Genomic DNA, 56,819 nt, shown 5'->3' on the forward strand with positions numbered 1-56,819 from the left:
GAGTCGGCCCCACCCGCGCACATGCCGGGGGCACCCGCGACCGCAAACACGCCAGCGCCGTCGGCCAACACGCCGACAGCGAGGGCAAACACGCCAGCGGGAGCGGCAAACACGCACCATCGCCACTCCGCTACCACATGCCGCCTCACCACAGTGAGCAAATACCTGCACACGGGCCGAAAACAGCGCCGGGTATCTTGCCGGTGGCCAACCAGGACGAGCGCCGTGGGGAGGCGGAGTGCGAAAGTTCCACGCGAGTGAGACCGCGACCGTGCTGATCGTCCTGGTGGTCGTTCTGCTGTCGTTCGGTTCGGTGTCCACCGCGGCCGGTTACTGGTGGGCGAACGACGGCCGCGAGCAGGCGGCGTCCATCCCGGCGCTGCCCTCGGTCTGGCCCAGCAAGGACGGCCAGGCGCTGCGCTCGGTGCCGATCCCGACCGGTGAGATGGTCGCCGCGCTCCCACCGGACACGGCGGGGCACGTCCTCTGTCAGTCGCTCAGTCAGCAGCGCTGGGAAGCGCTCCTCGGCGACGCCACGCTGCGCGAGGTGGAGCACGGTGGCTGCCACGTCGTCACCGCCACCCTCGACCTCCGCCTCGACCTCGACGGCACCCCGGCGAACCTCCAGGACCCCGACCAGATCGAGATCGCGGGCCACAGCGGGGAACTCGAAGCGCTGGCGCCGGAATCCAACGCGCGCATGAACGTCCGCCTCGTCGACGACGCGCCCACCGAGCAGATCAAGCCCTTCCTGCGCCTGGATGTCAGCCGCAGCATCGAGGGGCCAGGGCCGGGGATGGACGACCTCCTCACGTCGGTCGCGAACGCCGTCGTGCAGGCGACCATGGCGCCGGGGCCGGACCTGCCGAAGCAGAGCAGCGGTCAGGCGATCCCCGCGCGCACCGTGGAGCCGGTGCCGGATCACGGGATCCTGGACTCACCGTGGCCGATGATCTCGTGGCAGCTGTGCACCGCGCTGACCGAACGCCTGCACGCCACCGGCCGCCCCAAGTTCGACGGGACGTGCACGGCGCGCGGCGTGCAGGTGAGCTACACCGATGAGGTCTCGCCTCGCGTCTTCCCGCAGACGCTCGCGGGGAGACCCGCGTCGATCACCGACGACTCGGTGTCGGTGCAGCTGACCGACGACTCCGCCCAGACGGTCACCTTCTCGGGCGGCTCCGACCTCACAAAGCTCGCCGAGTCGATGCTCCCGTCGCTGCTCGGCCATTAGCGAACAACAACCGCAGCCCCGACATCCGATACCGCGACGACATCCCACCACGCCGCACCAACACCACCGCACACGCCAACGCCGCCAACGCCGAAATCGCCCCACCGATGATGAACGGGGACCGGCCGCCCAACGACACCGTGGCCATCCAGCTCACAAAGCCCGACGAGACGATCCCGCCGTCGCTGCTCGGCCATTAGCGAACAACAACCGCAACCCCGACATCCGATACCGCGACGACATCCCACCACGCCGCACCAACACCACCGCACACGCCAACGCCGCCAACGCCGAAATCGCCCCACCGATGATGAACGGGGACCGGCCGCCGAAAGCGTCTGCCATCCAGCCGACCATCGGCCCGCCGATGGGGTTGCCGCCGATCAGCACGAGCACGTAGATGCCCATCACGCGGCCGCGCATCTCCGGGCTGACCGCGGTCTGCACGAGCGAGTTCGCGGTGTTGAGGAACGTGATCGTGGCGAAGCCGAGCGGGATCAGCGCGATGCCGAAAGCCAGATAGGTCGGCATGAACGCGGTGACGAACTCGATCGCGCCGAGGCTGAACGCCGCGATCAGCAGCAGCCGCACCCGCGGGTTTCCCTTCACCCCGCGCCGCGCGGCCAGCAGTGAACCGGTGAAAGTGCCCACCGCCAGCAGGGTCGAGAGCAGGCCGTAGCCGTCGGCCTGGGTGCCGAAGACGTTGCCGGCGACGATCGCCAGCGAGGTGAAGAACGTGATCCCGAAGGTGCTGACGAAGAACACCAGCACCATCACCGTGACCAGGTCGGAGCGCCCGCGCACGTAGTCGAGGCCCTCGCGCAGCTGCCCCTTCGCCCGCTCCACGGCCGGGCCGCGGAACAGCTTGTCCGGGTCCATCAGCAGCAGTCCGGTGATCACCGCGAGCGTGCTTGCGGCGTTGGCGAGGAACATCCAGCCGGTGCCGACCCACGTGATCGCGAACCCGGCGATGGCGGGGCCGACGATGCGGGCCATGTTGAAGATCGAGGAGTTCAGTGCCACCGCGTTGGTGATCTGCTTGCGCCCCACCATTTCCGCGACGAACGACTGCCGGGCGGGCACGTCGAGCGCGCTGAAGATGCCGAGCACGAAGCAGAGCACGAACACGTGCCAGAGCGCGACGACCCCGGTCACGTCGAGCAGGCCCAGCACCAGCGCCTGCACGCCGATGCTGCTCTGGATGAAGACGCACAACTTGCGCTTGTCGACCCGGTCGGCGAGCACGCCCGCGTACAGCGACAGCAGCACGGTAGGGATGAACTGGAGCGCGACCGCGACGCCCAGCGCGATCGGGTTGTTGCCCGAGAGCTGAAACACCAGCCAGTCCTGGGCGATGCGCTGCATCCAGGTGCCGATGTTGGAGATCACCTGGCCGGAGAAGAACAGCCGGTAGTTGCGGACCCGCAGCGAGGCGAACATGTCCAGTTTGGACTTCTTCGCCGTCCCCTGCTCGGGGGGTGGTGGCGCCTGCCCCCGGGTAGCTTCCGTTGTCGGATATGACTTCTGCTCGCTACCCGTGTCGGCTCTCACCGTTATTCGTTCCCCGCCATCCTGTCGATGATCTCGGCGGCCTGCGTGAGCACTTCCCGCTCCGCTCCGCTCAGCCCTGCCAGCTTGCGGTCCAACCAGGCCTCACGCACGGAGATCGTCTCCTCGACGAACTTCCGCCCGGTGCCGGTCAGCGTGACTATCGCCTGCCTGCCGTCGGTCGGGTGCGGGCTGCGCTCGACGAACCCCAGTTCCTCGAGCGCGGTGATCACCCTGGTCATCGACGGCGGCTGCACACCCTCTTTGGCGGCCAGCTTGCCCGGCGTCAGCGCCCCGCACTTGTGCAGCGTGGACATCGCCGCGATCTGCGTCAGCGAGACGGTCTGGTCGATCCGCTGTGCCCGTAACCTGCGGTTGAGTCGCACCACAGCCAGCCGGAGCCGGCTGGCCAATGCGCGCTCAGCCATATCGGACACATAGTTAGCATACCAAACGATCAGCGAAGCGCGTCCTGAATCGGCCCGACTGCGAAGTACGCCACGAACGCCACGGCGATGAGCCACATCAGCCAGTGCACCTTCCGCGCCTTGCCGGTGACCCCCTGGATGACCACGTAGCTGATGAACCCGGCGCCGATCCCGTTCGCGATCGAGTAGGTGAACGGCATCACCACGATGGTCAGAAACGCGGGCAGCGCAACGGAAAAGTCGCCGAAGTCGATGTCGCGGACCTGCCGGATCATCAGCGCGCCGACGACCACCAGCGCGGGCGCCGCCGCCTCCACCGGCACCGACTGGTACAGCGGCGTGAGGAACATGGCTGCGATGAACAACACACCGGTGACGATGTTCGCCAGCCCGGTCCGCGCGCCCTCCGCGATGCCGGACGCCGACTCCACGAAGACCGTGTTGGAGCTCGCCGAGCCGAACCCGCCCGCGGCACCGGCGAGGCCCTCGACGAACAGCGCGCGGCCGACGCGCGGCAGCTGACCGTCCGGCCCGAGCTGCCCGGCTTCCTTCGCGAGCCCGGTCATCGTGCCCATCGCGTCGAAGAAGTCGGCCAGCACCAGGGTGAACACGAACAGGACCACGGTGATGATCGGCAGCCGCGTCCACGCCCCGAACGACACGTCACCCACGAGCGACAGGTCGGGGAGGCCGACGACCTTGTCCGGCAGCGCCGGGTAGCCGAGGTTCCAGCCGGTGAGGTTGGTGCCGTTGGACGGGCCCGCGTGCACGATCGACTCGACGATGATCGAGATGACCGTCGTGGCGAGCACGCCGATCAGGATCCCGCCGCGGATCTTCTTCGCCACCAGCACACCGGTGAGCAGCAGCCCCACCACGAACACCGCGGTCGGCCAGGATGCGATCGAACCGTCGATGCCGAGCCCGACCGGAACGGTGGTGTTCGCCGAGTCCGGCAGCCGCCGCACGAACCCGGCGTCGACGAGCCCGATGAAGCAGATGAACAGGCCGATACCGACCGCGATCGCGGACTTCAGCGCGGCGGGCACGGCGTTGAACACGGCGGTGCGGAACCCGGTCAGCACGAACACGACGATGATCAGGCCCTCGATCACCACCAGCCCCATCGCCTCCGGCCAGGTGACCTGCGGGGCGATCGTGACCGCGAGCAGGCTGTTGATGCCCAGCCCGGTGGCGATCGCGAACGGGTACTGGGCGACGAGTCCCATCAGGATGGTCAGCACGCCGGCCACCAGCGCGGTCACCGCTGCCACCTGCGACGACGGCAGGATGTTGCCGAGCACGTCCTTGTGCGCGCTGGCGCTGTCGGCCGAGAAGCTGCCGATGATCAACGGGTTCAGCACCACGATGTAGGCCATCGCGACGAACGTGACCAGACCGCCGCGGATCTCCCTGCCGGTGGTCGAACCGCGTTCGGTGATCTTGAAGAACCGGTCGAGGCCCGATCGGGGTGCCTGCCGCTCTTCCTGTCCGGTGTCCTGCTGCTGCGCCATGACCGCCGCCTTTGTGGTGCTCGTGGGTGACTCGCCGGTAGCCTTCCGGACGTGACCGATCCGATCAACGGTGGGGATGTTAAAGGCTCGTTGCGTCCGGTGCCCGAGCTGCCCGCGCAGCTGACCGCGCTGTTCCCGATCGTCATCGTCGGGACGGTCGCCTGGCTGATCGGCTTCGTCGTACTCGCGATCCACGACTTCGGCGGCGGGCACACCCCGAGCGTGTGGCTGTGGACCTGTTTGTCGGGTGTGGTGATCAGCCTGATCGGAATGGGCATCATGGCCTGGCAGCGAGCCGCCCGAGGCCGCGGCTCCCGCTCAGCCCAGACCGGCGCCTAGCTCCAGGGCGTCAGCGGGTCGGGGTCGTCCAGCAGGGCCGTGACGAGGTGCCGGTCCGCCCAGCGGTCGGCCGCCCAGCAGAACGCGCGGGCCAGCCCTGCCGACGAATCCTCCGCATGATGTTCCCCGTGAAACCCGCCACTTTCGACCCACCACGGCGTGGCGCGCTTGACCCCGTCGACTTCGACCGTCAACTCCTCGTGCACCAGCACGCCACCTTCCGGCAACGGCAGGTCCAGCAGCTCCGCCACCAGGCGGATCGCGGTCAGCTCGCGCCACGGCACGAACTCGCCCTCGCCGGGCCGCCCCGAGATCAACTCGCTCAGCAACGGGATGTCCAGCAGCTCGGCGATCCGCTCGGGCTCCGCCGCGGCAACCAGCCTGTCCGCCGGCCACAACGTGGCGAGCCACGGTTTGTCCAGCACCGCGGCGTCCTCGGCCGCGACCACCGTCCCGTCGACGGCCCGCACCCGCTCCGGCGCGTCCAGCTCCGACAGGTCCAGCTCCGCGGCGGCGAGCGCGCCGTACGCGCGTGAGATGGCGCCCGGCGCGACCGTGCGGTCCGCGTCGCCCAGCCTGTTCAGCAGGTCGGCAGCATCCTCGATGTCCTCGACGACCAGCTCCGTGCGCACGCCGACAGCCACGAGCACCTCGGGCCGCACGCCGAGATCCGGGATCGGGTCGTACAGCCCGGCCAGCGACTCCGCGTCGGGCAGGCGCCATTCGTCCGGCGTGTTGCCGTCGAGCAAAGCGTTGCGGGACAACCATTCTCCGGACGGCCCGTGCAGCAGCGCCTGCCACGTCTCCCGCTCCGACTCCAGCAGCCGCAGCGCCTCGGGCCATTTGTCGTCCGCGACCAGGTCGAGGTCGCGGATGCCGTCCTCGGTGACCCGGAACCCGTCGAGCACGCCGGCCGCAGTCAGCACGCCCGGCGACCACTGCTCGGCGAAGTCCTTGTCCAACAAGGAAAGTTCCTCGCCGATCACGTCGGGATCGAGCACCTCGAGCAGCGGCGACGTCGGCAGGATCAGCTCGTCCGCGCGCCGCCAGCCGTCTTCGCACGGCAATGCCAGCGCGCCCAGCCCCTCGACGGTCGTCTCGGACACCAGGCGCAGCACGGCTTCCGCGAGCGGACGTGTGTCCAAACCGGACTCCGCGTCCTCGACACTGCGCTCGACGGCCTCACGCAGCCCGGGCGCCTCCAGCAGCTCGACGGCGTCCGCCTGCTTCGCGCCGAGCTGTTCCAGCAACGGGTGCGCGGCCTCGGGATGCACCAGCCGCAGGCCCAGCACGTCCGCCTCGGCCAGCAGATCGAGCAGCTCGCCGGAGCCGAACAGCAGCGCGCCGCGGGGCCCTGGCAACGTCCGGCCATCGGCCAACGGAACGGGCAGGGCACCGAGCTCGTCCTTGGCGATCTCGTGCGATTCGAGCAGCGGCAACAGCGCGTCGTAGAGCGAATGCCACCACGAAGGCGGGCGCTCGACGCCGGTCAGCAGCTCGACCAGCTCCGGGATGTCCAGCCGGTCGGCGTCGACCGTGGCCAGCACCTGCGCGACGTCGTACCCGGACAGCTTGACCAGCCGAGGCACGAGATCACCGAGCAGCTCGACCAACTCCGGCGACTCGACCCCGAGCACCCGCGCGCCCGAGGCGGGGAGGTCGTCGCCGACGGCGGGCAGCCACGGCTGCTCGGCCAGGCCGCGGCGCACCGCCTCCCGCAGTTCTCCGTCCACTTCGGACAGTGGGAATCCCGCGCTGGGCACCAGCGAAGGCCTGTCCTCCGGCGCGAGCCTGCGTACAAGGTCCGGGTACGCCCGAGCCGGCGCGACCACGTCCGCGCCCGGCAACACCCGGCGTCGCGAGGGCTCCAACGGGATGTTCGCGATCAACCGCGCGGGCAGCGACAGCCGCTCGTCGGTGGGCGTCGGCGCGCGCAGCACGTCCTCGGCCAGCGGCTCAGGGCCCTCGTCGGACATCGGCACGGCCCACAACCCGCCCGGCGCCTCCTGCGTGAGCCAGCGGCGCACGGCACCGTCCGGCGCGGAGATCTCGACGTAACCGTCCACTTCGGACCGTTGCCAGACCCCGCCGACCTCGACGCGCGTCAGCGCGGGCAACGCCAGCAGCAGGTCCTCGACTTCGCTCTCCAGCCGGGCCAGCAGCTCGTCCTGGTCGACCTCCGGGCGCAGCGGCAGCCGCACCTCGGTGTCGAAACCTTCGGGCACCTGCTCGTCCACCGGCCACGGCAGCCGCAGCACCGGCACCTCGCCGTCTTGGCCGATCTCGTCACGCGTGCGCGCTTCGGAGAACGCGACGCCGCCGGTGCGGGAGATCACCCTGGGCGCGCTGCTGACCGCGAGCACCGCGGCGAACCCGACCCCGAACTTCCCGACCAGGCCTTCCTTGGCCGACGCGCGCAGCGACGACAACGACGCGACACCACGGGCGTCCAGCGGGGCACCGGTGTTGGCGAACCGCAGCTCACCGTCCACAACGGACACCCGGACGACTCCGGGCACGCCTGCTTCGGCGGAGGCGTCCGCGGCGTTCTGGGCCAGCTCGACGAACAACCTGTCCCGGTACGCGCCGACCCGCAGATCGCGTTCGGCGTTGGTGTCCTCGGTGAACCGCGTCGGCGAATCCGCCCACGCGCGCCGCACCGAGGCCCGTAGCGCCCCGGTGCCGAACGGGTCAGGAGTCGGCAGGCTCACGCACCGGTTCCATGTCCAGCTGGGAGTCGTCGTAGACCAGCTCCGCGACCGGCACCGAGGACGTGGTCTCGACGTGGATCTCGGAATGCGCGCCACAGCCGTACTCGACGTTCACGACCCGGCCGTCCGCGGGCGAGATCTCGTTGCCGCACACGCCGAACGCGGCCCGCATGGACCCGGCGAGCGAAAGGTAGAACCCGCAGGTGCCGCACGACTCCGGCGCGCTGCGCGCCATGTCCGAGCGCGGCCCGAACTCGCCGCCGCGCCAGCGCGTGGCGGCTTCCTGCCTGCCGTAGCGGGAAAGCACGTGCACCCGGCCGAGTCCGGCCTCGAGCGCGACCTCCTCGACCGCCGGGTCGTCGGACTGCAGGTACGCCGGCACCAGCCGCGGGTCGTCGTCCTCCGTCGGGAAGATGTCACCGACGCCGAGGTCACCGGGGCGGACCCGGCGCTCCCACGGCACCCACTTCGGCGCCACCAGCGCCTCGCGGCCCGGGGTCAGCACGACCTCGGAAACCGTGACGGGCAGCTCCGGCCCGGCCGCGGCGACCGTGACCGACCAGCACCAGCCGCGGTAACCGGGTACGGCCGCCTCGAAGAGGTGGGTCGCGGAGACGGCGTCCTCGCGGTACACGCCCTCGTGCGCGCCGACCTGCTCGGCCCCCGCCTCGGCGACCGCGGCCTCGCGCGCGAGCTCGACGGCGTCGGTGAGGGCCCGCTGTACGGAACCGTCGTCCAGGGTCAGCAGCAGGGTCATGGTCCTCATTGTGCAGCGGCGTATTCACGTGGGTCATGTCAGGGTGTAGGCGTGCGCGCCCTGATCCCGATCTCTCTCGCCCTGGTGGCGGCTCTCGCGGGGTGCGGCGCAGCCGCACCTCAGGCCGCGGATCCGGCTCCGTCGCTGCGTACCGAGGTCGTCGGGACGCTGCCGCACGACACGTCCGCGTTCACCGAGGGCCTGGAAATCGCAGACGGATCGTTATACGAGAGCACCGGGATCTCCGGCACCTCCACCGCCCGGTACGGCCCGCCGGGCCAGGCGCCGACGCACACCGTGTCGCTGCCGTACCCGCTGTTCGGCGAAGGGATCACCGTGCTCGGCTCCACGCTGTGGCAGCTGACCTGGAAGGACGGCTTCGCCATCGAGCGGGACGCGCGCACCCTCGCCGAACTGCGCCGCGTTTCGTACCAGGGCGAGGGCTGGGGCCTGTGCCACGAGGGGAACAGGCTGGTGATGAGCAACGGTTCGGACCAGCTGACGTTCCGCGACCCGAAGACGTTCGCGGAAACCGGCGCCGTCACCGTGCACGACGGCGGGCAGACCTTCACGCAGCTCAACGAACTCGAGTGCGCCGGCGGCGCGGTGTACGCGAACGTCTGGCAGACCGACGAGATCCTGCGCATCGACCCCGGCAGCGGCAGGGTGACCGGCAGGATCGACGCGTCAGGGCTGCTCACCGACGCCCAGCGCGCACAGGCGGATGTGCTCAACGGCATCGCGGCGGTGCCCGGCACCGACGAGTTCCTGCTCACCGGGAAGTACTGGCCGACCCTGTTCCAGGTGAAATTCGTGCCCGTTGCCTGATCAATGAGCACGTCCGCGACCTGATGAGGCAAGATTGACACGTGGGGCGCAAACGGAAGTGGACACCGGAACCGGGGGCCGGGAGGCCGTGGGGCCCGCCCGCGTCCGAACGAGTCCACGCCGAGCCGCCCCGCGAACGCGTGCCCACTGCGGACGAAGCGCCCACCGGCGCCGTCCGTTCTTCGGTCCCGCCGCGCGGCGCGCGGCCGTACCCGCCGCCTCCGCCGCCGCGTCCTCGCGCGACTCCTCCCGGCGCTGAGCCGCCGCCGCGCCGCACGGAACCGTTGTACGAGCACTACAACACCGACGGCTACCCGGCCGGCCACCGCCCGGATCCGAACGAGACCCAGCAGGCGAACCGCACCGAGGCCACCGCGGGGGCGATGCCGCGGGTACCGAAGAAGATCACCGTCACCCGCGTCGCCGCGATGCGCAGCCGCGAGCTCGGCGGCAAGGCCGTCGGAGCGTTCCAGCGCGCCACGAAGGCCGACGGCGCCGACAAGTCCGGGCTCACCTCGCTGACGTACGCGGTGATGCTGAACTACGCGAGCGACGCGGCGATGGCCGTCGCGCTGGCGAACACCCTGTTCTTCGCGGCCACCAGCGGTGAAAGCCGCGGCCGGGTCGCGCTGTACCTGTTGATCACCATCGCCCCGTTCGCGCTCGTCGCCCCGGTGATCGGCCCGGCGCTGGACAAGATCCAGCGCGGCAGGCGGCTCGCGATGTGCGTCTCGTCGATCGGCCAGGGCCTGATGGCCGTGTTGATGGCGATGCACTTCGACGACTGGGGGCTGTACCCGGCGGCGCTCGGGATGATGGTGCTGTCCAAGTCGTTCACGGTGCTGAAGTCCGCGGTCACGCCGCGGGTGGTGCCGCGCGGAGTGACGCTGTCGAAGACGAACGCGCGGCTCACCGTGTTCGGTCTCGCCGCCGGCGGGGTGTTCGGCGCGGTGGCGAGTGGCGTGAACTCGCTGATCGGCTCCTCGGGTGCGTTGTACTTCACAGCGTTGATCTGTGTCGCGGCCGCGGTGCAGTCGATGCGGATCCCGTCGTGGGTCGAGGTGACCGCGGGCGAGGTGCCTGCCACCCTGAAAGCCCAGCCCACCAGCCGGAAACGCCAGCCGCTCAGCCGCGACGTCGTGGTTTCGTTGTGGGGCAACGGTTCCGTGCGCGTGCTGACGGGCTTCCTGATGATGTTCGCGGCCTTCGCGGTGAAGGCGCACGCGGAACAGAACGGGCAGAGTCCGTTCATGCAGCTGCTGTTGCTCGGGCTGATCGGTGCCGCGGCGGGCGTCGGCGGGTTCATCGGCAACGCGCTCGGTTCCCGGCTGTCGTTCGGGCATCCCACGCAGGTCGTGCTCGGCTGTGTCGCCGCGACGCTGGCGTCCACCATTCTGGCCACGGTGCTGGCCGGGATAGCCACGGCCACGATCGTCGGCCTCGTCGGCTCCACTTCGAGCGCGCTGGCGAAGATCAGCCTCGACGCCTCGATCCAGGCGGACCTGCCGGAGGAGTCCCGCGCGTCGGCGTTCGGCCGTTCCGAGACGGTGCTGCAGCTGGCCTGGTGTTTCGGCGGCGCGATGGGGCTGCTGCTGCCCCCGACATACTGGCTGGGATTCCTGGTGGTCTCGCTGCTCGTCGCGCTCGGCGGCACCCAGACGCTGCTGATGCACAGGGGCGCTTCGCTGCTGCCGTGGCTCGGCCGGAAGCGGCCCGAGCGTCCGGCCCGCACGCTCGCCTAATACTGTTTGAGCCATGCGGCGTTCTCGGATCATGGGTCTTCTTGCTGCCGGGGCTCTTGTCCTGACCGGCTGTTCCACCTCCGTCGGCCCGCCGGAAGTCACGTTCTTCGGCGACGGGCACACGGTGAACGCCAAGCCCCTGATCCACTGCGACGCGCTGGTGCAGAACTGCGACAAGTACCCGGACGCGACGGTGGCGCTGCGGGTGCGGCCCGGCAAGCCGGTGCAGATCTCGGTGCCCTCGGAGGTCGGCGACACCCCGTGGCTGGTGAACGTCCAATACCTCGACCCGGACGGCACCCCGAAGATCAAGCAGCAGTACTTCTCGCCGAGCAGCCACCTCGCCTACACCGCGACCGCCGACAACCCGGCCGACCAGCTCGTGGTGGTCGAGGTGCAGCAACTCGGCGCGGCGTACGCGGCAGACCAGGCAGGCAACCCGATCCTGGACGAAAGCGGCAACCCGCAACTGGTCGCGCGCGCCTACTGGTCGCTGCAGATCCAGCCCTGAGCCGCGGCGCCGGCGTCTTGCCCCCTCTCGCGGGCGTGTTTGCCCGTGGCGTCGGCGTGTTGGCCCGTCCCGCGGGCATGTTGGCCGCCCCCGTCGGCGTGTTGGCCGACCGGGGCGCGACGAGGCACGGCAACCGTCGACGGGCGGACACGTAAACCGAACGCGGCGGCCCAACGCACCGGCACGACCGGCCGACGCGCGGGCCAACGGCAAACACACCAGCGCCCGCCGCCAACACATCAACGCCCGCAGCCAACACACGCACGCCAGCGGCCAACACACCAGCGCCCGCAGCCAACACACGCACGCCAGCCGCAAACACGCGCACGCCAGCGGCAAACACGCGCACGCCAGCGGCAAACACGCGCACGCCAGCGGCAAACACGCCAGCGGGAACGGCAAACACGCCAGCGCCAGGGGCCAACACGCCGGGCGGAGCGGGGCGAAGCCGCGCGGGCCCAGGGTTTACGGGTCGAGGTCGCGGGCTACGGCACGCATCACTTCGGCGATGCGCTTGATGTTCTTGCGATCGGGGTAGCGGCCGCGGCGCAGATCCGGTTGGACCTTCATCTCCAGCAGCTTGATCATGTCCTCGATCAGGCCGTGCAGCTCCTCCGCCGGCCGGCGCCGGGCTTCGGCCACCGACGGCAGCGAGTCGATCAGCCGGACCGAAAGGGCCTGCGGCCCGCGCCGCCCGTCGGCGACGCCGAACTCGAGCCGCTGCCCGGCCTTGAGTGCCTCTACCCCCTGGGGTAGCGCGGTCTTGCGGATGTAGACGTCTTCGCCGCCGTCCTGGGTGACGAAGCCGAACCCCTTCTCCGCGTCGTACCACTTGACCTTGCCGGTCGGCACTGCCCTCACCGTTCCTTCGCTCTGCTCGGTCCACTCGCGTGCCCCGCACGACGAACGCGCCCCGGGGGCGTACCCAGGACGCGTGCCGTAAAGCCTATCCCGGTATGCGCCCTGGGGAGAAGCGGCCAAGCGTTCTAACCTTGGGGCATGGAAACTGCGGCCAAGACCCAACCACGCAAGCCCTGGCTGATGCGAGTGGGCATCGGGGTGTTCGCGTTGGGCGTACTGGCCGTGCTGGTCGTGTTCGTCATGTTCGCGGCCGGACTGCGCGACCTGCCGGTGTGGCTCAGCGCGGCGGCCGGAGTCTTGACGCCGCTGGGCATCCTGCTCGGGCTCATCGCGCTGGTGCGGGAGCACCGTAAGAGCTGAGCCAGCCCGGAAACTCTTCCAGGCTGTCGAAAACCACCTCCGCGCCGGCGGCCGTGAGTTCCTGGCGGCTGCACGGCCCGGTGGTCACCCCGATCGGCAGCACACCGGCGGCGAGCGCTCCGCGTACGTCGCCGAGGTGATCTCCGGCATAGGCTTCGGCGCCGTGCTCGCGCAGCGCCGCGGCTTTGCCCGCCGCCCACAGTTCACCGACGAGCACATCCACCGCGAAGCCGAGCGCCTTCACGTGCAACGCCGCGTTCGGGCCGTATTTCCCAGTCACCACAACGGTTCTGCCGCCCGCGGCATGGACAGCGTCGAGCGCGGCGTGCGCGCCGGGCAGCGCCACTGTCTTCGGGACGACGATCTCCGGGTACAGCTCACGGAAACGGGCGACCAGCGCGGGGATGCGTTCGGCGGGGGCGCCGAACTCGCTCAGCACCATGTCCAGCGGCGGGCCGAGGTTGCTCGCGAAGTGCTCGCCGTCGAGCGGCAGCCCGGCCTCCTCGCCGAGCGCGTTCATCACCGCGATCATCCCTGGTCTCGGGTCGATCAGCGTCATGTCCAGGTCGAAGCCCACGGTCATCCCCACGCCGACCACCGTAACCGTCTTTACACGTAAGCCAATCGAGTCCACCCGCTTGACATTTCCCGCCACCGTGTCAAGCTGGGCCTGTGGCTGAGATCACTTCCTCCTTCGCGGAGCGCACCAAGGCGTCACTGCGGGAAGCGCTGCTCGACGCCGCGACCGGGCTGCTGGCCACACAGGGTCACGCCGGCCTGCGCATGGCGGACGTCGCGTCCTCCGCCGGGGTGAGCAGGCAGACCGTCTACAACGAGTTCGGCAACAAGACGGCGCTCGTGCAGGCCGTCGCGCTGCGGACGACGGCGGAGTTCCTGGAGGGCATCCGGACCCGGTTCGACGCGGCGCCGGACCTGCTCGCCGGGATCCACCGCGCGGTCGTCTTCACCATCGAACACGGGCGGGAGAACAAGCTGGTCGCCTCGGCTCTGGGCACCCAGGCCGGCGAGGACCTGCTGCCGTTGCTCACCACGCGAGGTGAGCCGGTGCTCTCCGCGGCGGTCGAAATGGCCGCCGCGCACTACCGGGAGTTCCTGCCCGCACTCGACGAGAGCACCGCGGTGCTGCTCGCCGAAACCGTCACCCGGCTGGCACTGAGCCATCTCGTGCTGCCGACCCATTCCGCGGCGGAAGCGGCCGACATGGTCTGCGCCGCGGTCTCCCCGGCCATCGCCCACCATTTGTCCACAATGGAGTGTGAGAAATGACCGACCTGCTCGCGGCACACCGCACCGGATTCACCTCATTGCGCGCCGGCGGCCTGAACTGGGACTCGTTCCCGCTTCGGCTGTTCACCAAGGGCAACGCCAAGTTCTGGAACCCGGCCGACATCGACTTCAGCAAGGACGGCGCCGACTGGGCCACCCTCACCGACGACGAACGGCGCTCCGCCACGTACCTGTGCGCGCAGTTCATCGCGGGTGAAGAGGCGGTCACCCAGGACATCCAGCCGTTCATGCGGGCGATGGCCGCCGAAGGCCGCTTCGGCGACGAGATGTACCTGACGCAGTTCGCGTTCGAGGAGGCCAAGCACACCGAGGTCTTCCGGCGCTGGATGGACGCGGTCGGGCTGACCGACGACCTGACTTCGTACGTGTCGGAAAATCCCAGTTACCGCAAGCTTTTCTACGAAGAGCTGCCGGAGTCGCTCGGCATCCTCGCCACCGACCCGAGCCCGCTGAACCAGATCCGCGCGAGCGTCACCTACAACCACGTGATCGAAGGCAGCCTCGCGCTGACGGGGTACTACGCGTGGCAGAAGGTCTGCACCAAACGCGGCATCCTGCCCGGGATGCAGAAGCTGGTGAAGCACATCGGCGACGACGAGCGCCGGCACATGGCGTGGGGCACGTTCACCTGCCGCCGCCACATCGCCGCCGACGATTCGCTGTGGGAAGCGGTGCAGCAGCGGATGAACGAGCTGCTGCCGCACGCGCTCGGCATGATCCAGTGGGTCAACGAGCAGTTCGAGGAACCCCGCCCGTTCGACAACGACCCGCAGGAGTTCCTCGACTACGCCGCCGATCGCGCGCAACGTCGGCTGGGCGCCATCGAGTCCGCGCGCGGCGTGCCGGTGCAGCAGATCGACGTCGACTACTCCCCGGAACGCCTCGAAGACACCTTCGGCGAGGAGGACGCGAAGGCGTTCGCGGAGATCATGGCCCAGGGCTGAGCCGACGGCCGCGGCCCGTCAGGCATGCCGGGCCGCGGCCGCCTTTTCCAAGCCCAGCAAGGAAACGGCCTGCTGCCGCATTTCGACCTTGCGGATCTTCCCGGTCACGGTCATCGGGAATTCGTCGACGATGTGGACGTAACGCGGGATCTTGTAGTGGGCCAGTTTCCCGGTGCAGAACTCCCGCACCGCTTCCGCGGTGAGCGGGGTTTTCCCTTCCCGCATCCGGATCCACGCCATCAACTCTTCCCCATACCGCTCATCCGGCACGCCGATCACCTGGGCGTCGAGGATGTCGGGGTGGGTGTAGAGGAACTCCTCGATCTCCCGCGGATACACGTTTTCCCCGCCCCGGATCACCATGTCCTTGATCCGGCCGGTGATGTTCACATACCCCTCGGCATCCATCACCGCGAGGTCTCCGGTGTGCATCCAGCGGGCCCGGTCGATCGCCTCGGCGGTCTTGTCCGGCTGCTCCCAATACCCGAGCATCACCGAATACCCGCGGGTGCACAGTTCTCCGGGCTCGCCGCGAGGCGCGGTCAGGCCGGTCTCCGGGTCGACCACCTTGACTTCCAGATGCGGCATCACCCGCCCCACCGTCGACACCCGGCGCTCAATGCTGTCATCCGCACGGGTCTGGGTGGACACCGGCGACGTCTCGGTCATCCCGTAGCAGATGGAGACCTCGGCCATCCCCATCCGCTCGATGACCTGCTTCATCACCTCCACCGGACACGGCGACCCGGCCATGATCCCGGTGCGGAGACTGGAGAGGTCGTAACCCTCGAATCCCGGATGCGACAACTCGGCGATGAACATCGTCGGCACGCCGTACAACGACGTGCAGCGTTCGGTGGCCACCGCGTCGAGGGTGGCCTTGGGGTCGAAACCCGGCGCGGGGATCACCATGCACGACCCGTGACTCGTCGCCGCCAGGTTGCCCATCACCATGCCGAAGCAGTGGTAGAAGGGCACCGGGATGCAGATCCGGTCCGCCTCCGTGTAATGACACAACTCCCCGACGAAGAACCCGTTGTTCAGGATGTTGTGGTGCGACAGGGTCGCGCCCTTCGGGAACCCCGTCGTGCCGGAGGTGTACTGGATGTTGATCGCGTCATCGGCCGACAACACGATCTCGTCCAGCACGGCCCGGTCGGCGGCCTTTCCGTTCTCCAGCAACGAATTCCACACCGGCCCACCGATCAACGCCACCTGCTCCAGACGCGGGCAGCGCGGCCGCACCTCCTCGATCATCCCGGCGTAATCCGAGGTCTTGAAGCTCTCCGCCGACACCAGCAACCGGATCCCCGCCTGGTTCAGCACGAACTCCAGCTCATGCGACCGGTACGACGGGTTGATGTTCACCAGGATCGCCCCGATCCGGGCGGTCGCGTACTGCGTGAACGTCCACTCCGCACAGTTCGGCGCCCAGATCCCCACCCGGTCACCCTTGCCGATCCCCAGCTCCAGCAACCCGAGCGCCAGCTCGTCCACGACCTCGGACAGCTCCGCGTACGTCCAGCGGCGCCCGGTCTGGCATTCGACCATCGCCTCACGATCACCGAAAGCCGCGACGGTGCGGTCGAAGTTGCCACCGATCGTGTCACCGAGCAACGGGACGTCGGAGGTACCGGACGAGTAGCTCGGCACCGCGGGTACGCCAGGCATGATGCCTCCTGGAGATCGTCGACGTTGACGGGTTCGAGTCTATGGTGGCGATATGCGCCTGTACATCGTGGACGCCTTCACCGACACGCCGTTCGCCGGCAACGCCGCCGGGGTCGTGCTCCTCGACGAGCCCGCCGACGCGGCCTGGATGCAGTCCGTCGCGGCCGAGCTGAAGCACCCGGAGACCGCGTTCGTCGAGGTCGGCGAGGGTCCGCGGCCGCTGCGGTGGTTCACGCCCGCGGTGGAGGTGGATCTGTGCGGCCACGCCACGCTGGCCACCGGGCACATCCTCGGTGGCGAACAGGTTTTCCTCACCCGCAGCGGTGAACTGCGCACGCGGGCCGACGACGGTTGGGTACACATGGACTTCCCGGCCGACCCGTCGGAAACAGCCGAGGACGACGTGGCCGCGGCGCTGCCCGGGGTGACCGTGGAAGGCGTGTTGCGCGGGAAGACCGACATCCTCGTCCGCGCGAGCACGGCGGCGGAAGTCCGTGCGGTGAAGCCGGATCTGGGCGTGATCGCGTCCTGGCCGGCCCGGTGCGTGATCGTCACCGCGCCCGGCGACAAACCGGGGATCGACTTCGTGAGCCGCGTCTTCGGGCCCGCGGTCGGCGTACCGGAGGACCCGGTCACCGGTTCCGCGCACTGCACCCTTTCGCCCTACTGGTCGCGGGAACTGGGGCGGGTGGAACTGACGGGCGAGCAGGCGTCGGAGCGCGGCGGCGTGGTGCGCACCCACCTCCGAGGCGAGCGCGTCGGGCTCGCCGGCCAGGCCGTGACAGTCATGAGCGGGGAGCTGGTGGTCTGAATGCGCGTACTGCTGAACGTCATCTGGCTGGTGCTGTGCGGATTCTGGATGGCGCTGGGATACCTGGTCGCGGGGATCATCTGCTGCATCCTGATCGTCACGATCCCGTTCGGCATCGCGTCCTTCCGCGTCGCGAACTACGCGCTCTGGCCGTTCGGCCGCACCCTCGTGGAACGGCGTGACGCCGGGGTCGCGTCCGTGCTGGGGAACGTCATCTGGATCATCTTCGCCGGCTGGTGGCTGGCGCTCGGGCACATCCTCACCGGCATCGCCCTGTGCATCACGATCATCGGGATTCCCTTGGGACTGGGGAACTTCAAGATGATCCCGGTCAGCCTGGTACCGCTGGGGCGGGAGATCGTTCCGGCTCCTTGATTTGTGTGGGGGCGTTGCGGCAGCAACGGACGCGCGTGGCCGCGGGGTGTGGTCGGTGGGACGGCTCGCTTCGCGTTGCCGGGTTCCGGTTTATTGGGGTGGGTCCCTAGTCTTCTGGTTCCCAGGGCAGCGGCACGATCAGGCAGGGGCCGCCCGCGAACAAACCGCCGTCGATGCCTAGTACTTTTCCGCCCGCGTAGAGAAAAGGGGCCTCGATCTGGGTGGGGTGGATGCCCAGCTGGTCGGCGATCACGCTGTGCCCGTGCACGATCCGCTCCCCGCCGAGCACCTCGAGCAGGCGCTCGGCGACCTCCGCGCCGTCCGGGCCGCGGAAGGCATAGCGCGTGGTCATCCGGCGCCAGACGTCCCACCAGGCCGCGAGGTCGTTGCCCGCCAGTATCTCCTGCGCGGTCTCGTTGATCTCGTCCTCGGTGTCGCCCCAGTCCAGGTACTCGAGGGTGTCCGAGTGCAGCAGGAGGTGCTCACCGCTGTGCGCGACGAGCGGCCTCGTGCTCAGCCACTCGATGTGGTCGTCGGTGAGCGCGTCCTGGTCCGACAGCTGCCCGCCGTTGATCTCCCAGCTCCGCGCGAAGCTCCGCGGCCCGAAATCCGACGGCACCTCCGTGTCGCCGAAGTGGTACATCCCGAGCAGCAGGATCTCGTGGTTGCCCAGCAGCATGTGCACGGCACCGCCGGCGTCGGCGGCCTGCTCCTCCAGCCGCATCACCAGGTCGATGACGCCGACCCCGTCCGGGCCGCGGTCCACGAAGTCGCCGAGGAACCACAGGTGCGCGTCACCACCGCACCAGTCGTCGTTCTCGTCGAGCAGCTTCTTCCCGCGCAGGGCGTCGGTCAGCTCTTCCCGGTGCCCGTGCACGTCACCTACGGCGTAAGTCGGGACATCCACGGTTTGACCATAAGCCCTGCTCAGTACTCCCGGGAGAGCAGCCCGTCGCCGAACGGGTCCTGGGTGCGGCCCACCAGGTCGGCGATCGAATCGAGCACCACCGTCGGCCGGTACGGATAGCGCTCGGCGGACTCCTTCGTCGAGATCCCGGTCAGCACCAGAATGGTCTGCAGCCCCGCCTCGATCCCGGAGTGCACGTCGGTGTCCATCCGGTCACCGATCATGATCGTGCTCTCCGAATGCGCGCCAAGCGACCGCAACGCGGACCGCATCATCAGCGGGTTCGGCTTCCCGACGTAGTACGGCGAACGCCCGGTGGCCCGCTCGATCAGCGCGGCGATGGAACCGGTGGCAGGAAGCAGCCCTTCGAGACTCGGGCCGGTGGCGTCGGGGTTGGTGGCGATGAACTTCGCCCCGCCCTCGATCAGCCGGATCGCCCTGGTGATCGCGGTGAAACTGTACGTCCTCGTCTCACCGAGCACGACGTAATCCGGGTCGCGGTCGGTCAGCACGTACCCGGCTTCGTGCAGCGCCGTGGTCAGGCCCGCTTCGCCGATGACGAACGCCGAGCCGTTCGGCCGCTGGCTGTCGAGGAACTTCGCGGTGGCCAGCGCGGAGGTCCAGATCCGCTCCTCCGGCACGTCCAGCCCGCTGCGCTGCAGCCGCGCCCGCAGGTCACGCGGGGTGTAGATCGAGTTGTTGGTCAGCACCAGGAACGACGCGTCGTTCGCCCGCAGTTCGGCGAGGAACTCGTCGGCACCCGGGACGAGGTGCTCCTCGTGCACCAGCACCCCGTCCATGTCGGTCAGGTACGTCCATTGCGTCATACCCCCACCTTATTGGCCGAGAGCGGGATGCACCGTCACCGTCGTGGCTTTGATCGACAGCTGCACCGGCGTGCCCGGCTCCAGACCGAGGTCGGCCACGGCCGCGGGAGTCAGATCGGCGGACATCCCGCATTCGGTGCGCAGCCGGACCACCGGGCCATGGGGTTCGACCGCCGTCACCACGGTGGGAATCGTGTTGCGCGGGCTGCCGGGATGGCCGTCGTCCGCCGGGTACACGGCCACGGCGCTCGGCGCGAACACCGCGACCGCCGGTTCCCCGAGCGCGACGTCTTCGGCGAGCATCCCGGCGACGAACCGGTTTTCGGTCTGCAGCCCGCCCTCGGCCGCGGTGCCGGGCACGAGGTTCAGCCCCGCGATCCGCGCGGTGAACGCCGTTCGCGGAGCGGCCAGCACCTCGCGCGTCGGGCCGCGTTCGACGGCCCTGCCCCGCGAAAGCACCAGCACGTGGTCCGCCAGCGCGAGCGCGTCCAGCGGATCGTGAGTCACCAGCACGGTCGCTCGGCTTCTGTCGGCGCGAAGCACCCGCCGCAGCAGACCGCGGATCGCCGGGGCGGAGTCCACGTCGAGTGCGGCCATCGGCTCGTCGAGCAGCAGCAGATCCGGTTCTCCCGCCAGCGCCCGCGCCACGGCCACCCGCTGCGCCTGGCCGCCGGAGAGCTGCCGCGGCTTGCGGTCGGCGAACTCCGCGGCGTCCACTTCAGCCAGCCAGCGCCGGGCGATCCGCTTCGCTTCGCCCCTCGACGCCCCCTTCGACCGCGGCGAGAACGCCACATTGTCCACAACGGACAGATGCGGGAAGAGCAGCGGATCCTGCGAAAGCAGCCCCACCGAGCGGGCGTGCGGCGGCAGTCCGTGCAGGTCACGGTCGCCGAGGCGGATCTCCGCCCGCTGCGGCCGGAACAGCCCGGACAGGCTGCCGAGCAGGCTGGACTTGCCCGAACCGTTCGGCCCGAGTATCGCCAGCACCGTTCCGGCCGGGACCTCGAAGTCCACCTCCAGCTCGAAGGTGCCCCGCCTCAGCTCGATCTCGGCCCGCAACATCACGTCGGGTTGCCCTCCAGCGCCCGCGGCCGCGCCACCGTGATCACGACGACGGCGACCACGATCAGTATCAGCGACATCGCGACCGCACTGTCTATATCGGACTCGGCCTCGGTGTAGACGGCGAGCGGAAGCGTTTGCGTCACGCCCTGGAGGCTGCCCGCGAACGTGATGGTCGCCCCGAACTCGCCCAGTGCCCTGGCGAAACTCAGCACCGCGCCGGACCCCAGCGCCGGCAGCAGCAGCGGCAGGGTGACTCGCCTGAACACCGTCCACGGCTTGGCCCCGAGCGTCGCGCCCACCTGTTCGTAGCGGTCACCGGCGTTGCGCAACGCCCCTTCGAGGCTCACCACCAGGAACGGCATCGCGACGAAGATCTGCGCGATCACCACCGCCGCCGTGGTGAACGGCACCGTCACGCCGAACGCGGTGTCCAGCAGATAGCCGAGGAAACCCTTGCGCCCCAACAGGTACAGCAACGCCAGCCCGCCGACGACCGGCGGCAGCACGAGCGGCAGCAGCACGAGCGAGCGCAGCACCCTGATCCCGGGCACCCGTGAACGCGCGAGCACGACGGCCAGCGGCACCCCGAGCACCACGCAGCCGACGGTGGAGATCGCGGCCGTCTCCAGTGAAAGCCCCAACGCGTCCACCGCCGCGTCCGACACGATCAGCGTCGGCAGCCGGGACAGGTCGGACCGCACGAGCAGCCCGACCACCGGCAGCACGACCAGCAGCAGGGCGAGTCCCGCGGGCACCCAGAGCACCCACGGGACCTTCGCTCGCGGAACGGACCGGCTACTGGGCCGGCGTGCCAAAGCCCACCTTGGTCAGCTCCGCCTTGCCCTGCGCGCCGAGCACGAACTGCTCGAACTGCTTCGCGAGGTCACCGGCCGGCGCGTCCTTCAGCACCGTGATCGGGTAGTTGTTGATCGCCTGCGCCGACTCCGGGAAGTCCACCTGCGCGACCTTGCCCTGCGCGGTGTTCGCGTCGGTGACGTAGACCAGGCCAGCGTCGGCGTCCCCGGACTCGACCTTCGCCAGCACCTGCTTGACGTCCTGCTCCTCGCTGACCGGCTTCAGCGTGACGCCGGTGTTCTTCTCCACCTTCTCCGTCGCGGAACCGCACGGCACCTGCGACGCGCAGACCACGACCTTCAGCCCGCCGTTGGCCAGGTCGCCGAAGGTCTTGAGCCCCTTGGGGTTCCCGGGCGGGGTGGCGATGGTCAGCTTGTTCGTGGCGAAGATCGTCGGCGTGCCGTCGACCACCCCGCCCTGCACGGCCTTGTTCATGTTGGCCTCGTCCGCCGAGGCGAACACGTCGGCCTTCGCGCCGTTGGTCAGCTGCTGCACGAGCGTGGACGAGCCGCCGAAGCTGTACTTCACGGTGACGCCGGGGTGCGCCGCCTCGAACTCGGTCTTCAGCGCGTTGAAGGATTCGGTGAGGGAAGCGGCCGCGTAGACGGTCAGTGTCTGTGCCTGCGGGGCGCTGCTGGTGCCGCCGCTGCCGCTTGCGTTGCCGTTCGAGGAACCGCAGCCGGTGAGCACGAGTGCGAGCCCGGCCAGTCCCGCCAGTACTTTCTTCAACGCTCTCCTCCAGGAGTCTCGACGACGACCGTCGTCGCCTTCACCACCGCCACCGCGAGGACGCCCGGCTTGAGACCGAGCTCGCGGACCGCTTCGGTGCTCATCAGCGAGACCACCCGGTGCGGACCGGCCTGGATCTCGACCTGCGCCATCACCTTGTCCGAGGTCACTTCCGTGACCAGCCCGACGAAGCGGTTGCGTGCGGAACGCCCGATGTCCGAAGGATCGTCGGGCTGCGCGGCCTGAGCGCGGGCGAAGGCGGCCAGCTCGGCTCCGTCGACCACTTTGCGGCCGACCGAATCCACGCCGGCGGTCAGCTGACCGGCGCGCACCCAGCGACGTACCGTGTCGTCGCTGACCCCGAGCAGCCCGGCTGCTTCCGAAAACCGAAATTGCGGCATGCGGGGCAGATTATCTCCGTGCCTGCGGAAAAGCTATGCGTCCTCGGAGTCGAAGATGTCCGCCCGGATCGCATCGGCCAGCTCGCGTTCGTATCGCTCCACGACCTCGCGTTCCGCCGGGCTGAACCGCTCGAGCACCCGTTCCATCGCGAACTTCGCGGAAGCGAACAACGGGGCGTACTTCTCCTCGTCCATCGGCAGGATCTCGACGAGCACCTTGCGCCTGTCCCGGGTGTCGCGCACGCGGCGGACGAAACCCGCGCGCTCCAGGCGATCGATCACCCCGGTGACCGCGCCGGTGGACAGCCCGGTGAGCTGCGCTATCCGGCCCGCGGTCAGCGGGCCCTCCTCGCGGGCCGCCAGATCGAGCGCCTTGTGGTCGGTGCCGGACAGGCCCATCCGCTCGGCTATCCGCGCGTGCCGGAGCACCGCAAGCGTGCTGCTTTCCCTGCCGAGTTCGGCAAAGCGCTCGAGCACCGCGGGCGGCACCGGGTACTTCGGCGGCTCCGCCATCGCGCTTCCTTCCCCCGGACAAGTCTCGGCGTTCGAAAAACTCACTGTCCTAAATATTCTAGTGATCGTCCCGGTACCTTGACGCGGGTTAGGCTGGTGTCAATGAGTGCGGTAAATCTCGGCCTGCCCCGCGTCCCGGGTCTCCACGACGTGTCCGCGCCCAGACCGGACACGCCCGCTCTCGTCGACACGTTCGGCCGGGTGGCCACCGACCTCCGCGTCTCACTCACCGACCGGTGCAACCTGCGCTGTACTTACTGCATGCCCGCCGAGGGCCTCCCGTGGCTGCCCAAAGAAGAGGTACTGACGGACGACGAGCTGCTGCGCCTGATGCGGGTGGCGGTGGAGCGCCTCGGCGTCACCGACATCCGGCTCACCGGCGGCGAGCCGATGCTGCGGCCGGGCCTGGAAGAGCTGATCGGGCGGATCGGCGCGCTGCGCCCTCGGCCGCGACTTTCCATGACCACCAACGGAATCGGCCTCGCGAAGCGGGCGGGCGCGCTCGCCGCCGCCGGCCTGGACCGGATCAACGTCTCGCTCGACACCGTCAACCCCGACACCTTCCGCACGATCACCCGCCGGGACAGACTCTCCCATGTCCTCGACGGACTCGCCGCGGCGCGCGAGGCTGGGCTGGACCCGGTGAAGGTGAACGCGGTACTCCTGCCGGGCATCAACGAGCACGAGGCGCCGGAGCTGCTGCGCTTCTCCCTCGAGCACGGCTACCACCTGCGGTTCATCGAGCAGATGCCGCTGGACGCCCAGCACGGCTGGGATCGCCGCAACATGATCACGGCCGCGGAGATCCTCGCGCGGCTGCAGGCGGAGTTCACGCTCTCACCGAGCGCCGCCGAACGCGGCGGGGCGCCCGCCGAACGCTGGTTGGTGAACGGCGGCCCTGCCGACGTCGGCATCATCGCGTCGGTCACGCGGCCGTTCTGCGCGGCCTGCGAACGCACCCGGCTCACCGCCGACGGCGCGGTGCGATCCTGCCTGTTCAGCAACGACGAGACGGACCTGCGCGCGCTCCTTCGCGGCGGCGCGGACGACGAAGAGGTGGCGCGCGCCTGGCGGCTCACCATGTGGGGCAAACTTGCCGGGCACGAAATCAACGACGCCGGGTTCGCGCAGCCGATCCGGCCGATGAGCGCGATCGGGGGCTGAGGCGGCGTGACCACGGTGCTGGTGCGTTATTTCGCGTCCGCGCGGGCTGCCGCCGGGGTCGAGCAGGAGACCGTCCTGCTGCCGGCGGGCGTGTCCGTGCACGAGGCGCTGGGCGTCCTGCGCGAGCGTCATCCCGTCGGCCTGCCCCGCGTGCTCGAGGCGGCGAGCTTCCTGATCGACGGAATCGCCGTCCGAGATCATTCCCGGCTCCTTCCGGACGGGGCGGAACTCGACGTTCTCCCGCCGTTCGCCGGCGGTTGAGCAACGGTTCCCCAGTCCGTTCGGAGCGTTGCACCAACGGACCAGTCGCGCCGAAACGACGTGACCCAGACCTCACGATCAGTGAAATATCTCGAGAAGGAAACGGCGAGGTAACGGCTCGCTGACCTGGAAAAACATCCAAATCGTCATAGGTTGCGCCTTGTTACTGTGATGTAGGTCACGTACCGGATAATTTCCGATCACGCCCGCAGTTACGTACCGTCGCTTTTCGGCTGGCCCCGACCAGTCACGGCAAGACCGGGATTCCGAAAGCGCCAAACCCTGCCCGGCGGAATCCCGGACCAAATACCCCGAGCGAAAGTAGCTTCAGGGCAGGGACGGAAGGGACACGGTCCACGGCCCCGAACCGAGGACCGCGTTGGTAAGCCCGGATCCCGCCGGGTGGACCCCGCGCCCCGAAAGGGCGCGCCTGTAAGCCTGGTCCCCTGGTGGTCCGGCTCGACGGCGCAGGAGCCCGAGATATTTCGAAATGTCCTACCGAGGCAAGCACCGCAAGATGTCCCCTGCCGCCCGCAACATCGCCCGCGTCGCCGTGGCGGGTATCGCGGTCGGCACCCCGCTGGCCATCGCCGCGACCCCCGCGCAGGCCTCCAGCGTCAACTGGGACGCCATCGCGCAGTGCGAGAGCGGTGGCAACTGGAGCACCAACACCGGCAACGGCTACTACGGTGGTCTGCAGTTCACGCAGAGCACGTGGAAGGCCTACGGCGGCACCGGCAGCCCGCAGGGTGCGTCCCGCGAGCAGCAGATCCAGGTCGCCGAGCGGGTCCTCCAGGGCCAGGGTGTCGGCGCGTGGCCGGTGTGTGGCAAGAAGGCGGGTTCGACCTCGTCGAGCTCGGCCAAGAAGAGCACCAGCTCCACCACCAAGAAGGCCACCCCGAAGAAGTCCACGACTTCGACCACGAAGAAGGTCACCGCCCCCGCGGCGACCAGCCTGCCGACCTCGAACCCGAACGGTGACTACACCGTCGTGGCGGGCGACACGCTGTCGAAGATCGCGCAGAAGACCGGCGTTCAGGGCGGCTACCAGAAGCTGCAGCAGCTGAACTCCCAGTACATCCCCAACGCCAACATGATCCTCGTTGGCCAGAAGATCGCCACCAAGTGACCTGCTGAAGGCCACTGACGCGGTGCCCTCTCGCAGGTCACCCGTCGCGCGATCGCGAGATCGCGGGTGCGTGACGCCCTGAGTCCCGCGGGTTCAGGAGCTTTACGAAGCCCCGATGCGCAAACCGAAGGCCCCACCGCCGATCCCCCGGGCGGTGGGGCCTTCGGCGCGTCAGGGTGACACCCACCCGTGCGATACGAAAAAGCGCCTGAAAAGCCGCACAATCGGCGAATGGCTTTCCGCCGGGGTGCTTCAGACCCCCCGGCGCTCCAACGCCCTCAGAGCCGCGAACAGGCGCCCCGCGGGCTCAGGGCGAATTGACCCACTCGTCGGAGCCGTCGGCGAAGTGCTGGTGCTTCCACACCGGCAGCCGGGTTTTCACCTCGTCCACCAGCTCCGCGCACACGGCGAAGGCCTCGGCCCGGTGATCGGCGGCCACGGCGCAGGCCAGCGCGACATCGCCGATACCGAGCGCGCCCAGCCGATGGCTCACGGCCACCGCGCGCACGCCCTCGCGGCGAGCCGCCACCTCGGCCACAACCCGGGCCAGGACATCGCCCGCGCTCGGGTGCCCCTCGTAGTACAGGGTCTCCACCGCTTTGCCGCCATCGTGGTTGCGCACCACGCCGCCGAAGCTGACCACGGCACCCGCCGCCTGGTCGTCGACGAGCGCGGCGTGCGCCTCGACGGACAGCGGCTGCTCCGTCACCTGCGCCAGGGCTATCCGCGGAGAGTTCACCGACGCGGTGTGCACCGGGAGCGGGCCGGGATCCGCCGGGCGCGGGTGGTCGGCGCCCGCGAGCTGGTCCACGGCGTGTTCCAGCACGCCGTCCAACACGCCGAGCCCGTCCTTCACCCCGCCTCGCGAGCCGGGCAGGTTCACCACGAGCGTCCGGCCGGCCACCCCGGCGAGCCCGCGCGACAGCACGGCCGTCGGGACCTTGGGCAGGCCGGCCGTGCGGATCGCCTCGGCGAGCCCGGGCAACTGGTGGTCCAGTACCGCCGCGGTTTCGTCCGGGGTGCGGTCGGTCGGGGAGATTCCGGTGCCGCCGGTGGTGATGATGACGTCGACCTCGTCGTGGAGGCAGTCGCGCAGCGCCTTTCCGACAGCTTCGCCGTCCGGCACCACCAGCGGCTCGGGCACGTCGTACGCGTGCTCGGTCAGCCACTGCGCGATCACCGGCCCGGTGCGGTCGGCATAGACCCCGGCGGACGCGCGGTTCGACGCGACGATCACCCGTGCGGTGCGCTTCATGGCCGCTCCCAGACTCCGGTCTTCCCGCCGTCCTTGCGCTCCACCCGGACCTCGTCCAGAGTGGCGGCCGGATCGACGGCCTTGATCATGTCGTGCACCGTGAGCCCGGCGACGGCCACGGCCGTGAGCGCTTCCATCTCGACCCCGGTGACGTCCTTGGTCTTGGCCGTGGCGGTGATCCGCACTTCGGCCTCGCCGAGTTCGAACTCCACCTTGACCCCGGACAGCGCGACCTGATGGCACAACGGGATCAGGTCCGGCACCTTCTTCGCGCCCATGATCCCGGCTATCCGCGCCGTCGCGAGCGCGTCGCCCTTGGGCAGGCCGTTCGCCGAGAGCAGCCCGACCACCTCGGCCGTGGTCCGCACGACGCCGGTCGCGATCGCCGTGCGGGCCGTGGCCTCTTTGCCGGAGACGTCGACCATCCGGGCCGCACCCGTGCGGTCGACGTGGCTCAGTTCACTCACGCAACGACACTAGCTCCCGGCGCCGGTCCTCCTGGCGGCCGCCTTCACCGCGTCCGCGACCGCGGGCGCGACGGCCGAGTCGAAGACGCTGGGCACGATGAACGAGGCGTTGAGCCGGTCGTCCACCACGTCGGCGATCGCGTTCGCCGCGGCGAGCAGCATCTCGTCGTCGATGTCGTGCGCCTGCGCGTCGAGCAGGCCGCGGAACATGCCGGGGAAGGCGAGCACATTGTTGATCTGGTTCGGGTAGTCGCTGCGCCCCGTGGCCACGACCGCGGCGTGCTTCTGCGCCTCGAGCGGGTCGATCTCCGGGTCGGGGTTGGCCAGCGCGAACACCACGGCCTTGTCGGCCATGGTCGCGACCTGCTCCGCACCGAACAGGTTCGGCGCGGACACGCCGATGAACACGTCGGCGCCGACGAGCGCGTCGTGCAGGGAGCCGGAAACGTTGTCCTTGTTGGTGTTCTCGGCCAGCCAGCGGAGGTTCTCGTCCGAGTCGCCGCGACCGGCGTGCACGATGCCGTTGATGTCGGCGGCGATCACGTCGGCGGGCTTCTTGCGCAGCAGCAGCCGGATGATCGCCGAACCCGCGGCACCGGCGCCGCTGACCACGATCTTGCAGTCCTCGATGTTCTTGCCGACCACGCGCAGGGCGTTGCGCAGCGCGGCGACCACCACGATCGCGGTGCCGTGCTGGTCGTCGTGGAACACCGGGATGTCCAGCTGCTCGCGGAGCCTGGCCTCGATCTCGAAGCAGCGCGGCGCGGCGATGTCCTCGAGGTTGATCCCCGCGTACACCGGCGCGAGCGCCTTGACGATCTTGATGATCTCCTCGGTGTCCTGGGTGTCCAGGCAGACCGGCCACGCGTCCACGTCGGCGAACTTCTTGAACAGCGCCGCCTTGCCCTCCATCACCGGCAGCGCGGCCTCCGGGCCGATGTTGCCGAGGCCGAGCACGGCCGAGCCGTCGGTGACCACGGCGACGGTGTTGCGCTTGATGGTCAGCCTGCGTGCGTCGGCGGGGTTCGCCGCGATCGCGCGGCAGACGCGGGCCACGCCCGGGGTGTACGCGCGGGACAGATCGTCACGGTTGCGGAGCTGGACTTTGGGCGTCACGGACAGCTTGCCGCCGAGGTGCATGAGGAACGTGCGGTCGGAAACCTTGCGCACGCGCACGCCGGGCAGCGAGTCGAGTTCTTTGGTGACGTCGTCGACGTGGTCGGCGTTGGAGACGTTCGCGGTGATGTCGACCACGATCGCGTCGGCGTTCGACTCGACGACGTCGAACGCGGTGAGCACGCCGCCCACCCGGCCGACGGCGGTCGTGAGATCGCCCGCGGCGCTCGCCGACGGCGGCGCCTCGACACGGACAGTGATCGAATAACCGGGGCCGGGAACCGGCACTGTCGTTACCCCTTACTTGTTGATCTGTGTTTCGGGGTGCTCATAGGGCACCGCTTCCAGCGGGAACGTGGTGTCTCCGTACGGCGACAGCGCGCCTTGCCGGTCGGCAGCCAGTTCGCTCACCGGGTGCTCGCCCTCGGGAACCTCCGGCCAGGTCGGGTCGATCCGTCCGGCCTTTTTGCCGTTTTCCTTGGCCACGTCGTCCTCCCGGGTCTGGCCTGTGCCTGTGCGCTTTCAGTTTGCCTCAACGCGAGCGGTGGGCAGAGATCAGGGCGGTATCCTCTTACGTGATGCCCGCGACCTCTCTGGCGGACTGGCTGCGTTCCGCGTCCGACGACGAGTTGGCCGCGCTCCTGCAGGCCAGGCGCGACCTGGCCACCCCACCGCCTTCCGACAGCACAGTGCTCGCCACGCGCGCGGGCACGGCAGGTTCCGCCGCGCGGGCGCTGGAGGATCTCGACACCTTCACCCTCGGCGTGCTCGACGCCCTGCTGGTCGCCGACGCCGACACGCAGCCGGTGCCGCTGGCGCCGGTCGCCGAGCTGGTGGGCGCCGATCCGGCGCCGGCGTTGGCCAAACTGCGCGCCCGCGCCATCGCCTGGGGCGACGACGACGCGCTTCGCGTTCTGCCGGTCACGCGGGAGATCGTCGGCCCGTACCCGGCGGGGCTCGGGGCCTCGGTGCCCGAACTGGCCGGTTTCGACCTTGCCGAGCTGACGGACGAGGAACGCGGTGTCCTCGGCGCGCTCGCGTCCGGCCCGCCCATCGGGCGCAGCCGGGACGCCGCGGTGGAAATCCCGCTGGAGCAAGCGAAAACGCCCGTGCAGCGGTTGCTCGCTCGCGGATTGCTGTTGCGCCGCAACAACGACACGGTCGAGCTGCCGCGCGAGCTCGGCATCGCGCTGCGTGGCGGGCGGGCTGTTTCGCCGAACGCGGTCGAGGAACCTCCGCTGCCGACGAACCCGCACAGTCAGTCCACTGTGGATGAAGCGGCCGCCGGTGAGGCCGCGGAGTTCCTGCGGCAGCTGGAATCCCTGCTCACCCTGTGGTCCGAGCAGCCGCCGCCGGTGCTCAAGGCAGGCGGTCTCGGCGTGCGCGAACTGCGTAAGGCCGCCAAGGAACTGGACGTGGACGACGCGCGGGCCACGCTGCTCGCGGAGCTGGCTGTCGGCGCCGGTCTCGTCGCCGACAGCGGCTCGACCACGCCGGAATGGGTGCCCACCACGCTCACCGATTCCTGGCTCGCTTCGGCGCCGGGGCAGCGGTGGCTCATCCTGGCGCAGGCGTGGCTGGAGCTGCCCCGGCTGCCGGGTCTGGCCGGGCAGCGGGATGCCAAGGACAAGCCGATGGCCCCGCTTTCGGACGATCTCCGCCGCCCGCTCGCGCCCGTGAACCGGCGGCGGGTGCTGGAAAGTCTCGAAGAACTGCCGCCGGGCTCGGGTGTGAAGAGCGTCGACGAGCTGGTGGCTGTCCTGGCCTGGCGCGCGCCCCGGCGCGGTGGCCGGCTGCGGGACGAGACGGTGCGGTGGACGATGGCGGAGGCGTCGGTCCTCGGCATGGTCGCGCTCGGCGGGCTCACCACGGCGGCGAAGGCGCTGCTGGTGGAGAACCGCAGCGGCGCACTCGAGGCGATGGCCGAGGCGATGCCCGCCCCGATCGATCATGTTCTGGTGCAAGCGGATCTGACGGTCGTCGCGCCCGGCCCGCTGGAGCCGGAACTGGCCACGGAGATCAAAACCGTGGCGGACGTGGAGTCCGCGGGCCACGCGACGGTGTACCGGATCACCGAAGGCACCGTGCGCCGAGCACTCGACGCGGGCCGCACCGCCGACGAACTGCACGGGCTGTTCCGCGCGCGTTCGGCCACCCCGGTGCCGCAGTCGCTGACCTACCTGATCGACGACGTCGCGCGCAGACACGGCAGACTGCGCGGCGGCGCCGCAGCGTCGTTTTTGCGTTGTGACGACGAGGTTCTGCTGGCGGAGGTGCTGGGCAACCCGGTCGCAGGGGAGTACGAACTGCGCAAGATCGCGCCGACGGTGCTGGTGAGCCCCGCCCCACTGGCCGAGGTCCTCGACGGACTGCGCGCGGGCGGGTTCGCCCCCGCAGCGGAAGACGCGGCCGGGCGGGTCCTCGATTTGCGCCCGAACGGCCGCCGGATTCCCGCGCGCCCCAAGCAAACCCGGCGCGTGATGGCCGAGCCGACCGGGGCCAGCGCGGAGCAGCTGGAGTCCGTGATCGCCCACCTCCGAGCAGGCGACCGCGCCGCGACCAGGCGCCGGGGCGCGGAAGTGCGCCTGCCCGCGGGCGGTGGCGGCTCGGACACCTCCGCGACGATGGCCCTGCTCGCCCGCGCCACCCGCGAACAACGTGAGGTGTGGATCGGTTTCGTGGACTCGCATGGGACAGCAAGCCAGCGGATCGTCACCCCGGCCCACGTCGGCGGCGGGGTGCTGATGAGCACGGATGATCAGCGCTTCCCCCTACACCGCATCACTTCCGCAGCGTTGGTAGAGGACTGAGACCGGGATCGGCGAGCGCCACGCGGGACCAGCCAACACACCAGCGGGAACCGCCAACATGCCAACCGGAACGGCAAACACACCCGAGGCAGGGGCCAACACACCCACCGGAACCGCCAACACGCCCGCTGGAGGGGCCAATGCGTGCGTGAGGGCGGCGAATATGTGCGGGAGGGGCTTTCTGGCGGGGATCAGAGGCCGCGCAGTCCGTCCAGCACCCGGGCCATGAACTCGCGCGAAGAGCGGTCCCCGAAGGACAGCCCCGGCTGGTGGATCATCACCAGCTCCAGGTTGTCCATGTCGCTGACCAGGACCTTCACCACGTTCAGCGGCAGCAGCAGGAAGGCGGCGATCTCCGCGATGGACCTCGGTTCGACGCACAGGTCGCAGATTCGCCTGTGCTGCACCGAAACCGCGCCCTCGTACCGGCGTCCGCGGTGGCTCGTGGACACGAGTGCTTCGAGCGCAAGGTCGTAGTCCGGCCTCGTCCGGCCGCGGGTGTGCGCGTACGGCCGCATCATGGTGCGACGGCCCACCGGGCCGACGGACCTCGGCGGCGCCTGCCGCGGCGGCGAAGGGGGCGGCGGCACCGGCTGGGCCTGGCGCTTCACCCCCGCCAGCGAACGCACCGCCGTCAGCACCGCGGAGCGGTTCAGCTTGAACCGTGCCGGCGAGTCCAGCGGCTCACGGTCCGCGCCCTGGTGGAGGGCTTCCCACGCATCGATTTCGGGGCCCGCGGCCCCGTTCGGCATTCCTCGCATCGGCTACCCGCGCACACCACCCTGGAGCTGCATCCGCAGCTCCGGCGTGAGCTGCTGACCGACCCGGTCGACCAGCAGCGTCATCTCGTACGCGACCGTGCCGATGTCGCAGTTGGGCGCGGCGAGCACGGCCAGGCAGGAGCCGTCGCTGACCGACATCAGGAAGAGGTAGCCGCGTTCCATCTCGACCACGGTCTGGTTCACGAAGCCCGCGTCGAAGCACCGCGCGGCCCCGTGGGTGAGACTGACCAGCCCGGAAGCGACAGCGGACAGTTGATCGGCCCTGTCCTTGGGCAGTCCGTCGGAACCCGCGAGCAGCAAACCGTCGGCCGACACGACCACGGCGTGCGCGGCTCCGGGGACCCTGCGCACGAAATCGGTGATCAGCCAGCCGAAGCTGCCCGCGTGTTGAGCCGGCGCCGTCACTGGTTACCTCCTCGCCGATCGAAGCGGTAGTCCCGATTATTCCTTGCCAGCGTATTCCTCACAGCGGCCTTGTCGACCCACGACGGCGGGTGATGCCCATCCTTCACCCCAACGGCCGTACTCCGAAGGTGCCCGTCCGCTTACTCAGGCCTGTTGCAGCGCGGTGTCCCGCAGGATCGCGTGCTCCACGACCGAAATCAGCACCTGCTTCGCGGAGTCCTTGTCCCGCGCGTCGCACGCGATGATCGGCACGTTGTCCGCGATGGTGAGCGCGTGACGGACGTCCTCGATCTGGTGGTGCAGCAGCCGGTCGAAGCAGTTGATCGCCACGATGTAGGGCAGTTTCCGGTTCTCGAAGAAGTCGATCGAGGGAAACGCGTCGGCCAGCCTGCGGGTGTCCACGAGCACGACCGCGCCGATGGCACCCAGCGCGAGGTCGTCCCACATGAACCAGAACCGGTGCTGCCCCGGCGTGCCGAAGACGTAGAGCACCAGGTCGGAATCCAGCGAGAGCCTGCCGAAGTCCATGGCCACGGTGGTGGTGACCTTGTTCGGGGTGTTGCTGACGTCGTCGACCGAGACGCTGGCCTCGGTCATCTGCGCTTCCGTGGTCAGCGGGTCGATCTCGGACACCGCACCCACCAGGGTGGTCTTCCCCGAACCGAAGCCGCCGGCCACCACGATCTTGGCCGACTGGGTCGGTCCCATGGCCGCCGACGTGTTCGCGTCGGAGTCAAATTCTCCGAAGCCCACTGAGCACCCTCTCCATGAATTCGATACTGGGACGATCACCGACCGCGACGGTCGCGGTGTGCACCAGGACGAGGCCGAGCCCGGCCACGTCACCGATCAGTACACGAACGACTCCAAGCGGCAATCGTAGATAGGCCGCCACCTCGGCCACCGAGCGCGTGTCCAGACACAGCCCGCAGATGGACCGGTGCTCGGGCACCCGGACCCGGTCCAGCGAGCGCCCGCGCTCGCTCGTCGACACCAGCGCCTCGATCGCGAGATCGTACGTCGGCTTCGTCCGGCCGCCGGTCCGGAAGTACGGCCGGACGAGCCCGGAGGTCTCCGCGGGCGCGGCGGGCATCGAGGTCGGGACCGCGGGCAGGCTGGGATGGCTCGGATGGTTGGGGTGGCTCGGGTGATTCGGGTAGCTCGCCGGGCCCGGCCCCGGCGCGATCGGCGGGAAGGCCGAAAACTCGCCGCTCGGCTGCCCGCTGTCGGGCGCGCCGCCGAACAGCTCCGAGCCGGGGCCCGACATCAGCCGGTCCCCGAAATCGGGCGTGCGGAACTCCCCTGTCTGATAGGCCGCCTGCCGGCCCGTGAAATCGCCTTCGTCGGCACCGGCGCCGGCAGCGCGGCGCTGCCGCCACTCCCGGTCGACCCTCGCCCGGAACTGCGTCCAGTCTTCGTCGGCCAGCGCGTTCCGCGGTTCCTCCGGATCCGAGCCGGAAGCCGTGGAGCCCATCCCCATTCGGTCCCCGTCCAAGTCCGCTGATTGGCCCGCGTCCACTCCAGTCCCTTCGTCACGCGGCGCTAGCCGCGCACGGCCCCTTGCAACTGGGCCCGCATCTCGGGCGTCAGCTGTTGTCCGACGCGGTCGACGAGCAACGTCATCTCATAGACTACGAGACCGATGTCACTGTCCGGCGAGCCCAGCACAGCCAGGCAGGAACCGTCCGAAACGGACATCAGGAACAGGAAGCCGTTCGCCATTTCGACCACGGTCTGCGCGACCGGGCCGCCTTCGAAGACCTTCGCCGCGCCCCGCGCCAGGCTCGTGAGCCCGGACGCGACCGCGGCCAGCTGGTCCGCCCTGTCCTTGGGCAGGCCGCGGGACGCGGCCAGCATCAGCCCGTCCGCGGACACCACCACCGCGTGTGCCGCGCCGGGGACGCGGTGCACGAAGTCCGTGATGAGCCAGGCGAAACCGTTCTGCGAACCCTGAGATTTCGAGCCTTTCGGCTGCAGAGAACCCGGCCGTGTCACTCGTCACTCCTCACTGCCGTATTCGGGCAGGGACAGCTCCCCGCCAGTCACCGAAACGCCTTCTCCGGCCCGACGGCCCGAGTGGTCATTGAGCGCGTGCCGTCCGGATGTGTACCCACGCTGGAAGCTCACCATACGATCACGCGCGGCGGTAGCCGACCTCGCGATAGCGCTGTGGCCCGGTTTGCCCGAAGTGGTGTCGGTGAACGACGCTCCCGACGACTCGCCGGCGCCGACCGAACCCGGTACGAGGTACGCGTTGGGCACCCGCTTGGGCAGCCCGGCGGTGGTGATCTCCTCGCCCTTGGGATCCAGTAGCGACTGCGCGGCCTGCCAGCCCTCGTCGGCCGCGCTGCGCCACACCTCGTCCAGCATCGGCGTGGACTCCAGCTGCTCGGGTTCCGGCTCCGGTTCCGCTTCCTCCGGCTGCTGCTGGGCCATCGATTCGCCGAGGTCTCCCGTCATCGGCCGTTCGGGCTCCTCCCCGCGGACGTCCTGGTCGTCGTCGCCCTCTTCACTGAACCACCGGGACACAACCGACTGGTAGATCGGCAGCCGTTTGGTCGGCTGGTCGTCCTCGAGCACACCGCTCTCGTGGTCGGGCGGTTCCTCGGCAGGCGGCTCGGGCGGAGCCACCGGCACGTACTGCGGTTCCCGCTTCGGCAGCTGGAGCGGGGTGAACCGGGAGGTGCCCTCGGTCGGCGAATGCCCGTTGGACGGGTTCGCCGGGCTCGGTCCCGGTTTGCCGGTGCCGCGGCTGAGGAAGGCCGCGTTCGGTGAACCGGCGACCAGATCGTCCAGGCTGATCGGCTGCGCCAGCGGGGTCAGCCCGCCGGGACCGTCCGAAACCTGGTGCTGTGTCTGGGTTTGCTCGGCGTCGACCGACGCGGGCCGCGGGCGCTGCGCCGGCACCGCGGGGATCTGCGGCAGCGACGTCTCGGCGTGGGTCGGCGGCGGCAGCTGCGGCGTCTCCGCGACGACCGGGCCGAGCAGCTCGGCCGGCACCACGACCCGTGCGATGACACCGCCTTCGATGTCCTCGTTCTCCCGGATCCGGACCTCGATGCCGTGCCGCTGCGCCAGCCGCGCGACCACGTACAGGCCCATTCGCCGGGTCACCGACACGTCCAGGTCCGGCGGGTCGGCGAGGCGCTGGTTCACCTCGTAGATCTGCTCTTCGGACATGCCGACCCCGCGGTCGGTGACCTGGATGGCCAGCGACCGGCGGCGGGTGACCACCGCGCGCACGCTCACCTTCGTCTCCGGCTCGGAGAAGTAGGTCGCGTTGTCGAGCAGTTCGGCGAGCAGGTGCACGAGGTCGTGCACGGTCAGCCCGCGCACCGCGACCTCGGGGATCACGCCGACCTCGACGCGCGCGTACTGCTCGATCTCCGACACCGCGGCGCCGATGACGTCGGCGGCCGAGACCGGCTTGGGCACCGACTTGGCCAAGCCGGCGCCGGAGAGCACCAGCAGGCTTTCGCCGTTGCGCCGCAACCGGGTCGCGAGGTGGTCGAGCTCGAACAGGCTCGCGAGGTGGTCCGGGTCCTGCTCGTCGGCCTCGAGCCGGTCGATCACGCCGAGCTGGCGTTCCACCAGCCGCTGCGAACGCCGGGACAGGTTCACGAAGATGCCGTTGACGTTCTCGCGCAGGAGTGCCTGCTCGGCCGCCATCTTGATGGCCTGTTCGTGCACCGCGTCGAACGACCGGGCGACTTCGCCGATCTCCTCGCGAGTGGTGATCGGCACCGGGTCGACCGCGTTGGCCGACGCCGCGACGGGGTCCGGGTCCTCGAGGATCCTGTTCACCGTCTCCGGCAGCCGCGTGTAGGCGATGTCCAGCGCGCTGGTCCGCAGCACGCGCAGCGGCCGGAGCATGATCCGGGCGATCAGGAACGTCAGCACGAGCGCGCCGATCAGCACGAGCAGCACGATGCCGATGTCGCGCCACGCCGCGGCGTACGCGCCGTCGGCGAGCACCTGCGAACTGGCGCGCAGGTTGGACAGCAGGTCGCTCTCCATGGTGCGCATCTTGTTGATCGCACCGGTGCTGTCGGCCACCAGCTCGTCGCGGTTGATGCCGGGCGGCGCGCCTTCCGAGCCGCGCGCGAGCGCGCTCGAGGCCAGCCGCTCGCGGCCGTCCACGTCCGGACCGCTGACGGTGTCGTTGAACAGCTGCAGCTGGTCGACGTCCGCGTTCGCCTTGAACAGGTCGGTCGCGGCCTCGGCGCTCGCCTGCGCCTGGCGCACCTGGTCGATCAGGAGGCCGGTGAACTCGTTGCGCATCGTCGCGATCTCCATCGCGGCGTCCTGGCGCGAGGAGAACTCCTTGGCCTCGCTCAGTGACTGCAGGGTGGTGCCCTGGCGCAGCAGGTCGCGGTCGTTCACCGCGATCGTGACCTCCTGGCCCAGCTGGACCAGCGAGTCGAGGATCGAGGAGTAGGTCGTGAAGGCGGCCTGTTCGGAGTACGGGGGTGTGTTGACCGTGGTGCGCAGCGCGGCGAGGGTGTCCAGCCGCTGCAGGCCCTTGTCGTAGCGTTCCTTGCTCGCCGCGTCGCTGATCTGGAGCTGCGAAGCCGAGTTCCGCAGTTCGGCGACCGACTGGTCGACCTGGCGGATCTGGCTGTTGAGCGCGCTCTGGAGATCGACGTCACCCGGCGTGATGATCTTCGCCACAGCCAGCATGCGTTCGCTCTGCAGCTGATGGATCACGTCGGTGACCTTGATGGCCACGTCGACCTGGGTCGTGGTCTGGCTGAACTCGTCCGCCTGATGGAGCTCGTCGTAGGCCCGCAGGCCGCCCAGCACGAGCGCGGTCAGTGTCGGCACCGCCAGGACCAGGACCAGCTTGGAGCGCAGCTTCCAGTTTCGTAGGCTCAAACGCGACCCGTTGGAGCGCGTCGAAGTCTGCTGCGCAGGAGTCCCCGCTATGTGTGGGGCGTCTTCTCTCGGCACCGCTGTACCACCGTCAATCCCGCCAGCATTGGGGTCCAAACCTCTTTTGCAGGTGCAGAGGGTAGCGAAGAGCCGGTGAAGATGTAACCCTTCCTGGGCAAAGGCCACGCGACATGATCTCCATCCACGTCGCTGACCTGATAGAACTTCCCAAGCTTGAACGCGGTTAAACCACTCTGAGTAGACAACCGCATCCCGACGATCATTATGGGTGATATTTGTCACCCATTTACCGGATCGTCCGGCCTGCCAACACGAGACGAGGAGACAGCAAGTGCCCACGATGCTCGAGGTGAGCGGGCTCAAGCACCGCTTCGGCGGCGGGGAGGGTGCCCACACCGCCGTTCGTGACCTGTCGTTCACCGTCGAGACCGGGGAGCTGGCGTGCATCGTCGGCCCGTCCGGCTGCGGCAAGTCCACGATGCTGCGGTGCATCGCCGGCCTGATCAAGCCCACCGGCGGCACGATCAGCCTGCACGGGGACAAGGTCGAGGGCGTGCCCGGCGACCTCGCGGTGGTCTTCCAGGACTACAGCCGCTCGTTGTTCCCTTGGCTCACGGTCGCCGGAAATGTCGAGTTTCCCTTGCGCTCGGCCAAAATTCCCCGGGCGGACCGCCGGGCGCGGGCCCGCGAGGCGCTGGAGTCGGTCGGTCTCTCGGCCGCGGCGCGCAAGTACCCGTGGCAGCTCTCGGGCGGGATGCAGCAGCGCGTGTCCATCGCGCGGGCGCTGGCCAGCCGTCCCGCGCTGCTGCTGATGGACGAGCCCTTCGCCTCGGTGGACGCGCAGACCCGGTTCGAGCTGGAGGACCTGCTGCGCCGGGTGAAGCAGCAGCAGGGCAGCACGGTGCTGCTGGTGACCCACGACATCGACGAGAGCGTTTACCTCGGTGATCGTGTGCTCGTACTGTCGAAGTCCCCGGCGTCGATCGTCGCGGACCTCAAGGTGGACCTGCCCGCGGAGCGGGACCAGATCAGCACCCGCGAGTCCGCGGAGTTCGTCGCGCTTCGCGCCGAAGTCGCCCGGTTGCTGCGGAACCGCACCGACGAGGCACAGGCGGCGGCCGAGGACATCGCCGAGTGGGAGCTGTCGGAGCAGGAGACCAAAACCGAAGAGAGGACTTCGTAGATGACCGCGCCGACCGTCCGGGACGTCGTTCGCAACCTGATGCGCGAATGGAAGATCACCACCGTCTTCGGGAACCCCGGCACCACCGAGGTTCCGTTCCTCGCCGACTGGCCCGACGACTTCACCTACGTGCTCGGGCTGCAGGAGTCCGCGGTGCTGGCGATGGCCGACGCCTACGCCCAGTTCACCGACCGGCCCGCGGTGCTCAGTCTGCACTCCGCCGGCGGGCTCGGGCACGCGCTGGGCAACATGGTCACCGCGCACCAGAACCGCGCGCCGCTGATCGTGATCGCCGGTCAGCAGGAGCGCTCGATGCTCCCGTTCGACCCGTTCCTCGGCGCCATCGACGCGCCCGAGTTCCCCAAGCCGTACGTGAAGTGGAGCGTCCAGCCCGCCCGCGCCGAGGACGTGCCCGCCGCGTTCGCCCGCGCGTACCAGGTCGCGACGCAGCCGCCGTACGGTCCGGTGTTCCTGTCGATCCCGGCGGACGACTGGGAGCAGCCCGCGAAACCCTTGCCTGCCAGGCCCCGCGTGCGCGGGTTCGCGCCGGACGCCGAATCCGTCGCCGAGGTGGCCAAGGCGCTCGACGCGAGTGAGCGGCCCGCCATCGTGGTGGGCGCGGCCGTGGACATCGACCACGCCGTGCCGGACATGATCGCGCTCGCCGAGCGGACGAAGGCCGCGGTGTGGGCGGCGCCGTTCTCCGCGCGCAGCTCGTTCCCGGAGAACCACCCGCAGTTCGGCGGATTCCTCAAGCCCAGCCGCAAGATGACGCACGAGGTGCTCTCGCGGTACGACCTCGTGGTCGTGATCGGCGCCCCGGCGTTCACCTATCACGTGCCCTCACCGGACGACGTGGCCGAGCTGCCGCCGCTGTACCTGATCAACGACGACTCCGAGGCGCTCGCCCGCGCCCCGCACGCGACGCCGGTGCTCGCGAGCCCGCGCGCCGCGATCACCGCGCTCCACGGGCTCGTCGATGCGGAAACCTCCCGCAGCTTGCCCGCACCACGGGAACAGGCCCCGCGCCCGCCCGCACCGGCGGTCGGCGAAGCGATGACCGGTGCCTTCGTCAACGACGAGCTTTCCCGGCTGCTGCCCGAAAACGTGCTCGTGGTCGAAGAGGCGCCGAGCCAGCGCCCGGACATCCAGCGCTACCTGCCGATCAACGCGGCAGGCGACGGGTTCCTCACGATGGCCAGCGGGGTGCTCGGCTACGGCCTGCCCGCGGCGATCGGCGCGAAGATGGCCGTGCCGGACCGCCCGGTGGTCGCCGTGCTCGGCGACGGCTCCAGCATGTACGGCATCCAGGGCCTGTGGACCGCGGCGCAGCACAACATCCCGGTCACCTTCGTCATCCTGGACAACTCCGAATACGGGGCGGTCCGCGAACACGCGCACGTGTCAGGGCGCGGCAAGGTGCCGGGTGCCGATCTGGGTGGCATCGACTTCTGCGGACTGGCCCGCGGCCTTGGCTGCGACGCGACACTCGTGGAGACGCCGGAAGAACTGCGCAAGGCGGTCCCGGCGGCGATCGCGTCCGGCGTGCCCACGCTGATCGACGTGAAGATCCGCTACGGCGGCTGAGGGTTCGGCACCCGACAGGCGGCCGCGGACCGGGACAGGTTCGCGGCCGCTGTCACTTACTCCTTATATATAGAGCCTCACATCGCCGCTTCGGTCTGGAAGCCGGGGTGCCATGCCAGCGCGCGGCGCTCCGCCATCGACAGCAGCAGGTTCGCCACGTAGCCCAGCAGGCTCACCAGCACGATCCACGCCCACATCTGGGACAGCACGAAACTGCTCTGCGTCAGGATCATCTGGTAGCCGATCCCGCTGGTGCTCCCGCCCATCAGCTCCGCCACCACCATCAGGATGATCGCCAGCGAAAGCCCGAGCCGCATACCGGCGAACACCTTGGGCAGCGCGGTCGGCAGCACCACCCCGAAGATCCAGTCCGCGCGACTGATCCGGAACGCGCGCACGGTCTCGATCTTCACGTCGTCCACCGCGCGGGCGCCGTCGATCGTGTTGAGCAGGATGGGCCAGATGGTGCCCCAGAGGATCGTGATGATCTCCATCCGCGGCCCGATGCCGAACGCCACCAGGAAAACCGGCACCAGCAGCGCCGCGGGCACGGACCTGGCGAAGAAGAACATCGGGGACACGTAGTCGGTGACGACCGGCGAACGGCCCAGCGCCAGCCCGAGCGGCACGCCCACCACCACGGAAATGCCCCAGCCCGCGAGGATCCGGCCGATGCTGGGCAGGATGTCGTCGGTCAGCGCGGTGTTGCCGAAGAACGCGTCCTTCGCCGCCGCCAGGATGTCCGTGGGCGGTGGGAAATACGGGTCGTCCACCGCCTTCGTCACCAGCTGCCACACCACGAGGAACGCGACGAAGACCAGCCAGCGCCTGCCGAAGTCGAACCACTTCGAGCGGGTCACACCGCACCTCCCGCCGCGGCCCAGCCGAGCCAGCGCCGCTGGACCCCCAGCAGCCCGGAGTTGACCAGGTAGCCGGCCAGCCCGATGAACACCGTCGCCGCGAGGACCATGTCCATCCGCCCCGACGTGGTGCCGGAGAAGTACACGAACTGGCCGATGCCCACCGTGCCGAGCGTCAGGTACTCGGTGGTCACCAGCACGATCAGGGAGATCGACGCCGAGAGCCGGACACCGGTCATGGTGAACGGCGCGATACTGGGCAGCAGCACGGTGAACAGCTGCCGCAGTGGCGGCGTCCGGTACACCCGCGCGGTGTCCAGGATCTGGCGGTCGATCTCACCCATCGCGTAGATCGTGTTGAACAGCACCGGCCACACCGAGGCGAACACGGCGAGCGTGATCTTGGTCTGGGCGTCGCTGCCCAGCAACAGGATCACCAGCGGGATCAGCGCCACCGCGGGCAGCGGCCGCAGGAACTCGACGATCGGGCTGATGCTCAGCCGCAACCAGCGGACGCTGCCGAGCAGCACGCCGAGCGGGACGGCGATCAGCACCGTCAGCCCCAGCGCGATGGCCCACGACAGCAGCGTGGACACCGCACCCGTGATGAAATCGGCGTTGCCGAACAGCCCGGCGAACCGGACCAGCACGGTCGACGCCGGTGGCAGGACGTTCGACGGCAACAGGCCCACCCGGACGATCACCTCCCACAGCACCAGGAAGGCGATCAGGCCGATGAGCCTGCGTAGCGCAACTCGCACGATCGTCGTTCTCTTCTCAGACCTGGGGCGTCGGCACGATGTACTGGTTCGCGTCGAGCTGCGCGGTCAGGCCACCGTAGTTCTGCATGACGGTGATCACCCGCTGCAGCTGGGAAGCGCTGACCGAGGTCGGGAAGGTGTCGATGTTGAGCAGCGACGCGGTGTCCTTGTCCACCCCGGTCAGGTCCGGCAGCACCTCGAGCAGCTTGGTGCGGTCGGCCGCGGCCTTCTGCGCCGGCACCATCGCGCGCTGGAACGCCGCGACGGTCTTCGGGTTCTTCTCGATGAACGAGTCGAGCGCGATGTAGCCGGCCGCGGTGATGTTGGCCGTGGAACCGGTCACGATCTTGAGCACCGGCTCGGCGCCCTGCTTCTCCGCCTGGGTGATGTAGGGCTCCAGCTCGACGCCCGCGTCGATGGTGCCGGCCTGGATCGCCGCCGGGATGTCCGGGAACTTGATCTGCTGGTAGTGCACCGAGTTCGGGTCGACGTCGTGGTCCTTCAGCGTCGCGCGCAGCAGCACGTCGGCCACCGAGGCGGACTGGTGGATCGACACCTTCTTGCCGACCAGGTCCTTGGCCTCCTTGATGCCCGAACCCTGCTTGGCGATCACGACGAGGCCGTTCTCGTTCAGCTGGTCGACGTCCACCACGATCTTCGCCTGCACCGTCTTCTGTGCGATGGCCTGGAAGAACGAGATGTAGTTCGTGATGATGAAGTCCATGTTCCCGTTGAGGAGCTCGGGATAGGCCGCCGGCCCCGACGCGAACATCTTGCTGGTGACTTCGAGGCCCTGGTCCTTGAAGTAGCCGTACTTCTCCGCGAGCTTGGTCGACACACCCTGCTGGCCCGTGAGGATGCCGACGTTGAGCTTGGTCTTCTCCAGACCACCCGAGCTGCTGTCGGACGAGTTGTCGCCCGAGCTCGAACCGTTCAGCGCGCTGCACCCGGCGGAGGCGGCCAGCGGCCCGGCGACAGTGGCGCCGAGTGCGAGCCTGACGAATCTACGGCGAGTGGTGGCGCTTCCATACAAGGACATTCCGACGCTCCTGACGCGGCGTTATCCATCATCTTCGGTGATGGATCAATTACTGGTAGTAAGGAACAGAGCGGTAATATTACACACGAACGGGTGTTGCTTTCGGGCAGATCAAACCCGGGGCGCAACCTATCGCAGATCGCGGTAACCGCAACAGGCCGATTTGATCATGATCTGATATAGCTTTTCGGCGCCGGTTCGGCCGGTGCGTGCGGATAAAGCGCGACCTGAGTGGCCACCGTCGTCGCGAGATTCGCCTCGTTCACCGGCAACGCGACCGGATCGACGTACGGCATCACCGGCTGCGCGCACGCGCCGGCCGGGAGTCTGCCGGGGTCGGCCGGGCCCTGGTGCGTGAGCGCGTCCAGGACCAGCGCGAACGCGGGTGCGTCCACGGTTCCGGTGGTCAGGTGGTCGGCCACGTGCGCGGGGCAGACCCGCTGCAGGCCGATGTTGCTGATCCGGCCCTGCCCGGTGTGCAGCGAAGAGCTGCCGTTTTCGTCGAAGTTCGGGGTCACGACCTCGTCGAGCGCCGTGTAGATGTTCGTGTAGTCGATCCCCGGCCAGGTCTCGGGACCGCTGTTCAGCGCGGTCATGAACGCCGAACCGGTCCGCTGCTGCCAGAACGACGGGGCGCAGCCGGGCAGGCAGACCGCTTGCGCGATCAAGGTTCCATGGTTCGACGGGGCAAGTCCGACCAGGTCGGCGACGTCGGCGCGGGTGTCAGGCCAGTACTTGAGCGCCCAGCGCGGGATCATCCCGCCCTGGCTGTGCCCGACCAGGCTCACCTTGCGGCCGGCCTCGGCGCTGACCGTGCGGATGGCGTGCACCACGTACTCCGCAGCCACCTGGATGTCACCCATCCCGTGGTCGGGAAGGGTGATAGTGCAGTACGGCCAGCCTTTCGCGGCGAACGCACGCGCGTAGTTCCCATCGAACTCGGCCGGGGTCAGAGTGGTACCCGGGACCAACAGCACCGGGTCACGTTGCGCGTCGGAGATGCCATCCGAGCAGTTCAGAGCCGCGTCGAGGGTGGACTCCGGTACGTCGAGGGCGGGGCCGGTGGCCGCCTGCGCGCCCGCCGGGACAAGGAGTGCGCCCACTGCCGCCATGATCACGACCAGTGCCCGCACCGTCCGTCCTCCCGCATTCACACCCAACCGTGCGGCAGGAGTTTGCTCCTTGTATTGGCATCTCGTCAATGCCTTTCGAGAAGGAGATTCGGCGAACGGGTGATAAAGGTCCGGCTATTCGCCGTAACGGTCATCACAAAATCGTGGCCTATTCGGCGTAGTGCAGAATGCAAATAGCGGATTACCGGGGGTCGGTGCGACTACCGGAACGCGCTTGTTTGGCCTTGGCGAAACCGTCCTGAAGCCGCGCCATCCGGCCGCGCACGGAGTCCGGGTCCAGCTGCAAAGTCGGCGGATCGACGGGGGTGGCCGCGGGGCCGCGCACCCCGTTCAGCTGCCCGGAGGTGGCGCCCCGGTCCGGCTCGTCCTCGGCGGGCCACTCGGGCTCGTCCGGCTCGTCGCGCACGGGCCAGTGCTCACCGGTGCGGAACCACTGCGACAGCACGGCCTGGTAGGCGGGCATCCGCTCGGTCGGCTCGTCCTCTTCCAGGTAGTGCGACGATCCGGGCTCCTCGTCGTCCGACGGCCATTCCGGCGCCCGCTCGCTCTCCACCGGTGCGCGACGCGCCTCGTCGGGCACCGCGGGCAGCGCCAATTCGGGTTCGGACTCCGGTGCCGGATCGGGCAGCAGGATCGGCTCTGGCTCCGGGGCCCGCCGGGCGGGCGCGTGTTCGACGACCAGCTCCGCGGGCACGACGACGATCGCGACCAGCCCGCCGCCGACGTCCGAGCGCAGGCGCACCTTGATGTCGTGCCTGCCGGCGAGCGTCGCCACCACGAACAACCCCATCCGGCGGGACACCTCGACGTCCACGGCCGGCGGTCTGGCCAGGCGGGCGTTGGCGCGCTGGATCTCCGGCTCCGGCATCCCGGCGCCGGAGTCGGTGATGTGCACCTCCCAGGCTCCGTCCGCGGTGATCGAGCTGACCACGGTGACGGTGGTGTCGGCAGGCGAGTACAGGGTGGCGTTCTCGAGCAGCTCGGAGATCACGTGCACGAGGTCGCTGCACGCGGCGCCGGTGATCGACAGCTCCGGCGTCGCGGTCAGCTCGATCCGCTGGTAATGCTCCACTTCGGACAGTGCGGCACCGATGATCTCTTCCGCCGCGACAGGTTGGTCCCGGTCGTCACCGAGGTCGTGCCCGGAGAGGACGAGCAGGTTCTCGCTGTTGCGCCGCATCCGGGTCGCCAGGTGGTCCAGTTCGAACAGCCCGCCGAGTGTTTCCGGGTCCTGCTCGCCCGCCTCCATCCGGTCCAAAACGGACAGTTGGCGTTCGACGAGATCCTGGCTGCGCCGGGAAAGGTTCACGAACATCGCGTTGATGTTCTCCCGCAGCGAGGCCTGCTCACCGGCGAGGCGGACCGCCTGCCCGTGCACCGCGTCGAACGCACGCGCGACCTGACCCAGCTCCTCGCGACTGAACACGGGCACCGGCTCGATGCCCCGGCGCCGCGCGGCGCCCTCGGGATGCGGGTCGGCGAGGATGTCCTCCACGGCGGCAGGCAGGCGGTGCTCGGCGACGTCCAGCGCGCCGGCGCGCAGCGCCCGCAGCGGGCGCAGCAGCGACCGGGCGATGACCACCCCGAGCACGATGCACAGCAGCAGCACGCCGAGCACGATGCCCGCGTTCACGATCGCCGAGCGGCGGGCGTCGGAGGCCAGGGAATCGCACCGCTGCTGGGTTTCCGACTGCAGCGCCTGCTGCACCTTCTCCGCGAGGTTGATCGTGTAGGTGCTCGCGGTGTCCCACTGCTGGGGGTCCAGCCCGGCGAGGTTCTGGTCGCTCTCGGCGCGGGTGATCGCGGACTCGACCATGTTGTTGCCGGTGTCGACGATCAGCCCGATCACGGTGTCGTCGTACATCCGCTGTTCGGCCGGGGTCGCGAACTTGCGGTAGTCGCTGCGGGCGGCGTTCAGCTCGGCGTCCGCGCCGAGCAGCGCGCGCAGCTCATCAGTGGACAGCTTCCCTTCGGCGAGCCCCTCGGCGAGCACGGCGCGTTTGACCGACATCTGGTCCTTCACGCGCGCGAGTGCGTTGGCCGTGAGCCGCAGCCGGGACAGCTCCGGGTCGGTGATCTGTGCGACCGACTGGTCGGAGATGTCGAGTATCCCGGAAATCAGCTCGCTGTAGGAGCGGAGCGTCGCGTCCGCGGGGAGGTTCGAGTGCTCGGTCGCGAAGCGCAGCCCGGTCAGCACGTCCAGCCGTGCGATGGTCGCCTGCAGGCTCGCGGCCCCGTCGTCGGAGAGCTTGCTTCGTTCGGTGTCGAAGGACTTGTCGACCGCACCGATCGAGGCGTCCACCTTGTCGCGCTGGTCCCGTAGGTCGGCCAGGTCGCCGCTGCGGCCGGCCGCCACGTACTTGACGCTCAGGTCGCGCTCGCGCTGGAGCTGGTGGATGACGTCGTTGACGGCGCCGTCGACACGGCCGTGCGCGGCCTGCTGGGCGAGTTCGTCGGCGTGGTTCAGGTCGCCGCGCACCTGGACACCGACGAGTGCGAGCACGCTCACCGTGGGGATCAGCAGGACGACGGCGAGCTTCGTGCGCAGGCGCCAGTTCCGCAGCCGCCACCGGCCACCGACCTGGATCTCGGGCCGCCGGTCCGGCGCGTCACCCGCGTTGTGACGCTTCTGCCGACGGACCATCGATTTCCTTCGCTAGCTGTGAACCGAACACGGACCGTCACCGGCGCGGGATCGCTAACCTACTAGAGCGTGGGACGGGCTCGGCCGTTGTCTACTCTCGGTGCAGTCCGTCGGCGATGGTATTGGGCGGAGATCCTAAGCTCCACCCACGTCCGGATTTCGTGTCGCTCGGCAGGGGGGTCGAATGCGGGGAGTAGCGATCATGGTGGTCGCGGCGCTCCTCCTCGTGACCGGCTGCAGTGGCCCGTTCGGCTCCGGCGGCTCACCCGATCAGAGCAGGCTGGAGCGCACCGACCTGCGGGTCGGGGTGGGTAACCCGATCGATACCGCGCCACTGCGGATAGCGGTCGCGGACGGTTCCTTCACCCGGATGGGCCTGCACCTCGAGCTCGTCGAGGAACAGAACTCACAGAACGCGCTCGATGACCTCGCGGCCGGAAGGGTCGATGTGGCGTTCGCCACTGATGTGGCCTTTTTCACCGCCGCGGCGGCCGGAACCGCGCTCCAGCTTCAAGGTGAGGCTTATACTTCCGCGCCCTACACCGACGTGCTCGTGACGCTGCCGGGCTCGGGCTATACCGACCTGTCGAGCAAGAAGTCGCCGAGGATCGCGGTGGACTCGGCCACCGACTTCGGCGCGCTGGCCACCCGGTCGATGATCGCCACCGCGGGCGGCGATCCGACCAAGGTCAAGTTCGTGACCCGCACGTTCGACCAGATGCCGGCCGCGCTGCAGAGCGGCGCCGCGGACGCCGCGTTGATGATCGAGCCCTACAGCACCAAGGCGCAGCAGGAGCTGGGCGCACGCGTGCTCGCCGACTCCTCGCGCGGCGCCACGATGGACTTCCCGGTCAGCTCGTACGCCTCGACCGGCCTGTTCGCCCAGGCGAACGCGCACACGCTGGCCGCGTTCCGACAGGTGCTGGGCGACGCGCAGCAGCGCGCGTCGGACCAGTCGGTGGTGCGCGCGGCGTTGCCACGGGTGGCCGGGGTGGACGACACCACGGCCGCGCTCGTCGCGCTCGGCGTGTACCCGACCTCGCTCAACGGCGTGCGCCTGCAACGCGTGGCCGATCTGATGCACGACACCGGAATGCTCTCGCAACGGCTCGACGTGCCCTCGCTGCTACCGAAGGCCGACACTCCCTAGCCCGTCCTCCAGCAACGAAAATCCTTGCGCGGCCGCCTCGACGGCGTGCTCGTAGCAGTCGTCCGCACTTGTCCCGCTCGCGATCCGCTCGTGGTTGGCCAAAGCCAGCGTCCACAGCACCGAGACGACCGGCGCCGCGGCCAGCCGCGCGACGAGCGGGGTCAGGCCGGCGGTTTCGGTCAGCGCTTCGGCTAGCTCCCGCTGGCCGTTGCCGTTGAACTGCAGCATCCGCGCCGTCAACGACGGGGTCCGCAGGACGAGGTCGTAGATCCCGAAGATCTCCGGCACGTCGTTGAGCCCGGTGATCGGGTCGCGCGCCGCGAGCCCGGCGAGGAAGTGCTCGCGCAGGGCCGCCACCGGGGTCACGCCGTCCGCGCGCGCCCGCACGACCCGGCCGCTTTCCGTTTCGTGGTCGGCGAACCGCTCGATGACCAGGTCCTCCTTGGTCGGGAAGTAGGCGAACAGGGTGCGCCGGGAGACCTCGGCGGCGTCCGCGACCTGGGTGATCGAGACCTGGTCGAACCCGTGCTTCAGGAACAGCTCGATGGCCGCGTTGGAGATCGTTTCGCGGGTTCGCAGCTTCTTCCGTTCACGCAGGCTCATTGGCAGAGGTTAGCACTTGGTGCTAATTTGCACTTAGTCTACTTTTGCACTGGGAGGAGTTTTCATGGACGTGCTGATCGCGGGGGCGGGCCCGACCGGGCTGACGCTGGCCAACGAGCTGCGCCTCGCCGGGCTCGACGTGACCGTGGTGGAGCGGCTGACCGAACGGATCGAGCAGACGAAGGGCGGCGCGATCCAGGCGCGCACGAGCGAACTGCTGGACATGCGCGGCCTGCTGGACCCGATGGTCGCCAGATCACTGCCGCGCGACGAGGTCGGTGGCCACTTCGCGCTACTGCCCGTTCCACTCGACGCAACCCCTTGGCAGACAAGGCATCCCTATCCGATCTCCATTCCACAGTGGATGATCGAGGAGGAACTGGAGCGTGCCGCCGGTGTGCCGGTGTTGCGCGGTCACGAGGTCACCGCCGTCGAGCAGGACGAACACGGGGTGACAGTGACCGCGGGCGGGAAAACCTTGCGCGCCAAGTACTTCGTCGCCTGCGACGGCGCGCACAGCAGCGTCCGGAAGCTGCTCGACCTGCCCTTCCCCGGGCAACCGGGCACCTTCCGTGCCGTGCTCACCGACGTGCGGCTGTCGTCGGTCTCCGAGCTGGTGCCCGAGAAGTCCGGTCACATCAGCACGCTGACCCGCGAGGCCGGCGACTACTGGGGCATGCTCGTCCCGGTCGGCGACGGCAGGTACCGGTTCACCTTCGGCGGGCCCGACGAACCGGACGTGCGGACAGCGCTGCGGATCATCTACGGCGAAGAGACCGTGCTCGAAGAAGTCCTGACGTTCTCGCGGTTCGGCGACGCCACCCGCCAGCTGGAGAACTACCGGCAGGGGCGGATCTTCTTCGCCGGGGACGCCGCGCACATCCACCCGCCCTACGGCGGGCAGGGCCTCAACCTCGGCGTGCAGGACGCGTTCAACCTCGGCTGGAAGCTCGCCGCGAAGATCCGCGGCGAGGTCGACGTACTGGACACCTATCAGGAGGAACGGCATCCGGCGGCCGCGCGGGTGCTGCACCACACCTCGGCGCAGCGCGTGCTGGCGAACCACGACCGGCGAGCGGATGTGGGCGCGTTGCGCGACATCTTCACGGACCTGCTTCGCCTGCCGGACACCAACCGCTACCTCGCCGGAATGATGTCCGGCCTCGACGCACCCGGCCGCCTGCCGGACTTCGACCTGACCACCGCGGACGGTCCCGGCCGGCCGGCGGAGCTGCTCCGCTCCGGGCGCGGGCTGCTGCTCGACCTCGGCGACCACGAGTGGCCGTCCGGCTGGGCGGGCCGGGTCGACGTGGTGCGCGCGAAGGCGGACGTGGAGTTCGACGCACTGCTGTACCGGCCCGACGGCCGTGTCTGCTGGTCAGGCGAAGGCCCGGTGACCGACGCGCTGACGAAGTGGTTCGGCGGCGCCGTATAAAGGAGGACGTGACTGATGGCCCGCTGATCGTCCAATCCGACAAGACAGTGCTGCTCGAGGTGGACCATGCGCAGGCCGGGGACGCCCGGATAGCCATCGCGCCCTTCGCCGAGCTGGAGCGCGCGCCCGAGCACGTGCACACCTACCGCGTCACCCCGCTCGCGCTGTGGAACGCCCGCGCGGCGGGGCACGACGCGGAGCAGGTGGTGCACGCACTCACCACGTATTCGCGCTTCCCGGTCCCCCAGCCGCTGCTGATCGACATCGTGGACACGATGGGCCGGTTCGGCAGGCTGCAGATCGCGAACCACCCCGCGCACGGCCTGGTGATGACCACGACCGACCGCGCGGTGCTCGAAGAAGTGGCGCGCAACAAGAAGATCAGCCCGATGCTGGGCGCGCGCGTCGACGACGACACGGTGATCGTGCACCCGTCCGAACGCGGCCGGCTCAAGCAGGCGCTGCTCAAGGTCGGCTGGCCCGCCGAGGACCTGGCGGGCTACGTCGACGGCGAAGCGCACCCGATGTCGCTGGACGAGCAGGGCTGGGCGCTGCGCGACTACCAGCGCAAGGCGGCGGAAGCGTTCTGGGCCGGCGGCTCGGGCGTGGTCGTCCTGCCTTGTGGCGCGGGCAAAACGCTCGTCGGCGCGGCCGCGATGGCGGAGGCTCAAGCGACCACGCTGATCCTCGTCACCAACACCGTGGCGGGCAGGCAGTGGAAGCGGGAGCTGATCGCGCGCACCTCGCTGACCGAGGAGGAGATCGGCGAGTACTCCGGGGAGAAGAAGGAGATCCGGCCGGTCACCATCGCGACGTACCAGGTGGTCACCCGCAAGACCAAGGGCGAGTACCGGCACCTGGAGCTGTTCGACTCGCGCGACTGGGGGCTCGTGGTCTACGACGAGGTGCACCTGCTGCCGGCGCCGGTGTTCCGGATGACGGCGGACCTGCAGTCCCGGCGGCGGCTCGGGCTCACGGCCACGCTCGTGCGGGAAGATGGCCGCGAGGGCGACGTGTTCTCGCTGATCGGCCCGAAGCGGTACGACGTGCCCTGGCGCGACATCGAGGCGCAGGGCTGGATCGCGCCCGCGGAGTGCATCGAGGTGCGGGTGACGCTGACCGACAACGAGCGGCTGCTGTACGCGACGGCCGAGTCCGACGAGAAGTACAAGCTCGCGTCGACGGCGCACACCAAGACGGCGGTCATCAAGTCTATTGTGGACAAACATGCCGGCGAGCCGACGCTGGTCATCGGCGCGTACCTCGACCAGCTGGAGGAGCTGGGCGCGGAACTGGAGGCGCCGGTGATCCAGGGCTCGACGAAGAACAAGGAACGCGAGGCGCTGTTCGACCGGTTCCGCCGCGGCGAGATCGACCGGCTCGTGGTGTCGAAGGTGGCGAACTTTTCGATCGACCTGCCCGAGGCCTCGGTGGCGATCCAGGTGTCCGGCACCTTCGGCTCGCGGCAGGAGGAGGCTCAGCGGCTGGGCAGGCTGCTGCGACCGAAGGGCGACGGACGGCAGGCGCACTTCTACTCGGTCGTCGCGCGGGACACGCTCGACACCGAGTATGCCGCCCACCGCCAGCGTTTCCTGGCGGAGCAGGGTTACGCTTACACGATCAGGGATGCCGACGCCTACTTGTCAGACGAAACCGGCGGCCAGTAGGCGAAGCAGCGCACACCACAGCACCATCGCAGGGACGCCGACGCCTACCTGCCCGGCGAAACCGGCGGCCAGTAGGCGAAGCAGGGCCACGACACAGCACCATCGCAGGCACGCCGACGCCTACTTGTCAGACGACATCGGCGGCCAGTAGGCGAAGCAGCGCACACCACAGCACCATCGCAGGCACGCCGACGCCTACTTGTCAGACGACATCGGCGGCCAGTAGGCGAAGCAGCGCCACGACACAGCACCATCGCAGGCACGCCGACGCCTACCTGTCAGACGACATCGACGGCCAGTAGGCGAAGCAGGGCCACGACACAGCACCATCGCAGGCACGCCGACGCCTACTTGTCAGACGAGATCGACGGCGAGTAGGCGAAGCAGCGCCACGACACAGCACCATCGCAGGCACGCCGACGCCTACCTGTCAGACGACATCGACGGCGAGTAGGCGAAGCAGCGCACACCACAGCACCATCGCAGGCACGCCGACGCCTACCTGTCAGACGACATCGACGGCGAGTAGGCGAAGCAGCGCACACCACAGCACCATCGCAGGCACGCCGACGCCTACCTGCCCGGCGAAACCGGCTGCGAGTAGAGCAGCTCGTGCAGCAGCGCGGCCCGGTTTTCCTGGTCCTGCACCGGAATCCACGGGCACGCGATGTGCGTAGCGATGACGTTGCCCCCGGCCCGGATCGCGCGGACGGCTTCGACCACCGCGGACTTCGACGGCCCGCCCGAGACGGGGAACCGCAGCCCCGGCAGGTCGCCGCTGTCGATCACATCGACGTCCACGTGCAGGATCACCGGCCCGTCCGGCGCCCGCGCTTCGGCCAGCGGCACGTGCCGGACCTGCGCGGAGGCCAGGTACACCGCCTCCGCCGGGTCGAGGTCCCGCGCGTCCACCAGCGTCGCGTTTTCCTCCGCGAGCGGGCGCAGACCGAGCCTGCCGAGCGCGTCGGGCGCGGCGCCGAGCAGGAACCGGAGCGCCATGCCGCCGAGGTAGCCGGAGGTGGAACTCTCCGGGGTGTGCACGTCGCCGTGCGCGTCGAGCCACAGGACGGACGGGCTCAGGCCGGCGCGTTGCACACCGGCGAGTACACCGAGCATCACCAGGCAGTCCCCGGAAACCACATTCGGCATCTTGCCCACGCGGATCTCCCCGGCGACCTCGTCGGCAAGCCAGTCGTACAGCTCGGCCATGCGCGCCCACCGGTCGGTACCGGCGAGCTGAGGTGCGAGGGGTAGTGCGACGGGCACCGGGAGGGTTTCCGGCGGGAGAAGTTCGTCCTGGTGGAAAGGCACGAGGATGGGCTTCACCCGGCGAGACTAGCGACCCGGGGCCGGGAAGCGAAGCATGATTTTACGTCGGCCGTGGAACTCTGGGCTCGTGACGCAGCACGGGTTCCCTACCTCGGCGCTGCTGCCGCGCTACGTGACAGCGCTCGTCGCCGCCTGCGCGGCGGGCGTGATCAGCACGCTGGGCAGCGCGCATTTCTTTGGTGCGCAAGGAATTCAGCGGGCGGTACCGGCGTTGCTCGTCGGCGCGGTGATGATCATCCTGGTGCTCGCGGTCGCGGCCTTCCTCGTCGCGCGGCACGCGGACGGCGAGACCATCGAGCGGATGTCCCGGCACCTCTTATGGGTGGTTTTCGCGATCGCGGCGGTACCCGGGCTGATCTGGTTCGTCCTGTGGATCTCCGGCGGGAGCGCCCAGTCCCTGTTCGGCCTGGCGGCGATCGCGCTCGGCGGGCTGCCGCTGGTCGTAGCGAGGCGAAAACCCGCCGCACTACCGCTGACCACCGGTTTCTGCCTGCTGGTCGCGGTGCTCGCGCTCGTGTTCGGCGAGCGGCTTTTCCTGCTGCTGCCCATCTCCGTCGCGGTCACCGGCGGCTGGATGCTGACGCTGGCGCTGCTCGGGTACGCCCGTCATCGCCGGACCAAAACTGTCGTACCCTCGAACTAGTGTTCGGACGCGTTGGTGAAACGAACCGCCGAGGGGACCAGATGACGATCACTTCCATCGACACCGCACCGGCTCTCGACCTGCCCGCGGGCCGGTGGCACGGGCCGATGTGGCTGTCCGACGAGCCGCTGACCGAGCCCGGCCGCTTCCGGGACTGCATCGCGGCGTTCGAACGCTCCGGGCTCTGGCCCGTGCTGGTGCCGCACGACGAGCGCTTCGCGGCCAACGGGGAGGACTGGATCGACGACCGCGGCAGGCTCGCGCCCGCGCTGCACGAGGTCGAGGAGATCGACGTGGCGGAGACGCTGAGCCGCTGGTGGGATCCGTTCTGCTGCACGGGCGGCACCGGTTGCCTGCGCCCGTACGGGGCCGCTTTCCCTGGCCTGGCAAGGAAATCCACGCTCCGGGTCGACCCGCTGGCGGAGGCGGGGAACACGGGGTCGATCCTGGCCCGCCGCGGCACGTACCGGCTGGGCCTGGTGCGCGTCGAGCGTCCGGCGGACGTGCCGGCCGCGCTGGGCTGGACGGGCATGATCAAGTCCACCGACCAGGTCGCGGTCATCTCCGCCGTGCTGCGCAGCTGGGAAGACCGGTTCGGCGCCACGCTGATCGTGCTCGGGTTCGACGAGCTGGAGCTCTCGGTTGCGGCGCCGCCGCGGTTGCAGGGCCGCGCGCTGGTGGTGGCGGCCGAGCACCGGGCGTTCTCGGAGCGCAGTTTCTCCGGCCAGCCGGGCAACCTGCGCGAGTACGCGAGCGGGCTCGTGCACCGCAGGCACTGGCGTTTCTCCTGGGACTAGGGAGGTTTCCATCGCGGAACTGAGGATCGGCACGTCCGGCTGGCGGTATCCGCCGTGGCGCGGTGTCTTCTACCCCAAGGGGTTGGCGCAGCGCCGCGAGTTGGAGTACCTGTCGCGCCAGGTGAACACGGCGGAGATCAACGGTTCGTTCTATTCGCTGCAACGGCCGGAGCGTTACCGGGCCTGGGCGGCGGAGACACCGGAGGATTTCGTGTTCGCCGTCAAGGGCGGGCGTTTCATCACGCACATGAAGCGCCTGCGGGACGTGGAAACACCGTTGGCGAACTTCTTCGCCTCCGGTGTGCTCGCGCTGGGCCACAAGCTCGGCCCGATCCTCTGGCAGCTGCCGCCGAACCTGGCCTACGAGCCGAAACAGCTCACGGCCTTCTTCGACCAGCTGCCCCGGACGGCGCGAGCGGCCGCCGCGCTGGCCCGGAAGCACGACGACAAACTCAAGGGGGAAGCGCACACCAAGCCCGGCCCCGACCGGAAGATCCGGTATGCGCTGGAGGTCCGCCATTCCAGTTTCGAGCACCCCGATTTCCCGAAACTGCTGGCGGACAACGACATCGCCTGTGTGATAGCCGATTCGGCAGGCACCTGGGTCACTCTGAAGGAGGTCACGACGGAGTTCGTGTACGTACGTCTCCACGGTGACAAGGAGCTGTACGCCAGCGGCTACAGCGAACGAGCGCTCGAGGGGTGGGCAGAGAAAATCCGTTCCTGGCAAGGAAAAGACGTTTACGTGTACTTCGACAACGACATGAAGGTGCACGCCCCGGCCGACGCGATGGCGCTGGCCGCGCGTCTCGGCGGCTGAACACCCACGAAGGCCCGAAGCGCGCTCCCCGAGTGAACACGCGCCCCGGCGCCTTCGCTTGCCTAGGCGCTCGCCGACTGCTTGGTGTGCTTGCCCTCGGCGATTTCCTCCACGAGTTTCGCGCAGAAAGCCGGCAGATCGTGGGGATTGCGGCTGGTCACCAGGCCGTTGTCCACCACGACCTCCTCATCCACCCATTCCGCGCCGGCGTTGCGCAGATCCGTCTGCAGGCTCGGCCACGAAGTCAACCGCCTGCCGCGCACCACGTCCGCTTCGACGAGGGTCCACGGCGCGTGGCAGATGGCCGCAACCGGCTTCTGCTGCCGGAAGAATTCCCCGACGAACGAAACAGCGCTTTTGTCCGTACGCAGGAAATCGGGGTTGGCCACGCCGCCCGGCAGCACCAGACCGTCGTAGTCCCCGGCGGACGCATCTCCGATCACCTTGTCCACGGGGAACGTGTCCGCCTTGTCGAGGTGGTCGAAGGCCTGCACCGTGCCGGACTGTGTGGAGAGCAGCTCCGGCGTGCCGCCGGCCTCCTTGACCGCCCGCCACGGCTCGGTCAGCTCGACCTGTTCGATCCCTTCGGGCGCCACCACGAAAGCAACTCGTTTGCCCGCGAGCCGGTCAGCCACGTCGCACTTCCTTTCGTTCCGTCGAAAAGTGTGTTGACCTGGCAATACCCGCTCACCCGCCGGGGCGAAACATCGTGCCGGACGTGACCGCGCCGCGGGCTCAGTCGAAGGAGATCCAGGACTTCCCCGCCACCGACCGGACGCTCGCGAACGCCTCGGCGGCGTCGGCCAGCGGGAACCTGGCCTGCAGCACCTTGCCCGGCGTGATCCGGCCCTGGCCGAGCACGGCGACGGTGTCCGCGAAGTCCGCCGGGTGGTCGTAGATCAGGGATCCGCGCACGGTCAGCTGCCGGTACACCAGATCCGCGCTGGTCACCTCGATCGGCCGGTCGCTGATGCCGACGAGCAGCGCCGTCCCGCCCGGCGCGAGTTTCGCCAGCCCGGCGTGCAGCGCCTGCGGTACCCCGGAGGTCTCGAACAGGAAGTCGAACCCGTCGTCGGACTCGCGCACCAGCTCGGCACCGAAAGAGCGCGCCAACTCGGCCCGGCCTTCGTGCGGTTCCTGCACGGTCGCGATCGCGCCGAGCTCCCGCAAAGCCAGGCACAGCAACAATCCCTGCGATCCGGCGCCGACGACGAGGCACCGCTGGCCGGGCCCGGCACCGGAGCGCCGGATGGCCGAGCGCGCGACGGTCAGCGCCTCCGTGCACACGAGGTCGTCCAGCGCGACCGTGGCGGCCGCTGGCCAGGTGAACTCCGCGGGCACGGCGACGTACTCGGCGAGCAGGCCGGGGTGGTTCATCCCGACGATCACCCGGTTCAGGCAGGCCGACGTGAACCCCGCCACACAGGCGGGGCAGCGGCCACAGCAGTAGTTCGGCTCGATCGCGACCTGCTGCCCGACCGTTCGGCCGGTGACCTCGGCTCCGGCCGCGACGATCTCGCCGACGCCCTCGTGCCCCATCAGCCACGGCGTCTCCGCCACCCGGCGGCGGCCGGAGTACACCGCGAGATCCGAGCCGCACAGCCCGAGCCCGCGCATCCGGACCACCACGTCACGCGGGCCGCACTC

56 protein-coding genes (1 of these 56 running past the window's edge) are annotated in these 56,819 nt (G+C 69.4%); 22 read left to right on the top strand and 34 right to left on the bottom strand.

The window, feature by feature from the left end; all coding sequences use genetic code 11:
• Positions 1-238 precede the first annotated feature (238 nt).
• The gene (locus FPZ12_RS12960; RefSeq protein WP_243769820.1) at positions 239-1,234 is read left to right on the top strand and encodes a hypothetical protein; all 996 of its coding nucleotides are present in this window, start codon (positions 239-241) and stop codon (positions 1,232-1,234) included.
• A 153-nt stretch (positions 1,235-1,387) separates the two neighbouring features.
• Here the strand turns inward: FPZ12_RS12960 and FPZ12_RS12970 are convergent, their stop codons facing one another.
• The 3 genes from FPZ12_RS12970 to FPZ12_RS12980 all read right to left on the bottom strand — a co-directional run bounded on the left by FPZ12_RS12970 (position 1,388) and on the right by FPZ12_RS12980 (position 4,724).
• Positions 1,388-2,674, bottom strand: coding sequence for an MFS transporter (locus tag FPZ12_RS12970; protein WP_150980312.1), 1,287 nt, complete (start codon positions 2,672-2,674; stop codon positions 1,388-1,390).
• Between the two features lie 113 nt (positions 2,675-2,787).
• Positions 2,788-3,210, bottom strand: a complete 423-nt coding sequence (locus tag FPZ12_RS12975; RefSeq protein WP_144747011.1) for a MarR family winged helix-turn-helix transcriptional regulator — start codon at positions 3,208-3,210, stop codon at positions 2,788-2,790.
• A 29-nt stretch (positions 3,211-3,239) separates the two neighbouring features.
• A complete protein-coding gene (locus FPZ12_RS12980) occupies positions 3,240-4,724 on the bottom strand; it encodes an NCS2 family permease (RefSeq protein WP_144747000.1) in 1,485 nt (494 codons plus the stop codon).
• A 51-nt stretch (positions 4,725-4,775) separates the two neighbouring features.
• Here FPZ12_RS12980 and FPZ12_RS12985 point away from each other — a divergent pair, with 51 nt between their 5' ends.
• Entirely contained in the window at positions 4,776-5,063 is a 288-nt protein-coding gene (locus tag FPZ12_RS12985; protein WP_243769821.1) for a DUF2530 domain-containing protein, read from the top strand.
• Here FPZ12_RS12985 and FPZ12_RS12990 read toward each other — a convergent pair.
• Positions 5,060-7,774, bottom strand: a complete 2,715-nt coding sequence (locus tag FPZ12_RS12990; protein WP_144746999.1) for a sacsin N-terminal ATP-binding-like domain-containing protein — start codon at positions 7,772-7,774, stop codon at positions 5,060-5,062. The genes FPZ12_RS12985 and FPZ12_RS12990 overlap by 4 nt on opposite strands.
• Positions 7,755-8,531 carry a DUF3027 domain-containing protein gene (locus FPZ12_RS12995; protein WP_144746998.1) on the bottom strand — a complete coding sequence of 259 codons (777 nt, stop codon included), beginning with the start codon at positions 8,529-8,531 and terminating at the stop codon, positions 7,755-7,757. Before FPZ12_RS12995 ends, FPZ12_RS12990 begins: the two co-directional genes overlap by 20 nt.
• A 51-nt stretch (positions 8,532-8,582) precedes the next feature.
• On the opposite strand from FPZ12_RS12995, the gene FPZ12_RS13000 reads away from it, so the two are divergent.
• Genes FPZ12_RS13000 through FPZ12_RS13010 form a run of 3 tightly spaced genes read left to right on the top strand, consistent with a single transcriptional unit; the run spans position 8,583 to position 11,612 of the window.
• Positions 8,583-9,359, top strand: a complete 777-nt coding sequence (locus tag FPZ12_RS13000; RefSeq protein ID WP_144746997.1) for a glutaminyl-peptide cyclotransferase — start codon at positions 8,583-8,585, stop codon at positions 9,357-9,359.
• Between the two features lie 41 nt (positions 9,360-9,400).
• Complete coding sequence (locus FPZ12_RS13005; RefSeq protein ID WP_144746996.1) at positions 9,401-11,101, top strand: MFS transporter; 1,701 nt, start codon at positions 9,401-9,403, stop codon at positions 11,099-11,101.
• Positions 11,102-11,114: 13 nt separating this feature from the next.
• Positions 11,115-11,612 carry a DUF2771 family protein gene (locus FPZ12_RS13010; protein WP_150980306.1) on the top strand — a complete coding sequence of 166 codons (498 nt, stop codon included), beginning with the start codon at positions 11,115-11,117 and terminating at the stop codon, positions 11,610-11,612.
• A 465-nt stretch (positions 11,613-12,077) separates the two neighbouring features.
• Here FPZ12_RS13010 and FPZ12_RS13015 read toward each other — a convergent pair whose 3' ends face one another.
• Positions 12,078-12,464, bottom strand: coding sequence for a cold-shock protein (locus tag FPZ12_RS13015; protein WP_144747009.1), 387 nt, complete (start codon positions 12,462-12,464; stop codon positions 12,078-12,080).
• A 147-nt stretch (positions 12,465-12,611) separates the two neighbouring features.
• On the opposite strand from FPZ12_RS13015, the gene FPZ12_RS13020 reads away from it, so the two are divergent.
• Complete coding sequence (locus tag FPZ12_RS13020; protein ID WP_144746994.1) at positions 12,612-12,833, top strand: hypothetical protein; 222 nt, start codon at positions 12,612-12,614, stop codon at positions 12,831-12,833.
• Here the strand turns inward: FPZ12_RS13020 and FPZ12_RS13025 are convergent.
• Positions 12,799-13,422 carry an HAD family hydrolase gene (locus tag FPZ12_RS13025; protein WP_144746993.1) on the bottom strand — a complete coding sequence of 208 codons (624 nt, stop codon included), beginning with the start codon at positions 13,420-13,422 and terminating at the stop codon, positions 12,799-12,801. The two genes, FPZ12_RS13020 and FPZ12_RS13025, sit on opposite strands and share 35 nt — an antisense overlap.
• A gap of 83 nt (positions 13,423-13,505) precedes the next feature.
• On the opposite strand from FPZ12_RS13025, the gene FPZ12_RS13030 reads away from it, so the two are divergent.
• Positions 13,506-14,120: a TetR/AcrR family transcriptional regulator gene (locus FPZ12_RS13030; RefSeq protein ID WP_144746992.1), complete on the top strand. Its 615-nt coding sequence runs from the start codon at positions 13,506-13,508 to the stop codon at positions 14,118-14,120.
• A complete protein-coding gene (locus tag FPZ12_RS13035; protein ID WP_144746991.1) occupies positions 14,117-15,085 on the top strand; it encodes a R2-like ligand-binding oxidase in 969 nt (322 codons plus the stop codon). Before FPZ12_RS13030 ends, FPZ12_RS13035 begins: the two co-directional genes overlap by 4 nt.
• An 18-nt stretch (positions 15,086-15,103) precedes the next feature.
• On the opposite strand, the gene FPZ12_RS13040 is transcribed toward FPZ12_RS13035, so the two are convergent.
• Positions 15,104-16,756 (bottom strand): AMP-binding protein, encoded by a 1,653-nt coding sequence (locus FPZ12_RS13040; RefSeq protein WP_144746990.1) that lies wholly within the window; start codon positions 16,754-16,756, stop codon positions 15,104-15,106.
• 52 nt (positions 16,757-16,808) lie between these two features.
• Here FPZ12_RS13040 and FPZ12_RS13045 point away from each other — a divergent pair, with 52 nt between their 5' ends.
• Both FPZ12_RS13045 and FPZ12_RS13050 read left to right on the top strand, forming a co-directional pair.
• Entirely contained in the window at positions 16,809-17,567 is a 759-nt protein-coding gene (locus tag FPZ12_RS13045) for a PhzF family phenazine biosynthesis protein (protein WP_144746989.1), read from the top strand.
• Entirely contained in the window at positions 17,568-17,942 is a 375-nt protein-coding gene (locus tag FPZ12_RS13050) for a YccF domain-containing protein (protein ID WP_144746988.1), read from the top strand.
• Between the two features lie 106 nt (positions 17,943-18,048).
• Here FPZ12_RS13050 and FPZ12_RS13055 read toward each other — a convergent pair whose 3' ends face one another.
• The 7 genes from FPZ12_RS13055 to FPZ12_RS13085 are packed head-to-tail and all read right to left on the bottom strand — an operon-like array spanning position 18,049 to position 23,239.
• Complete coding sequence (locus FPZ12_RS13055) at positions 18,049-18,849, bottom strand: metallophosphoesterase (RefSeq protein WP_144746987.1); 801 nt, start codon at positions 18,847-18,849, stop codon at positions 18,049-18,051.
• A gap of 20 nt (positions 18,850-18,869) precedes the next feature.
• Positions 18,870-19,676 carry an HAD-IIA family hydrolase gene (locus FPZ12_RS13060; protein ID WP_144746986.1) on the bottom strand — a complete coding sequence of 269 codons (807 nt, stop codon included), beginning with the start codon at positions 19,674-19,676 and terminating at the stop codon, positions 18,870-18,872.
• 9 nt (positions 19,677-19,685) lie between these two features.
• Positions 19,686-20,741: a sulfate/molybdate ABC transporter ATP-binding protein gene (locus FPZ12_RS13065; RefSeq protein ID WP_144746985.1), complete on the bottom strand. Its 1,056-nt coding sequence runs from the start codon at positions 20,739-20,741 to the stop codon at positions 19,686-19,688.
• Positions 20,738-21,505: an ABC transporter permease gene (locus tag FPZ12_RS13070; protein WP_144746984.1), complete on the bottom strand. Its 768-nt coding sequence runs from the start codon at positions 21,503-21,505 to the stop codon at positions 20,738-20,740. Before FPZ12_RS13070 ends, FPZ12_RS13065 begins: the two co-directional genes overlap by 4 nt.
• Positions 21,506-21,536: 31 nt before the next feature.
• Complete coding sequence (gene modA / locus FPZ12_RS13075; protein WP_144746983.1) at positions 21,537-22,325, bottom strand: molybdate ABC transporter substrate-binding protein; 789 nt, start codon at positions 22,323-22,325, stop codon at positions 21,537-21,539.
• Entirely contained in the window at positions 22,322-22,726 is a 405-nt protein-coding gene (locus tag FPZ12_RS13080; protein ID WP_144746981.1) for a TOBE domain-containing protein, read from the bottom strand. Before FPZ12_RS13080 ends, modA begins: the two co-directional genes overlap by 4 nt.
• Before the next feature lie 33 nt (positions 22,727-22,759).
• A complete protein-coding gene (locus FPZ12_RS13085) occupies positions 22,760-23,239 on the bottom strand; it encodes a MarR family winged helix-turn-helix transcriptional regulator (protein ID WP_166462716.1) in 480 nt (159 codons plus the stop codon).
• 102 nt (positions 23,240-23,341) lie between these two features.
• On the opposite strand from FPZ12_RS13085, the gene moaA reads away from it, so the two are divergent.
• The 3 genes from moaA to FPZ12_RS13100 all read left to right on the top strand — a co-directional run bounded on the left by moaA (position 23,342) and on the right by FPZ12_RS13100 (position 25,793).
• A complete protein-coding gene (gene moaA / locus FPZ12_RS13090) occupies positions 23,342-24,403 on the top strand; it encodes a GTP 3',8-cyclase MoaA (RefSeq protein WP_144746980.1) in 1,062 nt (353 codons plus the stop codon).
• 6 nt (positions 24,404-24,409) lie between these two features.
• On the top strand, positions 24,410-24,664 hold the full coding sequence (locus FPZ12_RS13095; protein WP_144746978.1) for a MoaD/ThiS family protein: 255 nt from the start codon (positions 24,410-24,412) through the stop codon (positions 24,662-24,664).
• A gap of 490 nt (positions 24,665-25,154) precedes the next feature.
• The gene (locus FPZ12_RS13100) at positions 25,155-25,793 is read left to right on the top strand and encodes a LysM peptidoglycan-binding domain-containing protein (RefSeq protein ID WP_144746976.1); all 639 of its coding nucleotides are present in this window, start codon (positions 25,155-25,157) and stop codon (positions 25,791-25,793) included.
• A gap of 307 nt (positions 25,794-26,100) precedes the next feature.
• Here FPZ12_RS13100 and FPZ12_RS13105 read toward each other — a convergent pair whose 3' ends face one another.
• From FPZ12_RS13105 to FPZ12_RS13120, 4 genes are read right to left on the bottom strand one after another with little or no spacing between them, the layout of a single operon-like run.
• The gene (locus tag FPZ12_RS13105; protein ID WP_144746974.1) at positions 26,101-27,048 is read right to left on the bottom strand and encodes a molybdenum cofactor biosynthesis protein MoaE; all 948 of its coding nucleotides are present in this window, start codon (positions 27,046-27,048) and stop codon (positions 26,101-26,103) included.
• Positions 27,045-27,515 (bottom strand): cyclic pyranopterin monophosphate synthase MoaC, encoded by a 471-nt coding sequence (moaC, locus tag FPZ12_RS13110; RefSeq protein WP_144746972.1) that lies wholly within the window; start codon positions 27,513-27,515, stop codon positions 27,045-27,047. Before moaC ends, FPZ12_RS13105 begins: the two co-directional genes overlap by 4 nt.
• 9 nt (positions 27,516-27,524) lie before the next feature.
• Positions 27,525-28,919 (bottom strand): NAD-dependent malic enzyme, encoded by a 1,395-nt coding sequence (locus tag FPZ12_RS13115; RefSeq protein ID WP_144746970.1) that lies wholly within the window; start codon positions 28,917-28,919, stop codon positions 27,525-27,527.
• A 12-nt stretch (positions 28,920-28,931) separates the two neighbouring features.
• Positions 28,932-29,117, bottom strand: a complete 186-nt coding sequence (locus FPZ12_RS13120; RefSeq protein WP_144746969.1) for a hypothetical protein — start codon at positions 29,115-29,117, stop codon at positions 28,932-28,934.
• Between the two features lie 92 nt (positions 29,118-29,209).
• On the opposite strand from FPZ12_RS13120, the gene FPZ12_RS13125 reads away from it, so the two are divergent.
• Entirely contained in the window at positions 29,210-31,441 is a 2,232-nt protein-coding gene (locus FPZ12_RS13125; RefSeq protein ID WP_144746967.1) for a helicase-associated domain-containing protein, read from the top strand.
• Between the two features lie 191 nt (positions 31,442-31,632).
• On the opposite strand, the gene FPZ12_RS13130 is transcribed toward FPZ12_RS13125, so the two are convergent.
• The 6 genes from FPZ12_RS13130 to FPZ12_RS13155 form a co-directional block, all read right to left on the bottom strand.
• Entirely contained in the window at positions 31,633-32,193 is a 561-nt protein-coding gene (locus tag FPZ12_RS13130) for a DUF742 domain-containing protein (RefSeq protein WP_144746965.1), read from the bottom strand.
• A gap of 12 nt (positions 32,194-32,205) precedes the next feature.
• Positions 32,206-32,628 carry a roadblock/LC7 domain-containing protein gene (locus FPZ12_RS13135; RefSeq protein WP_144746963.1) on the bottom strand — a complete coding sequence of 141 codons (423 nt, stop codon included), beginning with the start codon at positions 32,626-32,628 and terminating at the stop codon, positions 32,206-32,208.
• Positions 32,629-32,772: 144 nt separating this feature from the next.
• On the bottom strand, positions 32,773-33,381 hold the full coding sequence (locus FPZ12_RS13140; protein WP_144746961.1) for a GTP-binding protein: 609 nt from the start codon (positions 33,379-33,381) through the stop codon (positions 32,773-32,775).
• Positions 33,362-34,147, bottom strand: coding sequence for a DUF742 domain-containing protein (locus FPZ12_RS13145; protein WP_424923597.1), 786 nt, complete (start codon positions 34,145-34,147; stop codon positions 33,362-33,364). Before FPZ12_RS13145 ends, FPZ12_RS13140 begins: the two co-directional genes overlap by 20 nt.
• Positions 34,148-34,170: 23 nt before the next feature.
• On the bottom strand, positions 34,171-34,623 hold the full coding sequence (locus FPZ12_RS13150; protein ID WP_144746958.1) for a roadblock/LC7 domain-containing protein: 453 nt from the start codon (positions 34,621-34,623) through the stop codon (positions 34,171-34,173).
• A 3-nt stretch (positions 34,624-34,626) separates the two neighbouring features.
• On the bottom strand, positions 34,627-37,578 hold the full coding sequence (locus FPZ12_RS13155) for a sensor histidine kinase (protein WP_424923598.1): 2,952 nt from the start codon (positions 37,576-37,578) through the stop codon (positions 34,627-34,629).
• Positions 37,579-37,861: 283 nt separating this feature from the next.
• Between FPZ12_RS13155 and FPZ12_RS13160 the strand changes: the two genes are divergently transcribed.
• Both FPZ12_RS13160 and mdlC read left to right on the top strand, forming a co-directional pair.
• Positions 37,862-38,704: an ABC transporter ATP-binding protein gene (locus FPZ12_RS13160; protein WP_424923600.1), complete on the top strand. Its 843-nt coding sequence runs from the start codon at positions 37,862-37,864 to the stop codon at positions 38,702-38,704.
• Positions 38,705-40,291 (top strand): benzoylformate decarboxylase, encoded by a 1,587-nt coding sequence (mdlC, locus tag FPZ12_RS13165; protein ID WP_144746953.1) that lies wholly within the window; start codon positions 38,705-38,707, stop codon positions 40,289-40,291.
• A gap of 77 nt (positions 40,292-40,368) precedes the next feature.
• On the opposite strand, the gene FPZ12_RS13170 is transcribed toward mdlC, so the two are convergent.
• From FPZ12_RS13170 to FPZ12_RS13190, 5 genes are all read right to left on the bottom strand, one after another.
• Entirely contained in the window at positions 40,369-41,151 is a 783-nt protein-coding gene (locus FPZ12_RS13170) for an ABC transporter permease (protein ID WP_144746950.1), read from the bottom strand.
• Positions 41,148-41,912, bottom strand: coding sequence for an ABC transporter permease (locus FPZ12_RS13175; RefSeq protein ID WP_144746949.1), 765 nt, complete (start codon positions 41,910-41,912; stop codon positions 41,148-41,150). Before FPZ12_RS13175 ends, FPZ12_RS13170 begins: the two co-directional genes overlap by 4 nt.
• Before the next feature lie 16 nt (positions 41,913-41,928).
• Entirely contained in the window at positions 41,929-42,951 is a 1,023-nt protein-coding gene (locus FPZ12_RS13180; protein WP_144746947.1) for an ABC transporter substrate-binding protein, read from the bottom strand.
• 167 nt (positions 42,952-43,118) lie between these two features.
• Complete coding sequence (locus tag FPZ12_RS13185; protein WP_243769822.1) at positions 43,119-44,084, bottom strand: esterase/lipase family protein; 966 nt, start codon at positions 44,082-44,084, stop codon at positions 43,119-43,121.
• Positions 44,085-44,265: 181 nt separating this feature from the next.
• Positions 44,266-46,728, bottom strand: coding sequence for a nitrate- and nitrite sensing domain-containing protein (locus FPZ12_RS13190; RefSeq protein ID WP_144746945.1), 2,463 nt, complete (start codon positions 46,726-46,728; stop codon positions 44,266-44,268).
• Positions 46,729-46,912: 184 nt separating this feature from the next.
• Here FPZ12_RS13190 and FPZ12_RS13195 point away from each other — a divergent pair, with 184 nt between their 5' ends.
• Positions 46,913-47,878 (top strand): ABC transporter substrate-binding protein, encoded by a 966-nt coding sequence (locus FPZ12_RS13195; protein ID WP_144746943.1) that lies wholly within the window; start codon positions 46,913-46,915, stop codon positions 47,876-47,878.
• Here FPZ12_RS13195 and FPZ12_RS13200 read toward each other — a convergent pair.
• Positions 47,855-48,481, bottom strand: a complete 627-nt coding sequence (locus FPZ12_RS13200) for a TetR/AcrR family transcriptional regulator (RefSeq protein ID WP_144746941.1) — start codon at positions 48,479-48,481, stop codon at positions 47,855-47,857. The genes FPZ12_RS13195 and FPZ12_RS13200 overlap by 24 nt on opposite strands.
• Before the next feature lie 64 nt (positions 48,482-48,545).
• On the opposite strand from FPZ12_RS13200, the gene FPZ12_RS13205 reads away from it, so the two are divergent.
• Together FPZ12_RS13205 and FPZ12_RS13210 are read left to right on the top strand one after the other, a co-directional pair.
• On the top strand, positions 48,546-49,916 hold the full coding sequence (locus tag FPZ12_RS13205) for an FAD-dependent monooxygenase (protein ID WP_144746939.1): 1,371 nt from the start codon (positions 48,546-48,548) through the stop codon (positions 49,914-49,916).
• An 8-nt stretch (positions 49,917-49,924) separates the two neighbouring features.
• Entirely contained in the window at positions 49,925-51,583 is a 1,659-nt protein-coding gene (locus FPZ12_RS13210) for a DNA repair helicase XPB (protein WP_144746937.1), read from the top strand.
• A gap of 573 nt (positions 51,584-52,156) precedes the next feature.
• Here the strand turns inward: FPZ12_RS13210 and FPZ12_RS13215 are convergent.
• The gene (locus FPZ12_RS13215; protein WP_144746935.1) at positions 52,157-52,909 is read right to left on the bottom strand and encodes an arginase family protein; all 753 of its coding nucleotides are present in this window, start codon (positions 52,907-52,909) and stop codon (positions 52,157-52,159) included.
• Between the two features lie 70 nt (positions 52,910-52,979).
• On the opposite strand from FPZ12_RS13215, the gene FPZ12_RS13220 reads away from it, so the two are divergent.
• From FPZ12_RS13220 to FPZ12_RS13230, 3 genes are read left to right on the top strand one after another with little or no spacing between them, the layout of a single operon-like run.
• Positions 52,980-53,555 carry a hypothetical protein gene (locus FPZ12_RS13220; RefSeq protein WP_144746933.1) on the top strand — a complete coding sequence of 192 codons (576 nt, stop codon included), beginning with the start codon at positions 52,980-52,982 and terminating at the stop codon, positions 53,553-53,555.
• Positions 53,556-53,596: 41 nt separating this feature from the next.
• Entirely contained in the window at positions 53,597-54,352 is a 756-nt protein-coding gene (locus FPZ12_RS13225) for a DUF4253 domain-containing protein (protein WP_144746931.1), read from the top strand.
• Positions 54,353-54,377: 25 nt separating this feature from the next.
• Complete coding sequence (locus FPZ12_RS13230; RefSeq protein ID WP_144747005.1) at positions 54,378-55,172, top strand: DUF72 domain-containing protein; 795 nt, start codon at positions 54,378-54,380, stop codon at positions 55,170-55,172.
• Between the two features lie 62 nt (positions 55,173-55,234).
• Here the strand turns inward: FPZ12_RS13230 and FPZ12_RS13235 are convergent, their stop codons facing one another.
• Positions 55,235-55,807, bottom strand: coding sequence for a type 1 glutamine amidotransferase domain-containing protein (locus FPZ12_RS13235; protein WP_144746929.1), 573 nt, complete (start codon positions 55,805-55,807; stop codon positions 55,235-55,237).
• 100 nt (positions 55,808-55,907) lie between these two features.
• Positions 55,908-56,819, bottom strand: the 3' portion of a protein-coding gene (locus tag FPZ12_RS13240; RefSeq protein ID WP_144746927.1) for a zinc-dependent alcohol dehydrogenase. 60 nt of this gene lie beyond the right edge of the window; 912 of the gene's 972 nt are visible here — the last part of the coding sequence; its start codon lies beyond the right edge, outside the window — the gene reads right to left on this strand; its stop codon occupies positions 55,908-55,910.

The organism is Amycolatopsis acidicola (assembly GCF_007713735.2).
Lineage (GTDB): Bacteria > Actinomycetota > Actinomycetes > Mycobacteriales > Pseudonocardiaceae > Amycolatopsis_E > Amycolatopsis_E acidicola.

Bases quoted from the DNA above. Each gene is read 5' to 3' on its own strand.
- FPZ12_RS12970 (WP_150980312.1), bottom strand. From the start codon at position 2,674: ATGTTCGCCTCGCTGCGGGTCCGCAACTACCGGCTGTTCTTCTCCGGC.
- FPZ12_RS12975 (WP_144747011.1), bottom strand. From the start codon at position 3,210: ATGGCTGAGCGCGCATTGGCCAGCCGGCTCCGGCTGGCTGTGGTGCGA.
- FPZ12_RS12980 (WP_144747000.1), bottom strand. From the start codon at position 4,724: ATGGCGCAGCAGCAGGACACCGGACAGGAAGAGCGGCAGGCACCCCGA.
- FPZ12_RS12995 (WP_144746998.1), bottom strand. From the start codon at position 8,531: ATGACCCTGCTGCTGACCCTGGACGACGGTTCCGTACAGCGGGCCCTC.
- FPZ12_RS13010 (WP_150980306.1), top strand. From the start codon at position 11,115: ATGCGGCGTTCTCGGATCATGGGTCTTCTTGCTGCCGGGGCTCTTGTC.
- FPZ12_RS13020 (WP_144746994.1), top strand. From the start codon at position 12,612: ATGGAAACTGCGGCCAAGACCCAACCACGCAAGCCCTGGCTGATGCGA.
- FPZ12_RS13035 (WP_144746991.1), top strand. From the start codon at position 14,117: ATGACCGACCTGCTCGCGGCACACCGCACCGGATTCACCTCATTGCGC.
- FPZ12_RS13040 (WP_144746990.1), bottom strand. From the start codon at position 16,756: ATGCCTGGCGTACCCGCGGTGCCGAGCTACTCGTCCGGTACCTCCGAC.
- FPZ12_RS13045 (WP_144746989.1), top strand. From the start codon at position 16,809: ATGCGCCTGTACATCGTGGACGCCTTCACCGACACGCCGTTCGCCGGC.
- FPZ12_RS13050 (WP_144746988.1), top strand. From the start codon at position 17,568: ATGCGCGTACTGCTGAACGTCATCTGGCTGGTGCTGTGCGGATTCTGG.
- FPZ12_RS13060 (WP_144746986.1), bottom strand. From the start codon at position 19,676: ATGACGCAATGGACGTACCTGACCGACATGGACGGGGTGCTGGTGCAC.
- FPZ12_RS13080 (WP_144746981.1), bottom strand. From the start codon at position 22,726: ATGCCGCAATTTCGGTTTTCGGAAGCAGCCGGGCTGCTCGGGGTCAGC.
- FPZ12_RS13085 (WP_166462716.1), bottom strand. From the start codon at position 23,239: ATGGCGGAGCCGCCGAAGTACCCGGTGCCGCCCGCGGTGCTCGAGCGC.
- moaA (WP_144746980.1), top strand. From the start codon at position 23,342: ATGAGTGCGGTAAATCTCGGCCTGCCCCGCGTCCCGGGTCTCCACGAC.
- FPZ12_RS13100 (WP_144746976.1), top strand. From the start codon at position 25,155: ATGTCCTACCGAGGCAAGCACCGCAAGATGTCCCCTGCCGCCCGCAAC.
- FPZ12_RS13105 (WP_144746974.1), bottom strand. From the start codon at position 27,048: ATGAAGCGCACCGCACGGGTGATCGTCGCGTCGAACCGCGCGTCCGCC.
- FPZ12_RS13125 (WP_144746967.1), top strand. From the start codon at position 29,210: ATGCCCGCGACCTCTCTGGCGGACTGGCTGCGTTCCGCGTCCGACGAC.
- FPZ12_RS13130 (WP_144746965.1), bottom strand. From the start codon at position 32,193: ATGCCGAACGGGGCCGCGGGCCCCGAAATCGATGCGTGGGAAGCCCTC.
- FPZ12_RS13160 (WP_424923600.1), top strand. From the start codon at position 37,862: ATGCTCGAGGTGAGCGGGCTCAAGCACCGCTTCGGCGGCGGGGAGGGT.
- mdlC (WP_144746953.1), top strand. From the start codon at position 38,705: ATGACCGCGCCGACCGTCCGGGACGTCGTTCGCAACCTGATGCGCGAA.
- FPZ12_RS13180 (WP_144746947.1), bottom strand. From the start codon at position 42,951: ATGTCCTTGTATGGAAGCGCCACCACTCGCCGTAGATTCGTCAGGCTC.
- FPZ12_RS13190 (WP_144746945.1), bottom strand. From the start codon at position 46,728: ATGGTCCGTCGGCAGAAGCGTCACAACGCGGGTGACGCGCCGGACCGG.
- FPZ12_RS13195 (WP_144746943.1), top strand. From the start codon at position 46,913: ATGCGGGGAGTAGCGATCATGGTGGTCGCGGCGCTCCTCCTCGTGACC.
- FPZ12_RS13200 (WP_144746941.1), bottom strand. From the start codon at position 48,481: ATGAGCCTGCGTGAACGGAAGAAGCTGCGAACCCGCGAAACGATCTCC.
- FPZ12_RS13205 (WP_144746939.1), top strand. From the start codon at position 48,546: ATGGACGTGCTGATCGCGGGGGCGGGCCCGACCGGGCTGACGCTGGCC.
- FPZ12_RS13225 (WP_144746931.1), top strand. From the start codon at position 53,597: ATGACGATCACTTCCATCGACACCGCACCGGCTCTCGACCTGCCCGCG.